Origin of the sequence: Microbacterium halophytorum, assembly GCF_002970975.1 — a bacterium.
Classification (GTDB): Bacteria; Actinomycetota; Actinomycetes; order Actinomycetales; family Microbacteriaceae; genus Microbacterium; species Microbacterium halophytorum.
The window spans coordinates 172,595-230,265 of the sequence record NZ_PNFA01000006.1; the positions used below are offsets into that span (position 1 = coordinate 172,595).

General features: G+C 70.9%; 44 protein-coding genes (2 of these 44 running past the window's edge). 31 read left to right on the forward strand and 13 right to left on the reverse strand.

The genetic code is table 11. From position 1 onward, the window contains the following. The 11 genes from C0010_RS07980 to C0010_RS08030 form a co-directional block, all read left to right on the forward strand. A protein-coding gene (locus C0010_RS07980) for an acetolactate synthase large subunit (protein ID WP_105566531.1) crosses the window boundary here: on the forward strand, window positions 1-1,090 show its 3' portion. 707 nt of this gene lie to the left of the window's left edge; only the last 1,090 of its 1,797 coding nucleotides appear in the window; its start codon lies off the left edge, out of view; the stop codon is at window positions 1,088-1,090. A 1-nt stretch (window position 1,091) separates the two neighbouring features. Next, window positions 1,092-1,604 (forward strand): acetolactate synthase small subunit, encoded by a 513-nt coding sequence (ilvN, locus tag C0010_RS07985; RefSeq protein WP_105566532.1) that lies wholly within the window; start codon window positions 1,092-1,094, stop codon window positions 1,602-1,604. Window positions 1,605-1,687: 83 nt separating this feature from the next. Beyond that, entirely contained in the window at window positions 1,688-2,713 is a 1,026-nt protein-coding gene (gene ilvC, locus C0010_RS07990) for a ketol-acid reductoisomerase (RefSeq protein WP_105566533.1), read from the forward strand. A gap of 351 nt (window positions 2,714-3,064) precedes the next feature. After that, on the forward strand, window positions 3,065-4,969 hold the full coding sequence (locus C0010_RS07995) for a DEAD/DEAH box helicase (protein ID WP_105566534.1): 1,905 nt from the start codon (window positions 3,065-3,067) through the stop codon (window positions 4,967-4,969). 107 nt (window positions 4,970-5,076) lie between these two features. Next, the gene (locus C0010_RS08000; protein WP_105566535.1) at window positions 5,077-5,427 is read left to right on the forward strand and encodes a TraR/DksA family transcriptional regulator; all 351 of its coding nucleotides are present in this window, start codon (window positions 5,077-5,079) and stop codon (window positions 5,425-5,427) included. 272 nt (window positions 5,428-5,699) lie between these two features. Further along, complete coding sequence (locus tag C0010_RS08005; protein WP_158685379.1) at window positions 5,700-7,007, forward strand: MFS transporter; 1,308 nt, start codon at window positions 5,700-5,702, stop codon at window positions 7,005-7,007. Window positions 7,008-7,322: 315 nt separating this feature from the next. After that, entirely contained in the window at window positions 7,323-8,795 is a 1,473-nt protein-coding gene (gene rpsA, locus C0010_RS08010; protein WP_105566537.1) for a 30S ribosomal protein S1, read from the forward strand. A gap of 171 nt (window positions 8,796-8,966) precedes the next feature. After that, entirely contained in the window at window positions 8,967-11,159 is a 2,193-nt protein-coding gene (gene betT, locus C0010_RS08015; RefSeq protein WP_105566538.1) for a choline BCCT transporter BetT, read from the forward strand. Next, window positions 11,156-12,628, forward strand: coding sequence for an aldehyde dehydrogenase family protein (locus C0010_RS08020; protein ID WP_105566539.1), 1,473 nt, complete (start codon window positions 11,156-11,158; stop codon window positions 12,626-12,628). The genes betT and C0010_RS08020 overlap by 4 nt, the downstream gene beginning before the upstream one ends. 32 nt (window positions 12,629-12,660) lie before the next feature. Next, window positions 12,661-14,226: a GMC family oxidoreductase gene (locus C0010_RS08025; RefSeq protein ID WP_105566540.1), complete on the forward strand. Its 1,566-nt coding sequence runs from the start codon at window positions 12,661-12,663 to the stop codon at window positions 14,224-14,226. Window positions 14,227-14,329: 103 nt separating this feature from the next. Then, complete coding sequence (locus C0010_RS08030; RefSeq protein WP_105566541.1) at window positions 14,330-14,695, forward strand: YchJ family protein; 366 nt, start codon at window positions 14,330-14,332, stop codon at window positions 14,693-14,695. Window positions 14,696-14,717: 22 nt separating this feature from the next. Here C0010_RS08030 and C0010_RS08035 read toward each other — a convergent pair whose 3' ends face one another. After that, window positions 14,718-15,185, reverse strand: a complete 468-nt coding sequence (locus C0010_RS08035; protein ID WP_232531824.1) for a low molecular weight protein-tyrosine-phosphatase — start codon at window positions 15,183-15,185, stop codon at window positions 14,718-14,720. A gap of 37 nt (window positions 15,186-15,222) precedes the next feature. On the opposite strand from C0010_RS08035, the gene coaE reads away from it, so the two are divergent. Next, the gene (gene coaE / locus C0010_RS08040; protein WP_105566542.1) at window positions 15,223-15,816 is read left to right on the forward strand and encodes a dephospho-CoA kinase; all 594 of its coding nucleotides are present in this window, start codon (window positions 15,223-15,225) and stop codon (window positions 15,814-15,816) included. A gap of 101 nt (window positions 15,817-15,917) precedes the next feature. On the opposite strand, the gene C0010_RS08045 is transcribed toward coaE, so the two are convergent. After that, the gene (locus tag C0010_RS08045; RefSeq protein WP_105566543.1) at window positions 15,918-18,164 is read right to left on the reverse strand and encodes an FAD/NAD(P)-binding protein; all 2,247 of its coding nucleotides are present in this window, start codon (window positions 18,162-18,164) and stop codon (window positions 15,918-15,920) included. A 158-nt stretch (window positions 18,165-18,322) separates the two neighbouring features. Continuing rightward, a complete protein-coding gene (locus C0010_RS08050) occupies window positions 18,323-19,909 on the reverse strand; it encodes an Ig-like domain-containing protein (protein WP_158685381.1) in 1,587 nt (528 codons plus the stop codon). A gap of 295 nt (window positions 19,910-20,204) precedes the next feature. On the opposite strand from C0010_RS08050, the gene C0010_RS08055 reads away from it, so the two are divergent. Both C0010_RS08055 and uvrB read left to right on the forward strand, forming a co-directional pair. Then, window positions 20,205-22,808, forward strand: coding sequence for a helix-turn-helix transcriptional regulator (locus C0010_RS08055; protein WP_105566545.1), 2,604 nt, complete (start codon window positions 20,205-20,207; stop codon window positions 22,806-22,808). A gap of 85 nt (window positions 22,809-22,893) precedes the next feature. Continuing rightward, window positions 22,894-24,960, forward strand: coding sequence for an excinuclease ABC subunit UvrB (uvrB, locus tag C0010_RS08060; RefSeq protein WP_105566546.1), 2,067 nt, complete (start codon window positions 22,894-22,896; stop codon window positions 24,958-24,960). Between the two features lie 109 nt (window positions 24,961-25,069). Here uvrB and serB read toward each other — a convergent pair whose 3' ends face one another. Further along, window positions 25,070-25,708: a phosphoserine phosphatase SerB gene (serB, locus tag C0010_RS08065; RefSeq protein ID WP_105566626.1), complete on the reverse strand. Its 639-nt coding sequence runs from the start codon at window positions 25,706-25,708 to the stop codon at window positions 25,070-25,072. A 33-nt stretch (window positions 25,709-25,741) separates the two neighbouring features. On the opposite strand from serB, the gene C0010_RS08070 reads away from it, so the two are divergent. Together C0010_RS08070 and C0010_RS08075 are read left to right on the forward strand one after the other, a co-directional pair. Beyond that, a complete protein-coding gene (locus tag C0010_RS08070) occupies window positions 25,742-26,524 on the forward strand; it encodes an ABC transporter ATP-binding protein (protein ID WP_105566547.1) in 783 nt (260 codons plus the stop codon). Between the two features lie 142 nt (window positions 26,525-26,666). Then, window positions 26,667-26,915 carry a type B 50S ribosomal protein L31 gene (locus C0010_RS08075; RefSeq protein WP_105566548.1) on the forward strand — a complete coding sequence of 83 codons (249 nt, stop codon included), beginning with the start codon at window positions 26,667-26,669 and terminating at the stop codon, window positions 26,913-26,915. 68 nt (window positions 26,916-26,983) lie between these two features. Here the strand turns inward: C0010_RS08075 and C0010_RS08080 are convergent, their stop codons facing one another. Further along, a complete protein-coding gene (locus tag C0010_RS08080; RefSeq protein WP_105566549.1) occupies window positions 26,984-27,193 on the reverse strand; it encodes a hypothetical protein in 210 nt (69 codons plus the stop codon). A 9-nt stretch (window positions 27,194-27,202) separates the two neighbouring features. Continuing rightward, the gene (locus C0010_RS08085; protein WP_232531846.1) at window positions 27,203-27,886 is read right to left on the reverse strand and encodes a 3'-5' exonuclease; all 684 of its coding nucleotides are present in this window, start codon (window positions 27,884-27,886) and stop codon (window positions 27,203-27,205) included. Window positions 27,887-28,298: 412 nt separating this feature from the next. On the opposite strand from C0010_RS08085, the gene C0010_RS08090 reads away from it, so the two are divergent. Continuing rightward, on the forward strand, window positions 28,299-29,180 hold the full coding sequence (locus C0010_RS08090; protein ID WP_105566551.1) for an alpha/beta fold hydrolase: 882 nt from the start codon (window positions 28,299-28,301) through the stop codon (window positions 29,178-29,180). Between the two features lie 99 nt (window positions 29,181-29,279). Here the strand turns inward: C0010_RS08090 and C0010_RS08095 are convergent, their stop codons facing one another. From C0010_RS08095 to C0010_RS08105, 3 genes are all read right to left on the reverse strand, one after another. Continuing rightward, window positions 29,280-29,753 (reverse strand): Lrp/AsnC family transcriptional regulator, encoded by a 474-nt coding sequence (locus tag C0010_RS08095; RefSeq protein WP_105566552.1) that lies wholly within the window; start codon window positions 29,751-29,753, stop codon window positions 29,280-29,282. A 160-nt stretch (window positions 29,754-29,913) separates the two neighbouring features. Beyond that, window positions 29,914-30,483 carry a histidine phosphatase family protein gene (locus C0010_RS08100; protein ID WP_105566553.1) on the reverse strand — a complete coding sequence of 190 codons (570 nt, stop codon included), beginning with the start codon at window positions 30,481-30,483 and terminating at the stop codon, window positions 29,914-29,916. Between the two features lie 51 nt (window positions 30,484-30,534). Next, window positions 30,535-31,386 carry a Sir2 family NAD-dependent protein deacetylase gene (locus C0010_RS08105; RefSeq protein ID WP_105566554.1) on the reverse strand — a complete coding sequence of 284 codons (852 nt, stop codon included), beginning with the start codon at window positions 31,384-31,386 and terminating at the stop codon, window positions 30,535-30,537. A gap of 57 nt (window positions 31,387-31,443) precedes the next feature. Here C0010_RS08105 and C0010_RS08110 point away from each other — a divergent pair, with 57 nt between their 5' ends. Then, window positions 31,444-32,277 carry a TrmH family RNA methyltransferase gene (locus C0010_RS08110; RefSeq protein ID WP_105566555.1) on the forward strand — a complete coding sequence of 278 codons (834 nt, stop codon included), beginning with the start codon at window positions 31,444-31,446 and terminating at the stop codon, window positions 32,275-32,277. Window positions 32,278-32,397: 120 nt separating this feature from the next. On the opposite strand, the gene C0010_RS08115 is transcribed toward C0010_RS08110, so the two are convergent. The 3 genes from C0010_RS08115 to C0010_RS08125 form a co-directional block, all read right to left on the reverse strand. After that, window positions 32,398-33,231, reverse strand: coding sequence for an SGNH/GDSL hydrolase family protein (locus tag C0010_RS08115; protein ID WP_105566556.1), 834 nt, complete (start codon window positions 33,229-33,231; stop codon window positions 32,398-32,400). A gap of 126 nt (window positions 33,232-33,357) precedes the next feature. Further along, window positions 33,358-34,401 (reverse strand): App1 family protein, encoded by a 1,044-nt coding sequence (locus C0010_RS08120; RefSeq protein ID WP_105566557.1) that lies wholly within the window; start codon window positions 34,399-34,401, stop codon window positions 33,358-33,360. Beyond that, window positions 34,398-35,144 (reverse strand): DedA family protein, encoded by a 747-nt coding sequence (locus C0010_RS08125; protein WP_105566627.1) that lies wholly within the window; start codon window positions 35,142-35,144, stop codon window positions 34,398-34,400. The genes C0010_RS08120 and C0010_RS08125 overlap by 4 nt, the downstream gene beginning before the upstream one ends. A gap of 208 nt (window positions 35,145-35,352) precedes the next feature. Here C0010_RS08125 and leuS point away from each other — a divergent pair, with 208 nt between their 5' ends. From leuS to C0010_RS08180, 11 genes are all read left to right on the forward strand, one after another. Then, complete coding sequence (gene leuS, locus C0010_RS08130) at window positions 35,353-37,881, forward strand: leucine--tRNA ligase (RefSeq protein WP_232531830.1); 2,529 nt, start codon at window positions 35,353-35,355, stop codon at window positions 37,879-37,881. Window positions 37,882-38,126: 245 nt separating this feature from the next. Beyond that, window positions 38,127-38,852, forward strand: coding sequence for a helix-hairpin-helix domain-containing protein (locus tag C0010_RS08135; protein WP_105566559.1), 726 nt, complete (start codon window positions 38,127-38,129; stop codon window positions 38,850-38,852). Window positions 38,853-38,854: 2 nt separating this feature from the next. Beyond that, window positions 38,855-41,500, forward strand: coding sequence for a ComEC/Rec2 family competence protein (locus C0010_RS08140; RefSeq protein ID WP_158685383.1), 2,646 nt, complete (start codon window positions 38,855-38,857; stop codon window positions 41,498-41,500). A gap of 88 nt (window positions 41,501-41,588) precedes the next feature. Next, window positions 41,589-42,629, forward strand: a complete 1,041-nt coding sequence (holA, locus tag C0010_RS08145; protein WP_105566561.1) for a DNA polymerase III subunit delta — start codon at window positions 41,589-41,591, stop codon at window positions 42,627-42,629. 163 nt (window positions 42,630-42,792) lie between these two features. Next, window positions 42,793-43,815, forward strand: a complete 1,023-nt coding sequence (locus tag C0010_RS08150; protein WP_105566562.1) for a LacI family DNA-binding transcriptional regulator — start codon at window positions 42,793-42,795, stop codon at window positions 43,813-43,815. A 94-nt stretch (window positions 43,816-43,909) separates the two neighbouring features. Continuing rightward, window positions 43,910-45,163 carry a sugar ABC transporter substrate-binding protein gene (locus C0010_RS08155; RefSeq protein WP_105566563.1) on the forward strand — a complete coding sequence of 418 codons (1,254 nt, stop codon included), beginning with the start codon at window positions 43,910-43,912 and terminating at the stop codon, window positions 45,161-45,163. 32 nt (window positions 45,164-45,195) lie between these two features. Continuing rightward, a complete protein-coding gene (locus C0010_RS08160) occupies window positions 45,196-46,146 on the forward strand; it encodes a carbohydrate ABC transporter permease (RefSeq protein WP_105566564.1) in 951 nt (316 codons plus the stop codon). Continuing rightward, complete coding sequence (locus C0010_RS08165; RefSeq protein WP_105566565.1) at window positions 46,143-46,973, forward strand: carbohydrate ABC transporter permease; 831 nt, start codon at window positions 46,143-46,145, stop codon at window positions 46,971-46,973. The genes C0010_RS08160 and C0010_RS08165 overlap by 4 nt, the downstream gene beginning before the upstream one ends. Window positions 46,974-46,996: 23 nt before the next feature. Beyond that, entirely contained in the window at window positions 46,997-48,913 is a 1,917-nt protein-coding gene (locus tag C0010_RS08170; protein WP_105566566.1) for a glycoside hydrolase family 127 protein, read from the forward strand. A 38-nt stretch (window positions 48,914-48,951) separates the two neighbouring features. Beyond that, complete coding sequence (locus C0010_RS08175) at window positions 48,952-51,006, forward strand: glycoside hydrolase family 31 protein (protein WP_232531831.1); 2,055 nt, start codon at window positions 48,952-48,954, stop codon at window positions 51,004-51,006. Between the two features lie 194 nt (window positions 51,007-51,200). Further along, a complete protein-coding gene (locus C0010_RS08180) occupies window positions 51,201-55,085 on the forward strand; it encodes a LamG-like jellyroll fold domain-containing protein (RefSeq protein WP_105566568.1) in 3,885 nt (1,294 codons plus the stop codon). Window positions 55,086-55,223: 138 nt separating this feature from the next. On the opposite strand, the gene rpsT is transcribed toward C0010_RS08180, so the two are convergent. Next, complete coding sequence (gene rpsT / locus C0010_RS08185) at window positions 55,224-55,484, reverse strand: 30S ribosomal protein S20 (protein WP_105566569.1); 261 nt, start codon at window positions 55,482-55,484, stop codon at window positions 55,224-55,226. A gap of 261 nt (window positions 55,485-55,745) precedes the next feature. Between rpsT and lepA the strand changes: the two genes are divergently transcribed. Together lepA and C0010_RS08195 are read left to right on the forward strand one after the other, a co-directional pair. Further along, window positions 55,746-57,593 (forward strand): translation elongation factor 4, encoded by a 1,848-nt coding sequence (lepA, locus tag C0010_RS08190; RefSeq protein WP_105566570.1) that lies wholly within the window; start codon window positions 55,746-55,748, stop codon window positions 57,591-57,593. Between the two features lie 9 nt (window positions 57,594-57,602). Next, window positions 57,603-57,671: the 5' portion of a DUF1990 family protein gene (locus C0010_RS08195; RefSeq protein ID WP_105566571.1), read on the forward strand. The gene runs 576 nt beyond the window's last position; only the first 69 of its 645 coding nucleotides appear in the window; its start codon is at window positions 57,603-57,605; its stop codon lies beyond the right edge, outside the window.

The following is a 57,671-nucleotide window of genomic DNA, read 5'->3' on the forward strand; positions in this document are numbered from 1 at the left end:
GGCGACGGCGGCCGATGAGCTGAAGGTGCTTGCGGAGACGAGCGGCGCGCCCGTCGTGACGACGCTGATGGCGCGGGGCGCCTTCCCCGACTCGCACGACCAACACCTCGGCATGCCGGGCATGCACGGCGCAGTGCCCGCCGTGCTCGCGCTGCAGGAGGCGGACCTGATCGTCGCGCTCGGGGCGCGGTTCGACGACCGCGTCACGGGCAAGGCGAACCTGTTCGCCCCCAACGCGAAGGTCGTGCACGTCGACATCGATCCGGCCGAGATCTCGAAGATCCGCACCGCCGACGTGCCGATCGTCGGCGACCTCAAGGAGGTGCTCGTCGACCTCGACGCCGCGCTGCGCGGCACGGGCAAGCCGAACACCGACGAGTGGTGGGCGTACCTGAACGGCCTGCGTGACCAGTACCCGCTCGGCTACACGCCGACGAGCGACGGCCTGCTCGCCCCGCAGCACGTGATCCAGCGCATCGGCGAGCTGACGGGCCCCGAGGGCGTGTTCGCCGCCGGCGTCGGCCAGCACCAGATGTGGACGGCGCAGTTCATCAAGTACGAGCGCCCGAACTCGTTCCTGAACTCGGGCGGCGCCGGAACGATGGGCTACTCGGTCCCGGCCGCCATGGGCGCCAAGGTCGCGCAGCCCGAGCGCGACGTGTGGGCGATCGACGGCGACGGCTGCTTCCAGATGACGAACCAGGAGCTCGCCACCTGCGCGCTCAACGGCATCCCGATCAAGGTCGCGATCATCAACAACTCGTCGCTCGGGATGGTGCGCCAGTGGCAGACCCTCTTCTACGACGGCCGCTACTCGAACACCGATCTGAACACGGGCCACGACACCGTGCGCATCCCGGACTTCGTGAAGCTGGCCGAGGCGTACGGCTGCCTGGGCATTCGGGTCGAGCGCGAGGATCAGGTCGACGACGCGATCAAGCTCGCGCTCGAGACGAACGACCGCCCCGTCGTGATCGATTTCGTCGTGAGCGCCGACGCGATGGTGTGGCCGATGGTGCCGCAGGGCGTCAGCAACAGCTATGTGCAGTACGCGCGCGACCACGCGCCGGCGTTCAGCGAGGAGGACTGACATGTCGACCCACGTTCTGAGCCTCCTCGTCGAGGACACCCCCGGCCTGCTCACGCGCGTCGCCGGCCTGTTCGCCCGGCGCGGCTTCAACATCAACTCCCTCGCGGTCGGCGTGACCGAGATCCCCGGCCTCAGCCGCATCACGGTCGTGGTCGACGTCGACGAGCTCCCGCTCGAACAGGTCACGAAGCAGCTCAACAAGCTGGTCAACGTGCTCAAGATCGTCGAGCTCGACCCCGACCAGTCGGTGCAGCGCGAGCACATGCTCGTCAAGGTCCGTGCAGACAATTCGTCGCGCTCCAACGTGATCGAGGTCGTCAACCTGTTCCGCGCCCGCATCGTCGACTACGCGCCGGACGCCCTCGTGATCGAGGTCACGGGCGACCAGGGCAAGGTGCAGGCGTTCCTCAAGGCCGTCGAGCCGTTCGGCATCAAGGAGCTCGCCCAGTCCGGCCTGCTCGCCCTCGGCCGCGGCAGCAAGTCGATCACCGAACGCGTGCGCCCGCTCGCCTGAGCGCACACCCTTCCGACCGGGGAGGCGCATCCGGATGCTCCTCCCGCACCACCTCCCGAAACAGATTCAACACAAGGAGAACCATGGCTGAGATCCTGTACGACGCCGACGCCGACCTGTCGATCATCCAGAGCAAGAAGGTCGCGATCGTCGGCTACGGCTCGCAGGGGCACGCCCACGCGCAGAACCTGCGCGACTCGGGCGTCGAGGTCGCCATCGCGCTCAAGGACGGGTCGAAGTCGACCCAGAAGGCCCAGGACGACGGCTTCGAGGTGAAGAGCGTCGCGGATGCCACCGCGTGGGCCGACGTCATCATGATCCTCGCGCCCGACCAGCACCAGCGCTCGATCTACTCCGAGGGCATCGCACCGAACCTGTCTGCCGGAAAGGCCCTCGCGTTCGCGCACGGCTTCAACATCCGCTTCGACCTGATCCAGGCGCCTCAGGACGTCGACGTGATCCTGATCGCCCCGAAGGCCCCCGGTCACACGGTGCGCCGCGAGTTCGTCGCCGGCCGCGGCATCCCGGACATCATCGGCGTGGAGAACGACGCATCCGGTCAGGCCTGGGCGCTCGCCCTGTCATACGCGGCCGCGATCGGCGGCACGCGCGCCGGGGTCATCAAGACGAGCTTCACCGAGGAGACCGAGACCGACCTCTTCGGCGAGCAGGCCGTGCTCTGCGGCGGCACCAGCCACCTCGTGCAGGCGGGCTTCGAGGTGCTCACGGAGGCCGGCTACCAGCCGGAGATCGCCTACTTCGAGGTGCTCCACGAGCTGAAGCTCATCGTCGACCTGATGTGGGAGGGCGGCATCGCCAAGCAGCGCTGGTCGATCTCCGACACGGCCGAGTTCGGCGATTACGTCTCGGGCCCGCGCGTGATCGACGCGAGCGTCAAGGAGCGCATGCAGGGCGTCCTGGCCGACATCCAGTCCGGCGCGTTCGCGAAGCGCTTCATCGACGACCAGGACGCCGGTGCCCCGGAGTTCACGGCGCTGCGCGAGAAGGAGGAGGGCCACCCGATCGAGAAGACGGGCAAGGAGCTCCGCTCGCTGTTCTCCTGGCAGGGCGGCGACGACGACTACGTCGAAGGCAGCGCTGCTCGTTGAGCCGCTGAAGGCGGCTCAACGAGCAGCCGGCAATGATGGCGAGCTCTGCTCGCGGCGGCGCTTCGCGCCGCACCGGAGAGGGAATGAAGCGCTCAAGGCGCGTCATTCCCTCTCCGTCATCTGTGAGGCGTACGTCTGGTGCGGGGCGAGCGCCTTCGGTGCCGCCTGACCGTCCACGGGGAGCTGTGGTGATCGGTCGTCCGGCGCCCGGCGGTTCCGCTCCGGCTATCGCGCTCTGCCGACGGCACTCGCGCCGGATCGCCTCGGCCCGGGCCCGCTCTGTTCGGCCGAAACGCCGGGGATTCCGCCGGAACAGCGATAAATCAGGCGCGGCAGAATAACGTGGGATCCATGGCATCAGCAGAAACGACCGACGCGCCCATCGAGGCCGCGGCCGAGGCGACCCCAGTGTTCTCCGATCTGGGTCTCGGCGATGCCGTGCTCCGCGCGCTGAAGGACGTCGGGTACGAGACCCCGTCGGCCATTCAGGCGCAGACGATCCCGCTCCTCCTCGGCGGCCGCGACGTGCTCGGCGTCGCCCAGACCGGAACGGGCAAGACGGCGGCGTTCGCGCTCCCCGTCCTCGACCAGCTCGACACCCGCGCGAAGGTGCCCCAGGCGCTCGTGCTCGCACCGACGCGCGAGCTCGCACTGCAGGTCTGCGAGGCGTTCGAGAAGTACGCGGCGCGGATGAAGGGCGTGCACGTGCTGCCCGTGTACGGCGGCCAGGGCTATGGTACGCAGCTCTCGGCGCTGCGCCGCGGCGTCAACATCGTCGTCGGCACCCCCGGCCGCATCATGGACCACCTGAACAAGGGCACGCTCGACCTGAGCGACCTCAAGTTCCTCGTGCTCGACGAGGCCGACGAGATGCTCAAGATGGGCTTCGCGGAGGACGTCGAGACGATCCTCGCCGAGACGCCGGCCGAGAAGCAGGTCGCGCTGTTCTCCGCGACGATGCCCGCCCAGATCCGGCGCATCTCGCAGCAGCACCTGAACGACCCGGAAGAGGTCACGGTCAAGGGCAAAACGACGACCTCGGCGAACATCTCGCAGCGCTACCTGATGGTGTCGTACCCGCAGAAGACCGACGCCCTCACGCGCATCCTCGAGACCGAGAACTTCGACGGCATGATCGTGTTCGTGCGCACGAAGAGCGAGACGGAGACGCTCGCCGAGAAGCTCCGCGCGCGCGGGTACACGGCGGCGGCGATCAGCGGCGACATCGCGCAGGCGCAGCGCGAGCGCACCGTCGACCAGCTCAAGTCGGGCAAGCTCGACATCCTCGTGGCCACCGATGTCGCGGCCCGAGGGCTCGACGTCGACCGCATCACGCACGTCGTCAACTACGACATCCCGATCGACACCGAGTCGTACGTGCACCGCATCGGCCGCACGGGCCGCGCCGGCCGCAAGGGCGACGCGATCAGCTTCGTCACGCCGCGCGAGCGCCGGATGGTGTCGTCGATCGAGCGCGCCACCCGCCAGCCGCTGACGGAGATGCAGATCCCGACGGCCGAGGACGTCAACGTCACTCGCCTGAGCCGCTTCGACGACGCCATCACGGCGGCGCTCGAGGACACCGCGCGCCTGGCGGAGTTCCGCGACATCGTGAACCACTACGTCTCGCACCACGACGTCGTCGAGTCGGATGTCGCCGCGGCGCTCGCGATGGTCGGCCAGGGGGACAAGCCCCTCCTGCTGCCGCCCGACCCGCCCAAGCGCGAGCGCAGGCAGCGCGATGACAGGGCGCCCCGCGAGGACCGCGGCCCGCGCGAGGACCGCGGCGGCCGCAGCGACCTCAAGCCGTACCGGATCGACGTCGGCAAGCGCCAGCGGGTCGAGCCGAGGCAGATCGTGGGCGCGCTCGCGAACGAGGGCGGCCTGCGCCGCGACGACTTCGGGCGCATCGACATCCGGCCGGACTTCTCGATCGTGGAGCTCCCCGCCGACCTGCCCGGCGACGTCAGGGACCGCCTGGCCGATACCCGCATCTCCGGCCAGCTGATCAACCTGCAGCCGGACTCGCGCCCGTTCCGGGCGACGGGCGGGCCGCGCCGCGGTGGCTTCCGGGACGACCGCGGCGGGTACCGGGGCAACCGCGACGACCGCGGCGGCCACCGGAACGAGCGCGACGACCGCGGCGGGTACCGCGGCAAGCGCGACGACAGGGGCGGCCACCGGAACGACCGCGATGACCGCGGCGGCTACCGCGGCGGCCGCGACGACCGTCCGCAGCGCAAGCCCCGGCACTGAGCCGCGCCGATCGAACCCCGCACGGCCCCGGCCGGCCCGCCCCGGGGGAACGGGGGCAGGCCGACCGGGGTCCTTGCGTTCGCGCGCAGGCCGACTACGGTTGCGGCATGAACGACAAGACGGCCTCAGAACTGCGCACGCTGCTCCTCGAGCGCCGGGAGGCCGTCCTCGAACGGGAGCGAGCGGGCGACGAGGCGCTCGCGATCGTGGCCGACGCGCGCAGCTTCGCCACGGCCGACGACGAGCACGACCCCGAGGGCGGAACGCTCTCGGAGGAGTGGTCGCGCGTGGCAGGCCTCGGGGCCGAGGCCGAGCGCGAGCTCGACGAGATCGACAGCGCGCTCGCCAAGCTCGACGCGGGGGAGTACGGCACGTGCGAGCAGTGCGGCAAGCGCATCCCGGTCGGCCGGCTCCGGGTCCGGCCGATGGCCGCGCGCTGCGTCGACTGCGCGTCATAGCGCGCCCCGCGCTCGGGCGCCTCGGTTCGTCGCGCCCGCCTGCGCACGGGCAGGGCGCGGTGCGGCGGGCCGAGCCGCCGGACACGCCGACGGCCGCCGACGGTCGGAGACGGCCGGGAACCGGTTGCTCCCGCCGCACGAGCGAGCAATCGCTCCGGCCGGTGCGGCCGGAGCGATTGAATCGTTTTGACGAACGTTCGGGCGGGGCGTAACGTGCCCCGAGGAAAGCGCTTGCTCAGCCAATGGCGGCGTTGAACGAGAAGGAGCCGAAGATGTCTGTCAGTACCGCGCCACCCGTGTCGTCGAAGCGAGGCCAGGGCGGCCGAGCGGCCCTCAGCGGCTGGCTCGGCAGCACCCTCGAGTACTACGACTTCTCGATCTACGCGTCCGCCGCCGCGCTCGTGTTCCCGACGGTGTTCTTCCCGAGCGAGAACGCCGCGGTCGCGATCGTCGCCTCGCTCGCGACGTACGGCGTCGGATACGTCGCACGCCCGCTCGGCGCCTTCGTGCTCGGGCACTTCGGCGACAGGTACGGGCGCAAGAAGCTGCTGGTGTTCGCGATGCTGCTGATGGGCATCTCGACGTTCCTCGTCGGCTGCCTCCCGAGCTACGCGCAGATCGGGCTGATGGCGCCGGTCATGCTCGTGGCGCTCCGCCTCGTGCAGGGATTCGCCGTGTCGGGCGAGCTCGGCGGCGCGACGACCATGATCGCCGAGCATGCGTCGAAGGAGAAGCGCGGCCTGCTGATGAGCTTCGCGCTGCAGGGCACGCAGTTCGGCAGCATCCTGGCGCAGGCGAGCTTCATCCCCCTCTCCCACTTCCTCTCCGAGGAGGACCTGCTGGCGTGGGGCTGGCGCATCCCGTTCTTCCTCAGCGCGGTCGTCGTGATCGTCGCCCTGGTCATCCGGGCCAAGCTCGACGAGACGCCCGTCTTCTCCGACAAGAAGGCGAAGACCGCCAGGATGCCCATCGTCGACCTGTTCCGCACGTCGAGCGGCGCGCTGTTCCGCGCGATCTGCATGGGCATGGCCAACGTCATCGGCACGACCGTCGTCGTGTTCGGCACCACCTACGCGACGCAGGAGGCGTACGGGGTGAACATGGACCCCGACGTGTACCTGTGGATCCCTGTCGTCGCCAACATCGTCGCGATCATCCTGATCCCCGTGTTCGGCATGGCGTCCGACAAGCTGGGCCGCCGGCCGTTCCTCGTGCTCGGGCCGCTGCTCGGCGGGCTCGTCTCCGTGCCCTACCTCTTCGTCGTCGAGGCGCACAACGTGCCGCTCACGTTCCTGCTCGCGATCCTGTCGTTCGGCATCATGTACCAGATGTTCAACGCGACGTACGCGAGCTTCTTCCAGGAGATGTTCCCGACCGAGTCGCGGGTCACGGGCTTCGCCCTCTCCCAGAACGTCGCGCTCTTCATCACGGGCCTGATGCCCTCGCTGTTCGCGATCATCGCCCCGCCGTCGAGCGAGAACGTCCCTCTGATCATCGGCGTGCTGACCTGCGTGCTGTGCGTCATCTCGGCGGCGGCGGCGTTCTTCTCGAAGGAGACGGCGCGCCAGGAGCTCTCCTGACGGCGGAAGCGCACAGGCTCGTCGGGCGGCGCCGGCGGGGCGGTGGCGCCGCCCCGCCGGCGCTCGGCATCCGCCCGGCCGCCGGATCCGGATCTCCGGGCGGGACATGCGGGCACCGGTCGCGACACGCCCGGGGTTCCTGGTATCGTTGGGTGTCGCGTGCGTGCGCGTGTGCTGGCCTGTGCGCCGGAACTGCCGCCCGCGATGCACGAAAAACCAACCATCGCCTCGGTTCGCACAGAACCGGTGCGCCCGAGACGTCGGGGCACCGCGCGCCCGAGGCCCGAGAAACACACCCTTAAGGCAAACCACTACATGACTAACGAAACGACCGCCACGGCCACCAAGCAGGTCGCGATCAACGACATCGGCTCTGCTGAGGACTTCCTGGCCGCGGTCGAGAAGACCCTCAAGTTCTTCAACGACGGCGACATCATCGACGGCACGATCGTCAAGATCGACCGCGACGAGGTCCTCCTCGACGTGGGCTACAAGACCGAGGGCGTCATCCCCTCGCGCGAGCTCTCCATCAAGCACGACGTCGACCCGAACGAGGTCGTCGAGGTCGGCGACAGCGTCGAGGCCCTCGTTCTCCAGAAGGAGGACAAGGAAGGCCGCCTGATCCTGTCGAAGAAGCGCGCGCAGTACGAGCGCGCGTGGGGCGACGTGGAGAAGATCAAGGAGAACGACGGCGTCGTCACCGGCACCGTCATCGAGGTCGTCAAGGGCGGCCTCATCGTCGACATCGGGCTCCGCGGCTTCCTGCCGGCCTCGCTCATCGAGCTGCGTCGCGTCCGCGACCTGACCCCGTACCTGGGTCAGGAGATCGAGGCGAAGATCCTCGAGCTCGACAAGAACCGCAACAACGTCGTGCTGTCGCGCCGCGCCCTCCTCGAGGAGACGCAGTCGGCCACGCGTGCGCAGTTCCTCAACGGCCTGCACAAGGGTCAGGTCCGCAAGGGCACGGTCTCGTCGATCGTCAACTTCGGTGCGTTCGTCGACCTCGGCGGCGTCGACGGTCTCGTCCACGTCTCGGAGCTCAGCTGGAAGCACATCGAGCACGCCAGCGAGGTCGTCGAGGTGGGCCAGGAGGTCACCGTCGAGGTCCTCGACGTCGACCTCGACCGCGAGCGCGTCTCCCTGTCGCTCAAGGCGACGCAGGAGGACCCGTGGCAGGTCTTCGCCCGCACGCACGCCATCGGCCAGATCACGCCGGGCAAGGTCACGAAGCTGGTTCCGTTCGGTGCGTTCGTCCGCGTCGCCGACGGCATCGAGGGCCTCGTGCACATCTCGGAGCTGTCCAACAAGCACGTCGAGCTCGCCGAGCAGGTTGTGTCGGTCGGCGAAGAGGCGTTCGTCCGCGTCATCGACATCGACCTCGACCGTCGCCGCATCTCGCTCTCGCTGAAGCAGGCCAACGACATGGTCGACCCGAACGGCACCGAGTTCGACCCGGCGCTGTACGGCATGGCGACCGAGTACGACGAGAACGGCGAGTACAAGTACCCCGAGGGCTTCGACCCCGAGACGAACCAGTGGCTCGAGGGCCACGACGAGGCTCGTCAGGCATGGGAGAACGACTACGCCGCCGCTCAGGCGCGCTGGGAGCAGCACAAGGCGCTCGTCGCCAAGGCCCTCGAGGCCGAGGCTGCGGCCGGTGACGACTTCGGCGGCCAGCCCGCCGCGGCGTCGTCGAACCCGTCGTTCGCGACGGACGCGTCGGGTGCGGGCACGCTCGCCGATGACGAGGCTCTCGCCGCTCTGCGCGAGAAGCTCGCCGGCGCGTAAGCACCGCCAGCACCGCGATTCGGGTCGGGTCCTTCGGGGCCCGGCCCGTTTCGCGTCTCCGCGGGGTACGGGCGACGCGCGGGGGAACTTCTGGATCTGCTGGGAGCTTGTTACTGTCGTGACGGATTGTCGCGTGTCTGCGTGTTGACAATCCGGAGAGCAGATGACGAAATGACAAGCACTGATACCCGAACCGCACCCGCCGTCCCCGCTTCGCCGAAACCCCGCTGGCCCGTCCTGATCGCCTCGGGCGCCGTGATCCTCGCGATCGCGATCTGGGCCATCGCCGCGCCCGACAACGCCGCCTCCGTCTTCGGGTCTGCGGTGGTCTGGGTCTCCGAGACCTTCGGCTGGTACTTCATCCTGACGGCGGCAATCGTCGTGGTCTTCATCCTCGTGGTGGCGTTCGGCCGCACGGGTTCGACCAAGCTCGGGCCGGACCACGCCAAGCCGCAGTTCAGCCTGTTCACCTGGGCATCGATGCTGTTCGCCGCGGGCATCGGCATCGACCTGATGTTCTTCGCGGTCTCCGAACCGGCGGCCCAGTACGTCCACCCGCCGACCGGCGAGGGCGAGACGATCGCCGCGGCTCGCCAGGCGATCGTCTGGACGTTCTTCCACTACGGGCCCGTCGGCTGGGCGATGTACGCGCTGATGGGCGCCGCTTTCGCCTACTTCGCCTACCGCCGCAACCTGCCCCTGAGCATCCGGTCGCTCCTGACCCCGCTGCTCGGCAAGCGCGCCGACGGGTGGGCCGGGCACTCGGTCGACGTCATCACGGTGCTCGGCACCGTGTTCGGCATCGCCACCTCGCTCGGCATCGGCGTCGTGCAGCTCAGCTACGGCATGAGCGTGATGTTCGGCACCCCGGACGGCGTGGCGATGCAGATCGCGCTGATCGCGCTCTCGGTCGTGATGGCGACGATCTCGACGGTCTCCGGCGTCGAGAAGGGCATCCGGCGTCTCTCGGAGGCCAACGTCGTGCTCGCGATCGTGCTGATCCTGTGGGTGACGGTCACGGGCGAGACGCGGCGCCTGCTCGACGGACTCGTGATGAACGTCGGCGATTTCATCTCGACGTTCCCGAACATCCTGATGACGACCTTCGCCTGGGAGCGCCCCGACGAGTGGATGCAGCTGTGGACGCTGTTCTTCTGGGCCTGGTGGGCGGCGTGGGCGCCGTTCGTCGGGCTGTTCCTCGCGCGGATCTCGCGCGGCCGCACGCTGCGCGAGTTCATCGTCGGTGTCCTCGTCATCCCGTTCGCGTTCATCGCGATCTTCACGTCGATCTTCGGCAACTCGACGCTCGAGATCATCATGGGCGGCAACGCGGGGTTCGCCGATGCCGCCGTGAACGCCCCGGAGCGGGCGTTCTTCGACCTGCTGCAGCAGTACCCGGGCGCCCCCGCGCTCGGCGGCATCGCGCTGCTGACCGGGTTCCTGTTCTACGTGACCTCGGCCGACTCGGGCGCGCTCGTGCTGTCGAGCCTCAGCTCGAAGATCGAGGACACGAAGCAGGACGGCGGCAGGCGCGTCCGGATCTTCTGGTCGGTCGCCACCGGCCTGCTCACGCTCGGCATGCTGCTCGCCGGCGGCGTTCCCGTGCTGCAGCAGGCGGCGGTCGTCATCGGCCTGCCCGTGTCCGTCCTGCTGTACCTCGTGATGATCTCGTTCTACCGCGCCCTGAGATCCGAGGCCAGGCACCGCGACGGCTACCTCTCGACGATGCCGACGCGTTACGGACCCGTCGAGACGAGCTGGCGCCGCCGCCTCAAGCGCTCGACGTCGTTCCCCGACGAGCCGCAGGTGCGCCGCTATCTCGACACGGTCGCGCAGCCGGCGCTGACCGAGGTGGTCGACGAGCTCGCGAAGGCGGGCGTCCGCGTCGAGCTCGAGGTCTGCGAGGTCGAGGGCATGGATCTACACCCGCTGCTCATCACGGCGCACTTCGGCGGCGAGGAGCAGGACTTCAGCTACCAGATCTATCCGGTCGTCCACGACATGCCGACCTTCGCCTACCGGCGGCACGGGGAGGAGGCGGCGTACTACCGCCTCGAGATCTTCACCCACACCGGTTCGCGCGGCTACGACGTGTACGGCTACACGGGCGATCAGCTCATCGCCGATGTGATCGGCCACTACGAGTCGCACCTCGAGTACCTGCGCATCGCCGCAGGCACGTCGGAGGCGACGCTGGCCGAGGCCGACAACGTCGTCATCGACTGGCAGGATGACTTCGAGGAGCCCGCCGCCGTGACGGCCGCCTCGCCCACGGTGGGCACAGGCGAGGGGGCGGGCGGCCCGGATGGTGCCGACGGCGACACAGAAGCAGACGCAACTCCCGCGCGAAAGGACACGCCATGACCGCAACCCTCTTCATCGACGGCGCCTGGGTGGGCGCCGTCGCCGGCGGAACCCGAGAGATCCGCAACCCCGCCGACGGCGAGCTCGTGGCCGTCGTCGACGAGGCCGATGAGCAGGACACGATCGCCGCGATCGCGGCGGCGCGCAGGGCCTTCGACTCGGGCGCCTGGTCGGGCGTTCCCGCGCCCGAGCGCGGTGACTTCCTGCTGCGCGTGGCCGCGGGCCTCCGCGAGCGCAAGGAGGAGTTCGCCCGTGCCGAGTCGCTCGACACCGGCAAGCGCATCGTCGAGTCGCGCATCGACATGGACGACATCGCGGCCTGCTTCGACTACTTCGGCAAGCTGGCGGGTCAGGACGCGGGGCGCATCGTCGACGCCGGCAGCGCCGACGTGTTCAGCCGCATCGAGTACTCGCCCGTCGGGGTCTGCGCGCTCATCACGCCGTGGAACTACCCGCTGCTGCAGGCGGCGTGGAAGATCGCGCCCGCCCTGGCGGCGGGCAACGCGTTCGTGCTGAAACCGGCGGAGCTGACGCCGCACACCGCGATCCTGATGATGCGGCTGCTCGAAGACCTCGGCCTGCCTGCGGGCGTCGCGAACCTCGTCCTCGGCGCCGGAGCAACGGCGGGCGGGCCGCTGTCGACCCATCCGGATGTGGACATGGTCTCGTTCACGGGCGGGCTCGTGACGGGCCGCCTGATCGCGGCGAACGCCGCCGCGACGGTGAAGAAGGTGGCGCTCGAGCTCGGCGGCAAGAACCCGAACGTGGTCTTCGCCGACGCCGACTTCGACGCGGCGGTCGACAACGCCCTGAACGCGGCGTTCGTGCACTCCGGCCAGGTGTGCTCGGCCGGCGCGCGCCTCGTGGTGGAGGAGTCGATCGCCGAGCGCTTCGTCGACGAGCTCGTCCGCCGCGCCGAGGGCATCCGGCTCGGCGGCCCGTTCGACGACGAGGCCGAGTCCGGCCCGCTCATCTCGGCCGCCCACCGCGACAAGGTGCACGCGTACGTGCAGGCGGGCATCGCCGAGGGCGCGCGGGTGCGGTGCGGCGGGGAGTTCGGGTCGGGCGAGCTCGAGAAGGGCTTCTACTACCGGCCGACCGTCATCGACAACGTCAGCCGCGGGATGTCGGTCGTGCGCGACGAGGCCTTCGGCCCGACCGTGACGGTGGAGACCTTCGCGACGGAGGACGAGGCTCTCGAGATCGCCAACGATACGTTCTACGGCCTCGCGGGGGCCGTGTGGACGCAGGACGCGGCGCGCGCGCAGCGCGTGGCTCAGCGGCTCGACCACGGCACGGTGTGGATCAACGATTTCCACCCCTACCTGCCGCAGGCGGAATGGGGCGGCTTCAAGCAGTCGGGCTTCGGGCGCGAGCTCGGCCCGACGGGCCTCGCCGAGTACCAGGAGGCCAAGCACATCTACCAGAACCTCGCGCCGGCCGTTTCCGGTTGGTTCCCCGAGCACTGATTTCCGACATCCGGATCAATTGAGGAGAGATCGTGGACACGACCCACACTTTCGACTACGTGATCGTCGGCGGCGGTTCCGCGGGTGCCGCGGTCGCCGCCCGCCTGAGCGAGGACCCGCAGGTCACGGTCGGCCTGCTCGAGGCCGGCCCGAGCGACACCGACCAGGACGTCGTGCTGCAGCTGAACCGCTGGATGGAGCTGCTCGAGTCGGGCTTCGATTGGGACTACCCGATCGAGGAGCAGGAGAACGGGAACTCGTTCATGCGGCACGCGCGGGCCAAGGTGCTCGGGGGCTGTTCGTCGCACAACTCGTGCATCGCCTTCTGGGCGCCGCGCGAGGACCTCGATGAGTGGGAGCAGCGCTTCGGCGCGACCGGGTGGGGCTCCGAGCACACGTACCCGCTGTACAAGAGGCTCGAGACGAACGACCAGCCGGGCGAGCACCACGGCCACGACGGGCCCGTGCACCTGATGAACGTGCCGCCGAACGACCCGGCCGGCGTCGCGCTGCTGGACGCGGCCGAGCAGGCGGGGATCCCGCGCGTGCAGTTCAACGACGGCACGACCGTCGTCAACGGTGCGAACTTCTTCCAGGTGAACCGCAGGGCGGACGGCACGCGTTCGTCGTCGTCGGTGTCGTATCTGCACCCGATCCTGGGCCGCGAGAACCTCACGATCCTCACGGGGCAGCACGTGAAGGAGATCGAGTTCGACGCGGACAACGCCGCGACGGGCGTGATCAGCATCGACAACGCGTTCGGGCGCCCCTCGCGGATCGGTGCGAACCGCGAGGTCGTCGTCTCGGCAGGCGCCATCAACTCGCCGCAGCTGCTGATGCTCTCGGGCATCGGCCCCGCCGACCACCTGCGCGAGGTGGGCATCGATGTGCGCGTGGACTCGCCGGGCGTCGGCTCGAACCTCGCCGACCATCCCGAGGGCGTGGTGCAGTGGGAGTCGAAGAAGAAGATGGTGCGCGATTCGACCCAGTGGTGGGAGATCGGCATCTTCGCGCCGACGGAGGAGGGCCTGGACCGCCCCGACCTGATGATGCACTACGGCTCGGTGCCGTTCGACATGCACACCTACCGCCAGGGCTACCCGACGGCCGAGGAGATGATCTGCCTCACGCCGAACGTGACGCACGCCCGTTCGCGCGGCACCGTGCGGCTGCGTTCGATCGACTACCGGGACAAGCCGAAGGTCGACCCGCGCTACTTCACGGACCCGGAGGGCCACGACATGCGGGTGATGACGGCCGGCATCCGGAAGGCGCGCGAGATCATGGCGCAGCCCGCCATGGCGGAGTGGGCAGGGCGCGAGCTCGCGCCGGGGCCCGACGCGCAGACCGACGAGGAGCTGGCGGAGTACATCCGGACGACGCACAACACGGTGTACCACCCGGTCGGAACGGTGCGGATGGGCCCGGCGGACGACGCCGGGTCGCCGCTCGACCCGCAGCTGCGCGTGAAGGGTGTGACCCGGCTCCGCGTGGTGGACGCGTCTGCGATGCCGGAGATCGTGACGGTCAACCCGAACATCACGGTGATGATGATGGGCGAGAAGTGCGCCGACCTGATCAGGGCGGAAGGCGCCTGATCGCATGCGACGGAGCGGGCCGGTGCCTTCGGGCGCCGGCCCGCTCCTCCGTTCCCCGCCGCCGCTCGCGTCGCTGGGCGCACGGGCGCGGGATAATGGGGGCATGGTGATGTGTCCGTGCGGGTGGGGCGAGTACGCCTCGTGCTGCGGCCCGCTGCACGAGGGCGAGCGCGCGGCGACGACGCCCGAGGAGCTGATGAGGTCGCGCTACGCGGCGTTCGCCAAGGGCGACGCGTTCTATCTCGCCCGCACGTGGCACCCGCGCACGCGGCCCGACGACGTCTCGGCCGATCCGTCCATCCGGTGGACGGGCCTCGACGTGCTGGCGTCGGCCTCCGACGGCGAGACGGGCACGGTCGACTTCGTCGCCCGCTACGTCGACAGTTCGGGGCCGGGCGAGCTGCGCGAGCACTCGCGCTTCGCGCGCCGCGCTGGTCGCTGGGTGTACGTCGACGGCGACGTCGGCTGAGGCCGGAGCCCGGCGTGGCCCGTCAGGCCCCGGACGCGCGCACGAAGTCGACGACGTGCGGCGCTCCGGCTTCGATCAGGTCGAGCGTCTCCTCGAAGCCGTCGCGGTCGCCGAACCAGGGGTCGCTGACGTCGGCGTCGGTCGCGCCGGGGACGAACTCCATCCAGAGGCGCGTGCGGTCGGGGTCGGCCCCGCGGCGCACGAGCGCGTCGCGGTGCTGGCGCGTCATCGCCAGGATCAGGTCGGCGGCCGCGTCGTCTGTGTCGCCCACCCAGCGGGCGGTGCGCTCGGGAACCGCGTAGCCGCGGGCGTCGAGGGCCGACGCTGCGCGCGGATCGATCGGGTTGCCGAGCTCTTCCGAGCTGATGCCGGAGGAGACGACCTCGGCGTCGACGCCGGCCTCCGCGAGCCTGTCGCGCAGCACGACCTCGGCCATGGGCGACCGGCAGATGTTCCCTGTGCAGACGGCGACGATCGTGGTGATGCTCACCCGACCCACCCTACTGCGAGCGCCCTAGGCTGGGCGCATGCCCCTCATCGCACTCACCGGCGGGATCGCCTCCGGGAAGTCCACGATCGCCCGTCGGCTCGCCTCCCGCGGCGCGGTCGTCGTCGACGCCGACGCGACGGTGCGCGAGCTGCAGGCCCCGGGGGAGCCCGTCACGCTCGCGATCGGTGAGGCGTTCCCCGGCGTCGTCGGCGCGGACGGGGTGCTCAACCGCGCGGCGCTCGGGGGCGTGGTCTTCGGCGACCCGGAGGCGCTCGCCCGCCTGAACGCGATCGTGCATCCTGCCGTGAGGTGGGAGACGCAGCGGCGCTTCGCGGATGCCTTCGCCGCCGACCCCGAGGCCGTGGTGGTCTACGACGTGCCCCTCCTCGCGGAGGCGCGGGGAACGGCGGAGTGGGACCTCGTGGTCGTCGCCGACGCGCCGGCATCGATGCGAATCGGGCGGCTCGTCACCGAACGCGGAATGGCGGAACCGGATGCCAGGGCCCGCGTGGCGAACCAGGTGGGCGACGACGAGCGCCGCGCCCTCGCCGACGTCGTGATCGACACATCCGGAACGCTCGACGAGACGCTCGCGCAGGCCGACGCGCTGTGGGAGCGGCTCTCGCGCTGACCAGCGCCGGGCCCGTGCCCCTGTCGGCGGACGTCGACGAGCGCACAGCAGCGGGAGGCGGACCCAGGGACGCACCCGGCTCTCGCGCGTGCGTCGCCGCGCTATGCCTGAGTGCGCGGGCCTCGCACCGGCACGCCAGCGGCGTGCAGGAGGCTGCGCGCCGTGCGGTCGATCTCGCGCAGCATCGTCGAGTTCGCGCCGGGCATCGGGCTGATGGCGGCGTCGTGCATCGTCTCGTCGAGCGGGAGTCCGGCGATGTGGAGCGTCGCGTCGGGCTCGCCGTGCGTGCCGATCGCGCGGTTCGTCGCCGGGTCGATGTCGATGCCGGCCGTCGGCGCCCAGCCGCCGGCACGACGCCGCACCTCGAACGGGCGCAGGCGACCGGCCGCGCTCAGCGAGCGCACCAGCGGATCGGCGCTGTCACCCGCATCGTGCGCGTGCACGAGCGCGTCGATCAGCACGGGGGCGGCCACGGCCGAGCCGTGCACGCTGGTCTCCGCGCGGAACGCGCCGCCCTCGACCGTCACCCGCGCCGCCGGTCCGATGAAGCGGACGAGGCCGGCGGCGTGCAGCGCGAGCAGCTGCTGGTTGCGGAACCAGGGCGGGCCGGAGCCGGCCTGGCCGCCGATCGACAGCAGGCGCCGGTAGCCGCGGCGGCGCGATTCGAGGTCGAAGCCGCCGAAGGTGCCGACGCGATGCGCGACGCCGCGCGCCGACGAGATCGACCACAGCGCGGCCTTCTCCGCGCTGTCGCGGCCGCGTGCGGATTCCGCGAGGTCGTGCGCCACGAACTCGGCGACCCACGCGTCGTATTCGTCGACGCTCGCGAACCGGATGCCGCGACCGGGGAACATCAGCGCGTCGAGGTCGAGGCGGTCGGCGGGGTCGTCGACCGCCGGTGCGACGGCGGCGGCGAGCGCGGCGGGGAGGTCATCCGGATCGGCCTCGGTCGCGTCGATCGCGGCGAGGGCATCCGCGAGTCGCACGGCGCCGGGGGAGACGCGGTCGAGCGTCTCGTAGTAGTCGCAGAACGCGTCGCGCACGACGAGGGGCCACAGCTCGCGGTCGAAGTCGATGGGGCGGGGGCGCGCGGCCCAGTCGACGCTGCGGGCATAGCGCTGTGGGGCCTTGGGCGGCAGTGAGCCGTACAGCGTCTTGGCGCGATACGGCACACCGCGGTGCGAGCTGACGAATAGTCGAGGCTCGCGGCCGGATGGCTCGTAGCGCAGGCCACCGGCGGCGGAATCGTCGGAGACGAAGCGCCCGCCGCGGTCGACGGTGAGCAGCGCCATGGCGTCGAAGAAGCCCATGCCGAGCCCGCGCACGATCGCGTCGGCGCCATCCGGTACGTTGTCGAGCCGCTGATCGACGGGGCTGCCCTCGCGCACCCACACGAGGCCCGCGGCGCTCGCCTGCTCGGCGAGGTGCCGCTCGGCGTCGGTCTCGGCGCGCTGGAGCCAGCCCGCAGCGACGACCGTCGCGTCGGCGGTGATCGTGACTGCGTCGAGCCGCGCGTCGGAGTGTTGAGCGTCCGTCGCAGCGGCGTGCGGTTCGGTGCGGCCTCCGTCCTCGGACACCTCCGTCGCGCCGAGACCGCGTTCTTCGGCGGCTCCGCCCGGCGCGAGGTGCAGCACGTCGCGGTCGCCGATGTTGGTGATCTCGACGACCCGCCCGATGTGCTCGTGCACGCGGATGCCGCCGGGCACCGCCGCGACGGCGCGCTCCCAGCACCACCGGATGTACTCGCCGTAGAGCGAGCGCGTCGGGTGCGACTCGGGGCGCTGCGTCTCGAGCTCGCTCCGGTAGTCATCGACCAGGCCTTCGCGGACCGCGTGCGTGCGGAAGACGCGCACATGCTCCGCGGGGATGCTCGCGATGCGGGCGCGGAGTTCCGCAGTGAACGCGTGCGACGCGTCCGGATCAGAATCCGCGCGTGCCTCTGCTTGCGGATCATCACTGTTCTGCGGTACGTCGTCCCGGTCGATGAGCACGGAACGGCCTTCGTCATCCGGGTCAGGCCCCGCATCTCTGGGGGCCGCGCCGGGGACGTCCTCCGCGAGGGCGAGCTGGCACCACTCGTACATCGTGGGGCCCTCGTGCACGGGGCCCGCCATCGCCACGGAGTCGTCGGTGAAGAGCGTCACGGCGTGCGCAAGCGTGTTCATGCACAGCTCGCGCGTCTGGTCGGTGCGCCAGATGCGGCCCGCGCCGATCTGCGTGTCGTCGACGATGTGCACATCGATGCCGTCGGGGCCGAGGCGTTCGGCGTTCGCCGCAAGGCGGTCGAGCAGCAGGACGCCGCGGGGGCCGCCGCCGACGATCGCGATGCTGGGGCGGGGCGAGGTCATTCGTCCATTCTCGCGCGCGTCGCCGCGACGGGCCGCCCCGGGCACGCGCAGATGTCGTCGTGTTTCGTCATCCGGTGCCGCGGGCGCCCGGACGGAGGGGACACGAGAGAGGGCGGTGCTCCCCCGGAGCCACCGCCCTCTCTCGGGCGCGAAGCGGGTCAGGCCCGCGTGCGCCGCGCGATCAGGAGGCTTGCGCCGCCCGCGAGCATGAGGCCCGCGGCGCCGATCGCGTACGGCAGGGTCGAGGAACCGCCGGTGACGGCGAGCTCGTCCGTGCCCGTGGAGTCGGTCTCGTCGGTCGCCGTCGTGACCTCCACATCGGTACCGGTGGGCTCTTCAGTCTCTCGGTCAGTGCCCGTGTCGGTACCGGAGTCGTCGGTGATGGTGTCGTCCGTGCCGGTGTCGTCGGTGGACGCGTCGGTACCCGTCTCGTCCGTGCCAGTGCTCGTGTCAGTGTCGTCCGAGTCGGTGCCCGTGGCGTCGGTGGACGTGTCGGTGTCGTCCGAGTCGGTACTGGTGCCATCAGTGGAGGTGTCGGTGCCGGAGTCGTCGGTGGACGTGTCGGTGTCGGTCTCGTCAGTGCCGGTGTCGTCCGTTGAGGTGTCGGTACCGGTGTCGTCGGTGGCCGTGTCGTCGGTGCTCGTGTCGGTGTCCGCCGTCTCATCCGCAGTGACGCTGAAGCTCACCGAGACCCGCTGAGTCTCTGTTCCCTCCGCCGTCTGTGTGATGTCGAGGGCGTATTCGCCGACGGGGAGAGGCTCGTCGAGCGCGAAGGACCACGTGCCGTCCTCCGCCACCGTGGTGGTTCCAGTGATCTGCGTTGAGCCCGTCAGTACGACTCCGACCGTGGCTCCAGGCGTCCCGGTGCCGGTGAGCTCGGTGGGAGCTCCCGACTCGTCGAACTCGGTCCCGTCGACGAACTCCGTGCCTTCGTCGTTGGGGGCGTCGACGATGACCTCACCGTCGTCGCCGTTGCCGAGGAAGTCTCCGACGCAGAAGTGCACTTCCGTGCCGCTGTGGCTGATGCCGGAGGGCACTCCGACCATGATCATGTACTTGCTGTCAGCGAAAGTGATGTCGGAGAGGGCGTACCTCCATGTGCCCCCGGACACGGCGAATTCGTCGTGCAGCATCAGACTGGCTTCTTCATCGCCCTGCCCCTCGTCGACGACCTGAATGACGAGGTTGCCATCGTCACTCGCCTCGGCATACGTGCCGGAGAGTACGGCGGGCACGTCGCCGTTCAGGAAGAACTTGCCTTCCGAGATCTGCTCGATGGTCGGCTTCGGCGCCGCGGCGGGCTCGCCGACGGAGAACGATAGCTTGAGGAGAAGACCGGGGCCGGGCTCGGTTCCCGGAGCCTCGATCCGGAGGAAGTAGTTCTCGTCGGCGAGTGGGACATCCGAGATGTCATAGCTCCACGAGCCCCCTGACACGGAGAAGTCGTCCTCCAGGACCATCCGACCGGTGCTCTCCGATTGGATCTGGATGCGCAGCGTGTCGTCGGACGACGCCTTCTCGTACCAACCCGTGAGGACCTCGGGCACCTCGCCGTTGGCGAAGTGATCGCCTTCGGTGATCTCGTTGACAGTGGTAGGCAGTCCCTGCGACTCGGTGGGACACACGGGCACGGACGCGACAGGGCGATCGGTCTCCGGTGCCGCGGCGGCCGCGGATGACACGAAGAAGCTGCCGAACGCGATCGCGACGGCCGCGCTGAGCGCGAGCGGGCGGGTTTTGGTCACGTTGTTCTCCAGGAGAGTGCGCGGACGATGTCGGTCGAGGACGCCGCGGCGAGGCATTCGATGCACCTCGAAGCTGCACACGGCGGGCGACCGTTCCACGCTAGGAGGTGCGCCACCTGCACCTCGCCAGGGGACTACCTAACTGTGTACCTATTCCTTCTCCGCGCGGCGCGTACTTCGGCGAGCAGCGGCCTCCGTTACGGTGGGAGAGCCGGCACATCGGCCGAGACCGCAGGGCAGATCCGCCTGCGGGGGATGACGAAGAGAGTCGGCCAGGACAAGGGATGGCTAGGTCGTGACGTCGGGACGAGCACAGCGCGAACCGCGCGAGGGCGAGCTCGACAGGGTTGCCCGGTCCGCGCTCGACGCCCGCGCGGGTCAGCGGTCGCAGCTGATCCAGATCGACGGCGGCATCGGCATCGGGAAGAGCATCTTCCTCGGCGACCTGCTCGCTTCCCTGGCGGCGGCGGGGGTCGCCGGCGATCGCCTGCTGCGCGTCACCGCCCGCCATCGGGATGCCCGCGCTCGGTTCGGGGCGCTGAGCGCCCTCCTCGAGACGATCCTTGGAGCCGAGGCGCTCGCCGATCCGGAGCAGGCCGAGGCGCGGGCGGTCGTGGCGCGACTCGCCGAGCACCTGCGCGGCAGCGAGATCGTGCTGGCCGTCGACGACGCCGACCTGCTCGCTCCGGATGAGCTCGACCTGATGAGGCAGCTCGTGCTGCTCCCGTCCGCGCCGCTGGTGACCCTGGTGCTCGCGCACCGAGACGGCGATGCGCTCGGCGAGGTGCTCGGCGCCGTGCGGAGCCGCGGAATGCTGCAGGAGCACGTCGCGCTCGGGCCTCTGAGCGACGCGGCGATCTCGGAGCTCGCGGCGGGGCTCGACGCTCGCCCGCACGATCTGGTCGTGGCGGCGTCATCCGGCAACCCGCTGTTCGCACGCGTGCTGACCGATGCCTTCCGGCGGTACCCGGAGGCTCCGGACGCGGATGAGGCCCTGCGTCGCGCTGCGCAAGGCGGGTCTGGTGTGCTCGCCGCGGTGGTGGCGGACGATCTCCGTGCGCTCGGCGCCGATGCCCGTCACGTACTCGAGGCTCTGGCGGTTGCCGGGCAGCGCGCCGATGCCGTCGAGGGTCTGTCGGGCCTGGGCCCCGAGGCGTTCGCGGCGGGCGTGCGCGAGCTGTGCGCCCGCCGGCTGCTGGCGGGGCCGGGAGCCGCCCCGCTCCATCCGGTGATCCGGTACGCCGTGATCACGAACCTCGACGCTGACATGGGGGCGAGCCTGTACCGCCGGGCGGCGGCGCTCGATGGGCTCCCGCCGCGGGAGCGCGCCGAGCACCTGGCGCTGCTGGCGGATGCCCTGAGCGACGAGGAGACGAACGACCTGGTCCAGATCGGGCGCGCCTTGTGCGAGACGGCGCCCCTCGCCGTCGCGCGATGGATGCGGTCCGTCTCACCCGAGCGCCTCGATGTCGCGTCCCGCACGACCCTCGGGCAGGCGCTGCTGCGCGGCGGTGATGCAGGTGCCGCCGCCGGCGCCCTGCTCGACGCGCTGCCGCCCGGCGCGGAGGGCGGATCCGACGCCCGCGCACCCGGTGCCGATGCCGCGGGGGCCGCGGCGCTGCTCGCGCAGGCCCAGCAATCCGCGGGGCGGCACGACGAAGCGAAGCGCGCCCTGGCCTCGCTCGGGGGCATTCCTCTCGACGCATTCACGCCCGACGTACTGCGCGAGATCGCGGACGCGTCGATGCTCATCGACGGGGCGGCGGACGCGAGGCTCCTCGGCCGCCTGTATGATGCACCCGGCGGCGAGCACCCCCTCGTCTCGCGCACCTACGAGGTGTTCGCTCTGCTGACCGAGGGCGAGACGGCAAAGGCACGGACGATGTTCACCTCGATGCCCGAGCGGTGGCTCATGGTGCCGGATGACGACCTGCCGGGCTGCCTCCTGCCGCTGGTGTTCGCGACATGGATCACCCACGTGCTCGAGCAGTACGACCGCTGCCGCGAGCTCAGCGAGCGCGGCGTCCGAGTCTCGCTCGAGCACGGCAGGGCCGATGTCCGAGCCCTGTTCCATGCCGTGCGCGCCTTCGCGCTGATGCAGCTCGGTCGGCTCACAGAATCCGACGAGGCCGCGGAGCTCGCTGTGCGCGAGGCCGAGCTCCACGGGCCGCAGGGGGCGACGGCGCTGGCGCACTCGGTGCTCGTGGTGTCGGCGCAGGCGCGGGCCGCGGCGAGCCGTGAGAACGACGAACTGAGGCGCCGCTACGAGCGCCTCGTCTCTGCCGAACTGCCGCAGATGGTGTGGTGGCGGCGCGTCGTCCTATCAGCGAGGTCGCGCGTGTCAGCGGGCCTTGGTGTGCCGGAGTCATCACCGGAGCTCATCCGGGAGCCCGTCGACGCCATGTCGGCGGTGCGGTACACGGATACGGCACGCACCGCCGCTCGCGAGGGGAACGTCGAGTTGTCTGTGCGCCTGCTCGACCAGGCCCGCGCCATCGCGGTGGATCAAGGCCTGCGCGGGCAACAGGCCATGGTCGAGGCGCAGACGGCGGAGATGATGCTGCGGTGGGGGAACGTGCTCGAGGCGAAGAACCTCCTGGCCGGGGCGCAACCGGTGTTCGCCGAGCTCGGCATGGCGATGATGCAGGGCCACGCCCAGACGCTCCTCGCGTACGCCGACGAAGCACTCGCCCGCCGCTCGGCGCGCTTCGGCGCGCTCAGCGAGCGCGAGCTGCAGGTGGCCGAGATGGTAGCGGCCGGCATGAAGAACCGCGAGATCTCGGCCCACCTCGTACTGAGCCAGCGCACCGTCGAGAACCATGTCGCGCGGGTACTGCGCAAGCTCGAGGTCGAGAACCGCTTGGAGCTCGCGGCGCTCCTGGGCGACGACGGCCGGTGATATCGCCGCCCGCTCCGGCTGTGCGCCGACCGTGAGCCGTGAGGGCTCCGGCCTCAGTGTCGGTGGTGGGGCATAGCCTGGGTTCATGCAGACGACGCGCAGCGTTCGCCCCTTCGAGGTGATCAGCGAATACCAGCCGAGCGGCGATCAGCCGAAGGCGATCGCCGAGCTGGCGGCCCGCATCAACGCGGGCGAGACCGACGTGGTGCTGCTGGGAGCGACGGGAACCGGCAAGTCCGCCACGACGGCGTGGCTGATCGAGCAGATCCAGCGCCCGACGCTCGTGCTGTCGCACAACAAGACGCTCGCGGCGCAGCTGGCGAACGAGTTCCGCGACCTGATGCCGAACAACGCGGTCGAGTACTTCGTGTCGTACTACGACTACTACCAGCCAGAGGCCTACGTGCCGCAGACCGATACGTTCATCGAGAAGGACAGCTCGATCAACTCGGAGGTCGAGCGCCTGCGGCACTCGACGACCAATGCTCTGCTGAGCCGACGCGACACCGTCGTGGTCTCCACGGTCTCGTGCATCTACGGCCTCGGCTCGCCGGAGGAGTATCTGCGCGCGCTCGTCGCCCTGCAGGTGGGCGAGCGCTACGAGCGCGATGCGATCATCCGGCAGTTCATCGCGATGCAGTACAACCGCAACGACGTCGACTTCTCGCGCGGCAACTTCCGCGTGCGCGGCGACACGATCGAGATCATCCCGGTCTACGAGGAGTTCGCGATCCGCATCGAGATGTTCGGCGACGAGATCGAGGCGCTGTACAAGCTGCACCCGCTCACGGGCGAGGTCATCGAGCAGATGGACGCGGTCGCGATCTTCCCCGCGACGCACTACGCGGCCGGAACCGACACGATCCAGCGCGCCATCAAGACGATCGAGGAGGAACTGCGCGAGCGGCTCGCGGAGCTCAACTCGCAGAACAAGCTGCTCGAGGCGCAGCGGCTGCAGATGCGCACGCAGTTCGACCTCGAGATGCTGCAGCAGATCGGTTTCTGCTCCGGCATCGAGAACTACTCGCGCCACCTCGACGGGCGCGAACCGGGCGAGCCCCCGCACACGCTGCTCGACTTCTTCCCCGACGACTTCGTGCTCGTGATCGACGAGTCGCACGTCACGGTGCCCCAGATCGGTGCGATGTACGAGGGCGACGCATCGCGCAAGCGCACTCTGGTCGAGCACGGGTTCCGCCTGCCGAGCGCGCTCGACAACCGACCCCTGCGGTGGGACGAATTCAAGGAGCGCATCGGCCAGACGGTGTACCTGTCGGCGACGCCCGGCAAGTACGAGATGGGCATCGCCGACGGCGTCGTCGAGCAGATCATCCGCCCGACGGGCCTCGTCGACCCGGAGATCGTCGTCAAGCCCTCGAAGGGGCAGATCGACGACCTGCTCGAGGAGATCCGGGTGCGGGCCGAGCGCGACGAACGCGTGCTCGTCACGACGCTGACGAAGAAGATGGCGGAGGAGCTGACCGACTTCTTCGAGGAGCACGGTGTGCGGGTGCGGTACCTGCACTCCGACGTCGACACGCTCCGCCGCGTGGAGCTGCTCACCGAGCTGCGTCAGGGCGTGTACGACGTGCTCGTCGGCATCAACCTCCTCCGCGAGGGGCTCGACCTGCCCGAGGTGTCGCTCGTGGCGATCCTCGACGCCGACAAGGAGGGCTTCCTGCGCTCCAGCACGTCGCTCATCCAGACGATCGGCCGCGCGGCGCGCAACGTCTCCGGCCAGGTGCACATGTACGCCGACGTCATGACCGACTCGCTGAACATGGCGATCGAGGAGACGAACCGCCGCCGCGAGATCCAGCAGGAGTACAACCGTGAGCACGGCATCGATCCGCAGCCGCTCCGCAAGAAGATCGCCGACATCACCGACTCGCTCGCCCGCGAGGAGGCGGACACGGCCGCGCTGCTGAACAAGCGGGGCGGTGTCAAGGGCAAGGCGCCGACGCCGGCGAAGAAGCACGAGGGGATCGCGGCGGAGGGTGCCGATCAGCTCGAGGAGACGATCGCCGACCTCACCCAGCAGATGCTCTCGGCGGCGGAGGAGCTGAAGTTCGAGCTCGCCGCCCGCCTCCGCGATGAGGTCCAGGACCTCAAGAAGGAGTTGCGCGCCATGGAGAACGCCGGCCACGCCTGAGCCCCGGCGGGCCGCTGGCACGCGAATCGCTGCGTTGGCCTCAGTCGGAGGGCGGAGCCCACCTCCTTCGGCCGCCTGGCGCTTCACGCACCAGCGACCCGCCGGTAGGTCAGGGCAGCAGTGGGATGACCTGCGCGAGGTCGACGTCGCCGATCAAGATCGGCGCCTCCGCGCGCACGCGCGGCTTCGCGTTGAAGGCGAGCCCGAGGCCGGCGGCCGCGATCATCTTCAGGTCGTTGGCGCCGTCGCCGATCGCGAGGGTGCGCTGCATCGGCACGCCGCGCTCGGCCGCCCATGCGGCCAACGACTCGGCCTTCGCTTCGGCATCGACGATCTCGCCGCGCACCTCGCCGGTCAGCATGCCGTCCGCGACCTCGAGGCGGTTCGCGCGCCACACGTCGACGCCGAGCGTCGGCGCGAGCGTGTCGAGGATCTCGTGGAAGCCGCCGGAGACGACCCCGACCTCGCCGCCCCGTTCGTGCACCGCCGCCGTCAGCTCGCGCACGCCCGGCGTCGGTTCGATGCGCTCCAGAACGCGAGCGAAGGCGCTGGTCGGCACGCCCGTCAGGGCCCCGACGCGCGAGCGGAGGCTCGTCGCGAAGTCGGTCTCGCCGCGCATCGCGGCCTCGGTCGCGGCGGCCACTTCGGCACCGCGCCCCGCTTCGTCGGCGATCAGCTCGATCACCTCGTTCCGGATGAGGGTGGAATCGGCATCGAGAACAACCAGGAAGCGCGCAGTCACAGTCAAGAACACTACCGGGCCGGCGATAGGCTTGATCGCATGGCAAGTGTGCTCGAGTTCTCCGATGTCGTCGTCCGTCGCAACGGCCGGAACATCGTCGACAGGCTGAACTGGCAGGTGAACGACGACGAGCGCTGGGTCGTGCTGGGGCCGAACGGTGCGGGAAAGACGACGCTTCTGCAGCTCGCCGACACGTTCATGCACCCGACCTCCGGCGAGGCGTCGGTGCTCGGCGAGACGCTCGGCCAGACCAATGTGTTCGAGCTCCGCCCGCGCATCGGCTTCACGTCCTCGGCGCTCGCGCGCCGCGTGCCCGCCGACGAGACGGTGCTGAACGTCGTGATGACCGCCGCCTACTCCGTCCTCGGCCGCTGGAACGAGGAGTACGAGTCGATGGACGTCGACCGTGCTCGCGAGGTGCTGGGCGACTGGGCCCTCGACCACCTCGCCGACCGCCTGTTCGGCACGCTGAGCGACGGCGAGCGCAAGCGCGTGCTGATCGCGCGTGCGATCATGACGGATCCGGAGCTGCTCCTGCTCGACGAGCCGAGCGCGAGCCTCGACCTCGGCTCGCGCGAGGTGCTGCTCGGGCTGCTGTCGACGTTCGCGAAGTCGCCGCTCACGCCGGCGATGGTGATGGTGACGCACCACGTCGAGGAGATCCCGCCGGGGTTCACCCACGTGCTGCTGCTTCGCGACGGCCAGGCGGTGAAAGCCGGACCGATCCACGACACCCTCACACGCGAGAACCTCACCGAGACGTTCGGCATGCCGATCGCCCTCGCCGAGGCATCCGGCCGCTACGCCGCCCGCGCGTACTGAGCGGCCCGCAGCCGGCACGCTCGCGGCGCGGACGCCGCACGTTCGCAGGAGCCGCTCTGTTAGAATCGTTCCTTGGCGCTCGAGGTGCGCCCGCGGCCCGCACGGGGCGTGCTTCCCTCCTCACACACCACAAGGACTTCACATGAAGAACGACATCCACCCCGAGTACAACAACATCGTGTTCCGCGACCTGGGCTCGGGCGAGACCTTCCTCACCCGCTCGACCGCCAAGAGCGACAAGACCATCGAGCTCGACGGCGTCGAGTACCCGGTGATCGACGTCGAGATCTCGTCGGCATCGCACCCGTTCTACACGGGCAAGCAGCGCATCATGGACTCGGCCGGCCGCGTCGAGAAGTTCAACCAGCGCTTCAAGGGCTTCGGCAAGTAATCCCGCCGAAAACGAGGGGTCCTGCTCCGGCAGGGCCCCTTTTCTCGTCCCCGGACGTCGGCCGGGCGTCAGATCTCGATCCGGACGGAGCCGGACGCGAAGTCGACGACCCCGGGCCCGCCGTCCGGCACGGGTGAGGGCGCGATCGTCAGCTTCTCCGCCTCGCGCGCGGCGCTCGCGTCGTACGCGCTCGGAGACCACACGGCGTCGAACGCGCCGACGGCACCCGACAGCGGGTACTTCTTCGCCAGGCGATCCGCCGGATCCGTGCGCCCCATGCTGCTCCGTCAGCGGATCGGCCAGGTGCCGTCGAGCGATTCGCCGGCCGGCAGCTTCCCGATCCTCACGAAGTACTCGGTGAGGCTGGCAGCCTGCTCGCTCGCCCACGCGACCTGCTGGTCGTGGATTCCTTCGAGCGTGTCGGCGAGCTCGTCCCCGAACCGCTCGGCGATCGCGACCGCCACCCGGCCCGCGGCGATCGCATCGGCCGAGGCTTCGTGCGCGTCGTCGAGCGCGACGCCGTAGTGCGCGGCCACGAGATCGAGCGTGCGCTTGCCCTTGCGGTAGCGATCGAGCGCCTTGTCGATCACGAACGGGTCGACGACCGGCCGCGGGTCGGCGATCGGCTCCGCGCCGTGGCGCACCGCCTCGTGGCGCAGCAGCGACAGGTCGTAGGACGCGTTGTATGCCACGAGGGGAATCCCCTCGGAGAGGAGGCCGCGGAGCGTATCGGAGATCTCGGCGACGACCTCCGCCGCCGGGCGCCCCTCGGAGCGCGCCCTCTCGGTCGTGATGCCGTGCACGGCGGCGGCGCCAGCGGGGATCTCGATGCCGGGGTCGGCGAGCCAGTGGTGCGAGCGCAGCACGGCGCCGCTCGAATCGATCAGGCCGATGAACGCCGTCACGATGCGATCGTCCGCGACGTCCACGCCCGTCGTCTCGAGGTCGAAGACCGCCACCAGGTCGAACAGTCCGGAGGGCGCATCGGGGGTGCCGAGCGCGGGTCCGCGACCGGTCGCTGGTGCGCCCGACGTCGCGCCGCGCGGCGGCGCAGGCTCCTCCCGAGGGCCATCGCCGCTCGGCGACGGCGTCGCGTCGCCGCCGACCGAGCCGGAACCCGTGTCGCCGCCGCCCGCGGAACCGGCGCTCGGCTCGACCGCGGCGGAGGCGTCGCGAGCGATCGCGCCGGGCTCCCCGCCCCGATCTGCGTGCTCGTCGAGCTCGAACAGCGCCACGGGCTCATCGAGATCGAACAGCGGCGGAGGGTCGGGCCAGCGATCGCTCATGCCGCCACACTAATTTCCACGGTGCCCGTTCCGCGACAGCGGGGCGGCGAGCCGCTCGAGCGGGGGCCGCACGCCTCGGACTGCGTAGGATGGCCGAGTGAACGACGCCCCCTATGCCAGCACGCTCGAAGCGGCCGTCTCGGGGGCGCGGCGGCGCCACGTCGACCTCCTCGGCGTGCGCGTCCCGTACTGGGTGTACGGACCGGAGGACGCGGCCGACACGATCGTGGCGTTCCACGGCTTCCGCGGCGATCACCACGGGCTCGAGCCCGTGGCCGCGTTCCTGCCAGGCGTTCGAGTGATCATGCCCGATCTGCCCGGCTTCGGCGAGACGCCCCCGATGCCCGACCGTGCGCACGACCTCGACGCCTACGCCGCATTCGCCGCGGAGTTCGTCCGCGCCGTCGCACCGGGCGCCGTCGTGCTCGGGCATTCGTTCGGCTCGATCGTCGTCTCCGCCGCCATCGCCGCAGGGCTCGATGCACCCCGACTGATCCTGGTGAACCCGATCGGAGCCCCGGCGCTTTCGGGGCCGCGCGGCATTCTCACCCGCCTGGCCGTCTTCTACTACTGGCTCGGTGCGAAGCTGCCTGCCCGCGTCGGCACGTGGCTCCTGCGCAACGGGCTCATCGTGCGCGTCATGAGCCTCGCAATGGTGAAGTCGCGCGACGCCGCGATGCGCCGTTTCGTGCACGACCAGCACGATCGCTACTTCTCGGGCTTCAGCGACCGCGACGTGCTGCGAGAGGCCTTCGTCGCGAGCGTCTCGCACGACGTCGGGGAGTTCGCCCCGGCGATCCGGATGCCCACGCTGCTCGTGGCGGCCGATCGCGACGACATCACCCCGATCGAGGCGGAGCGAGCGCTGCGCGATGCGCTTCCGGCCGCGCGGCTCGTCGAGGTCGCGGGCGTCGGGCACCTGATCCACTACGAGAAGCCCGCCGAAGCCGCCTCGGCCATCCGGAGCTTCCTCGCGTAACCGCGCCGCCGCGCGGAACTGCGGGGATTCAGCAGGATCGAGGAGGAATCGGTCCGATGTCTCCGCGGTGTTGCTGGTTCTCCTCGATATTGCGCGCGATCAGCCGTGGCGGCGGGAGAGCTCGAGGAGCCCGGAGACGCGGTACGGCACCGCTTCGCTCATGACGAGCGACGTCTCGGTGCGCTCGACGCCCTCGATGCCGAGGATGCGGGCGTCGACGTCGAAGAGGTGCCTCGCGTCGCGGCACGCGACGAACGCGACGAGGTCGGTCTGGCCGCTCATGCCGTGCGCCTGCAGAACCTCGGGGATGCGCGCGAGCTCCGACGTGATCTGCGGCAGCCGTGCCTGGCGCACGCCGACCGACACGTACGCCTCGAGCGGGAAGCCCAGCGCCGCCGTCGAGATCGAGCGCTCGAACGAACGGAAGACCCCCGCGCGCTCGAGCCGCGACATGCGCGCCTGCACGGTGTTGCGCGAGAGATGCAGCCGTTCGGCGAGCGACACCACCGTCGTCCGGGGGTCGTCGGCGAGAGCCGCAATCAGTTCGAGGTCGACGTGATCGAGCGATGCCATGCTGAGAACATAACAGCGCGAACGCCCGATCTCCGAGCAGGATGCTCAGTCGTTATGCGAATGAGTGCGCGCACCTGGTCACGGCCCGAGATATGGCACGCAGATTGTCTCCAGTCGCATGCGGATGCCGCGCTCACGGGGTGGTGGGAGCCGCCCGGCGTCACTCGACGGGCGAGAGGTCCTCGGCGAACCGGATGTCCGTGCCGTCGACGTCGAAGATCCAGACGGAGCCGTTCAGCACCCGTGCGCGGCCGGGCCAGGGGAATCCCGTCTCGGGCAGGTCGCGCATGAGGCGGCCGATGACGCCGCCGTGCGTCGCCGCGAGGATGCTCTCGTCGGGGTGGCGCTCCGCGAGCGAGGCGAGCGCGCGGCGCGCCCGCGCGATGACGTGCGCCTCGGGCTCGGCGTTTGGCACGCCGTGCGGGTACAGCAGCGGCAGATCCTCGCCAGGCACCCCCTCCGCGATGCCGTAAGCGCGCTCGACGAGATCCGGCACGTGCTCATCCGGGCCGGAGAGCCCGAGCTGCTCGGCGGCGAGGCGCGCGGTCTCCGATGCGCGCACGAGCGGGCTCGCGACGACCTTCGTGACGCCGCGGCCCCGGAGGCGCCGGCCGGCGTCGCGCGCCTGCTCGCGACCGGTGTCGTTCAACGGGATGTCGGAGGAGCCCTGGATGCGCCCCTGCAGGTTCCAATCGGTCTGGCCGTGCCTCAGCAGCGCAATCGTCGTCACCCCGTCAGCCTAACGGGGCGATTCGGCGCGCCCGCTGGGTGCGGGGGCGGGTCACGCGTCGGCGCCGAACAGGGGCGGCAGCGCCTCGGCGAGGCGGGGGAGCACGTCGCTCGTGCCTGCGTCGAGCTTCACGGTCGCGCGGCGGTCGCCCTTCGTCGCGCCGCGGTTGACGATCACGATCGGCTGGTGCCTCCGCCTGGCGCGCTCGATCATCCGCTGCCCCGAGTTCACGACGAGGGAGGAGCCCGCGACGAGCAGGGCCTCCGCCCCGGCGACGAGCTGCTCGGCGGCGCGGAAGCGCGCAGCGGGGATGAACTCCCCGAAGAACACGACCTCGGGCTTGAGCATGCCGCCGCACACCGTGCAGACGGGAACGACGAAGCCCTCGCTGGTCTCGGGCAGGACGTCGCCGTCGGGGCCGAGCTCGACGTCGTCGGGGTGAGTGATCCACGGGTTCGACGCCTCGATCCGCGCGCCGATGTCGCGGCGGTCGAACACTTGGCCGCACTGCAGGCAGAGCACACGCCGCATCGTGCCGTGCATCTCGATCACCCGCGTGCTGCCGGCGCGCAGGTGCAGGCCGTCCACGTTCTGGGTCATCACTCCGGTGACGACGCCCTCCTGCTCGAGACGGGCGAGGGCGAAGTGTCCGTCGTTCGGCTCGATCGACTGGAACGACCGCCAGCCGAGGTGCGAGCCGATCCAGTAGCGGCGCCTGGCGTCTTCGTCGGCGGCGAACGTCTGCCACGTCATCGGCGTGCGCTTCGGCGCGCCCTCGCCGCGGTAGTCGGGGATGCCGGAGTCGGTCGACACGCCCGCTCCCGTCAGCACGGCGACCCGGCGCCCGGCCAGAGCGTCGATCGCCGCATCGACGAGTTCGTCGGCGGCGGGGTGCGAAGTCACCCCTCGATCCTATTCCCGCTGGGCGGCCTCCCGGCACGGCGCCGTAGGCTCGTCCGGATGAACATTGTGCGCGTCGACGAGAGCAGCGATCTGCTGGCCGACTACCGGAACCTCACCGATGTCGCCCTGCGTCGCCGACTGGAGCCGGAGAACGGCCTGTACATGGCGGAATCGGCGAAGGTGCTCGACAGGGCCCTCGCCGCCGGCCACGCGCCGCGCTCCGTGATGACGGCCGAGCGGTGGCTCGGCGACGTCGAGCGCATCCTCACGGCGCACGCCCGCGATGACGCCCCGGTCTACGTCGTCCCGGATGCCGTGGCCGAGCAGGTCACGGGGTACACGGTGCACCGCGGCATGCTCGCGGCGATGAACCGTCCGGCCGATCGCCCGGTCGCCGAGGTGCTCGAAAGCGCGCGGCTGGTGCTCGTGCTGGAGGACATCGTCGATCACACCAATGTCGGCGCGGCGTTCCGAGCGGCGGCGGGACTGGGGGCGGACGCCGTGCTCGTCGCGCCTCGGTGCGCCGATCCCCTCTACCGCCGCAGTGTGCGGGTGAGCATGGGAACCGTGTTCCAGGTGCCGTGGACGCGCCTGCCCGAGTGGCGCGCGGTGTCGGGGGACGGCGCGGCCGACCTGCTGCATGCGGCCGGTTTCGAGATCGCGGCGCTCGCCCTCGCGGACGGGGCGGTCGGGCTGGACGATTACGCCGATGCGCCGCCCGAGCGCTGCGCCCTCGTGATGGGGTCGGAGGGCGACGGCCTCTCCCGGCGCGCCCTCGAGGCCGCCGACCGCGTCGTGACGATCCCGATGGCGGGCGGCGTCGACTCGCTGAACGTCGCCTCGGCCGCCGCCGTCGCACTGTGGGCGGTCGGTCGCGGTCAGCGCGCCTGACAGACCTCGTCGAGGTCGCGGATTCCGCGCTTTCCGGGCGCCGCAGAGAGCGGAGTCTGACACCGCGACCAATGGGGCGTCGCGGGGGAGGAGACGCGTCGGCGGACCGGGCTCCGACGCCTAGTCCGCGCCGGGCGGGTGGACGGGGGTGGCTTCCGGCCGCTTCGACGTACGGCCGTCGCCCGACGACTGGTGGCGGAGGCGCCGCAGCACCCACGGCACGAAGTGCTCCCGAGCCCAGACGAGGTCGTCCTTACGAGCGGCGCGCCACGTGCGGCCGGCGGGGCCCGCCGGCTCCATCGGCTGCAGGTCGTTGTCGACGTTCAGCGTGCGCAGCACCATACGGGCCACCTCGTGGTGGCCAAGGGGGTTCAGGTGCAGGCGGTCGGACGACCAGAAGCGGGCGTCCTGGATCGTGCGCAGCGCCCACAGGTCGGCGACGATGGCGTCGTGCTCCTCGGCGATGGCCCGCACGTTCTCGTTGTAGACCGCGATCTTGCCCCGCAGGGGCCGGAACACGGGGTTCCAACCGACGTCGAAACCCGTGAAGACCACGAGGGCGGCCCCCGTGCTCGAGAGCTTTCGCACCTGTTCGGCGAAGATGCCCGCGACGGCGTCGGGGTCGGTCCCCGGTCGGATCACGTCGTTGCCTCCCGCGCACAGCGTCACGAGGTCGGGCTTCAGCTCGAGGGCATGGTCGACCTGTTCGTCGGCGATCTGGCGGATGAGCTTTCCGCGCACCGCGAGGTTCGCGTATGCGAAATCCGCGGACTGCGCCCCGAGGACTTCGGCGACGCGATCCGCCCAGCCGCGGTGGTCGGGCTCGGCGCCGGGTCGGGCCGGCAGCGGGTCGCCGATGCCCTCCGTGAAGGAGTCGCCGACGCTCACGAGCCTGTGCCACGGGTGCGGTTCGTCGTTCGGAACGTACGGTGTGCGCTGCCCGGCGTTGGTCATGCAGACCAGATTAGCCCCGCGCGGCAGGAGACCGGAGGGGGGAAGCGCGGCGGCCGGGCCCCGGGCGGCGGTGGTGCCGGGAGCGCCGGCCCCGTTCGGGACGGAGGGGCAGCGGGCGGCGCGCCGCTATTCGGCGGGAGGGAGGATCCCGACCTCTTCGAGGCGCGTCGCGAGCCCCGCGCCGTCGTCTTCCGTGACCCACGGCACGTCGCCGGCGTCGTGGTCGTCGACGACGGTGCGACCGCCTGCGAATACGGCCTCGGTGGTGGTCAGGCGCCGGATCGCCACGCCGGAGACGGCGTCGGGGTGCTCGGTCGTGAACGTCGTGTAGATCTCGTCGTCGTGCTGGCCGTCATCGCCGATCAGCAGCCACCGGATGCTCGGGAACTCCTCGGCCAGGCGGAGCAGGTTGTCGCGCTTGTGCGCCGTTCCGCTGCGGAACCACCGGTCGTGGGTCGGCCCCCAATCGGTGAGGAGCATGGCGCCAGCGGGGATCAGGTGGCGCTCCATGAACCGGGAGAGCATGGGCGTGACGTTCCACGCCCCCGTCGACAGGTAGATGATGGGCGCGCCGGGATGCGAGCGCACCAGGCGCTCGAGCAGGACGGCCATGCCGGGCACGGCCTGGCGCGCGTGCGTGTGGAGCACGAAGGTGTTCCACGCCGCCAGGAACGGGCGGGGCAGCGCCGTGACCATCACGGTGTCGTCGATGTCGCAGACGACGCCGAAACGGACATCCGGATCGACGACGAAGATGCGCGCCTCGACGCTCTCGCCCCCCTCGACAGCGAGCCGGATGGTCTGCCATCCGGGCGTGAGATCGGCGGCGATGCGCTGGTCGATCACGCCGCCGCGGTCGGCCGCGACCTGGTGCTCGGCGTCGCCGACCGTGATCGTCACGGGTGCGTAGCTCACGGGAATGCTGACGAACGAGCGCCAGCCGCGTGCCGTCGGGGCCTCGCCGCGGCGGAGGCGCCGCTTGGTCGTCGGCGGCAGGATCAGAACGCGCCCGAGCACGCGGACCCAGCCGTCGCCGCCGTAGCCGGTGACCGGGACGACCGTCGGCTGCTGACCGCGGCGCCTCGCGCGGTGCTCGCGCCACGCATGCAGGCGTGCCTCCAAGCGCGCGATCAGGTGCGGCCGGTCGGCCTTCGGCTTGTGTCGCGTCACGCTCTGTCCTCGCCCCGCGGCGTCATGCCCGGCCCGGAATCCTCATCACGCGAAACGTACCCGCTTTCGCCCGGCTCCGACACCTCGTCCGGCGTGTGGTCCATGTGGCGGGCCTCCGAGCGGTGCAGCAGCGTCTTGATGCCCCACAGCAGGAGGGCACCGAGGAGCAGGATGCCGACGAAGATGTAGCCGACCCAGTGGGCGCTGCGCCCGAGCTCGTCGGCGAGCTCGCGATACGTGCCGGCCGCGCCGGCGGCGATGCCGATGTACAGCGTCGTCCAGATCACGCAGGCGGGCAGCGTCCACGCGATGAAGCGGCGGTAGCGGTAGCCCGACATCCCCACCGTGAGCGGCACGAGCGAGTGCATGACGGGAAGGAAGCGCGACAGGAAGATGGCGAGCCCGCCGCGCCGCTCGAGGTAGCGCTCGGCGCGCCGCCAGTTCTTCTCGCCGATCCAGCGGCCCATCCGCGAACCGCGCAGGTGGGGGCCCGCCCAGCGGCCGATCGCGAAGCCGAGCGATTCGCCGGCGAGCGCGCCGGCGACGACGAAGGCGCCGAGGACGATGCCGCCAGTCCAGCTCGTCACGCCGGTGGCGCTGACGAGCACGATGGTGTCGCCGGGGACGATGAGCCCGATCAGGACGCTCGTCTCGAGCGCGATCGCGATCGTCGTGATGAGCACGCGCAGCCACGGCTCGACCCCGGCGACCGCGTCGAGGATCACGTCGAGCGCGTTGTTCAGCCAGCTCACCTCTTCAGCCTACGCGGCGGCAACGACGTCGCCGCGCCCCGGTGTGCGCACCCGCCGGGTGCCCGCCGCCACCGCCGCCCGTCCGGAATCGGCCCCTGACGAGGGGCTGGAGTAACCTGGGGTGTCCGTGGCGCGCGCCGAACACCGCGCGTGAGAGAACCATCCGTCGATTGGCTGAACCGTAGTGTCGCACGAGCCCGTGAACGAGCATGACAAGTCCCCGCACGCCATCGAGGCGAAGTGGCAGGCGTACTGGGCGGAGAACGGCACGTTCCTCGCCGGGGAGGAGGGCGACGACCGCCCCCGCAAGTACGTGCTCGCGATGTTCCCGTACCCCTCGGGCGACTTGCACATGGGGCACGCGGAGAACTACCTCTACAGCGACATCGTGGCCCGCTTCTGGCGGCACCGCGGCTACAACGTGCTGCACCCGATCGGCTGGGACTCATTCGGCCTGCCCGCCGAGAACGCCGCCATCAAGCGCGGTGCGGACCCGCGGGAGTGGACGTACGAGAACATCGAGCAGCAGGTCGCGAGCCTGCGCGCCTACGGCGTCTCGTTCGACTGGTCGCGGCGCCTGCACACGTCCGACCCCGACTACTACCAGTGGAACCAGTGGCTGTTCCAGCAGATGTACGAGCGCGGCCTCGCGTACCGCAAGGACGGCGTCGTCAACTGGGACCCGGTCGACCAGACCGTGCTGGCCAACGAGCAAGTGCTCCCGGACGGCACGAGTGAGCGCTCCGGCGCAGTGGTCGTCAAGAAGAAGCTGACGCAGTGGTACTTCAAGATCACCGACTACGCCGACCGGCTGCTGGATGATCTGAACCAGCTCGAGGGCGCGTGGCCTTCGAAGGTGCTGCAGATGCAGCGCAACTGGATCGGCCGCTCGATCGGCGCCGACATCGACTTCGAGATCGAGGGCCGCGACGAGAAGGTCTCGGTGTTCTCGACGCGCCCCGACACGCTGTTCGGTGCGACGTTCATGGTGGTCGCGCCCGACTCCGACCTGGCGGCCGAGCTGGTCGCGTCGGCATCGCCCGAAGCGCGGGCGGCGTTCCAGGAGTACCTGGCCAAGACGCAGAAGCAGAGCGAGATCGAGCGCCAGGCGACGGATCGCGAGAAGACGGGCGTCTTCCTCGAGCGCTACGCCGTCAACCCCGTCAACGGCGAGCGCCTGCCGATCTGGGCGGCCGACTACGTGTTGGCCGACTACGGCCACGGCGCGGTCATGGCCGTCCCGGCGCACGACCAGCGCGACCTCGACTTCGCGCTGAAGTTCGACCTGCCCGTGCGCGTCGTCGTCGATACCCTCGCGCCCGTGACGGGCGCCATCCAGGTCGTCGACGCCGACGCCGACCTCGACGCCGAGTCGATCGATCCCGTCAAGACGGGCGAGGCGCTCGCGGGCGAGGGCCGGATGATCAACTCGGGCCCGCTGGACGGCATGTCCAAGCGCAACGCGATCGCGCACGTCACCCAGCTGCTCGAGTCGAAGGGCGCCGGTCGCGCCGCGAAGCAGTACCGCCTGCGCGACTGGCTGATCTCGCGCCAGCGCTTCTGGGGCACTCCGATCCCGATGGTGCACACGGAGGACGAGCGCATCGAGCCGGTCCCCGCCGACCAGCTCCCGGTGACGCTGCCCGAGGCGCGCGGCATCGACCTGAAGCCGAAGGGATCCTCACCGCTGGGGGCCGCGACCGGATGGGTGTCCACGACCGACCCCGTCACGGGCGAGCCCGCGCTGCGCGACCCCGACACGATGGACACGTTCGTCGACAGCTCCTGGTACTACATGCGCTTCCTGTCGCCGGGGAACGCGGATGCCCCGTTCCGGCCCGAGGACGCGGCGCGCTGGGCACCCGTCGACACGTACATCGGCGGTGTCGAGCACGCGATCCTGCACCTGCTCTACGCGCGCTTCATCACCAAGGTCCTGCACGACATGGGCATGGTCGACTTCAGCGAGCCGTTCTCGAGCCTGATCAACCAGGGCATGGTCATCCTGAACGGCGCCAAGATGTCGAAGTCGAAGGGCAACCTCGTGCTGTTCAGCGAGGAGCTCGAGGCGCACGGCGCCGATGCGCTGCGCGTGGCGCTCGCGTTCGCGGGACCCGTCGCCGACGACAAGGACTGGAAGGACGTCTCGGCGACCGGCGCGCAGAAGTTCCTCGCGCGATCGCTGCGCCTCGCGCAGGAAGTGTCGAGCGAGCCCGGCGTCGATTTCTCGGGCGGCGACGTCGCCCTGCGTCGGGTCACGCACCGTGTGCTCGACGAGGTCGCATCGCTCGTCGAGCAGACCAAGTACAACGTCGTCGTGGCGCGCCTGATGGACCTCGTCAACGTCGCCCGCAAGACGGTCGACACCGGTGCGGGCGCCGCAGACCCGGCGGTGCGGGAGGCGGTCGAGACCGTCGCGATGGTGCTCGACCTGTTCGCGCCCCACACGGCGGAGGAGATGTGGGAACAGCTCGGCCACGCCGGAACGGTGTCGCAAGAGCTGTGGCGCAGGGCCGACCCGAACCTGCTGGTCGAGGACCAGGTCACGGTCGTCGTGCAGATCGACGGCAAGGTGCGCGCCAAGCTCGAGGTGCCCGCGAGCATCTCGGCGGAGGACCTCGAGCAGCTCGCCCGCGATGACGAGCGCGTGAAGCGCTCGCTCGGCGACAAGGAGATCGCGAAGGCGTTCGTGCGCCTGCCGAAGATCGTGAGCTTCGCGACGAAGTAGGGGGGGCGACCCGACGAGCGGCACCCCGCGGCATCCCGCCGCGGGGTGCCGCTCGTCGTCGCGCCGGCGCGGCCCGACGGGTGGGCACGGATCTCGGCGGCGTGTCGGGGCCATTGCGGTCGGCGCGGGAACACGGGCTGTACGACGGCCCCGCTCCTCGCTCACACGGCGGACCGTGCGGCGCGTCGCCGATCCGCGCTGTGGAGAGCGCTGGATGGCGCGGCTCGCGTTCGTAGCGTTGCGGCATGGACCCCGCCGACGCCGTTCGCCCCGCCCGAGGGGCCGGGCTCGGCCTGGGGGCGGCGATCGCGGTCGTGCTGGCGGTCGCCGCCGTCGTGATCGCGATCGCGGTGTGGCGCGGAGCGACGGCGCCCGTCGAGATCGTTCCGGATGCCCCGTCGCCGGCGGGCGCAGCGGCGACGGACGCGGGCGTCGGGGGAGGCCCTGGTGGAGCGGGCGCGGGCACGGACGGGGCCGTCGACGAGACCGCCCGGGGGGAGGGCACGCCTGCGGGCGGCGCAGGGGCGCAGCTGTTCGTGCACGTCTTCGGGGCCGTGGAGGAACCGGGGCTCTACGCCCTCCCCGCCGGCGCCCGCGTGGTCGATGCCGTCTCGGCCGCCGGCGGCGTCACGGACGAGGCCGCGCCGGAGGGCGTCAACCTGGCGCGCGGTCTGTCCGACGGTGAGCAGGTCGGCGTGCCGACCGTCGCGCAGCTCGAGGCGGGCGAGGCGGCGGCGCCGGTGCTGGGCGCTGCCGACGGGCCTACGCCCGAGGCGGCGCGACCGGTGGATCTGAACACGGCCGATCAGGCCGAGCTCGAGACGCTGCCCGGCATCGGCCCCGCGCTGGCGCAGCGCGTCATCGCGTGGAGGGAGGAGAACGGCGGCTTCGCGAGCGTCGACGACCTCCTGGCCGTCAGCGGCATCGGCGAGAAGGTGCTGGCGGGGCTGCAGGACCGGGTCACGGTGTGAGCGTGCGGCCGAGCGGAGGCGCGGGGCGGCGGGCCCGCCGAGTCGGCGCCCTCGTCGATGCGGCCGGTCGGGCGAGGAGGGTTCTCGGCATCGTCGGGCGTGAGCTCGGCGGCGGCCGCCGGGGGAGCGCACCGCGCGACTTCCGGCTGGTCCCCGTCGCGATCGCGGCCTGGTCGGCGGCCGCGGTCGCCGTGGCCGCCCCGCGGGCGGCCTGGCCCGTGGCGGCCGCGTGTGCTGCGGCGGGTGCGGTTCTGATCGCGCTGTCGGCCCTCGACCGGCGCCGCGAGGGCGCGCGGATGCGGTCGCCGCGGCGCGACGCGCCCCGCGGCGGGGAGCGGGCGGACCTGCCGCGGAACGGTCCGCGGGGGCGCGCCGATCCGTCGCGGCCGCTGCTCGCCGGAATGCGTCGGCGCGCGCGGAAGTGGCGCCCGCTCCTCGCCGTCGCCGCGATCGCCGCCGCGGGCGCCGCCTGCGTCGCGGGGCTCGCGTCGCCGGCCCGCGCCGCCGTCGCCGATGCCGCGGACGCCGGGCGCGTGGAGGTGCTCGGAACCGTGACGACGAAGGTCGAACTGCGAGGCGACCGCGTCGTGTTCACGCTGCGTTCCGAACTGGTCGACGAGGCGGGTGGCCGTGCGCTGCGAGCCGCCGTCCCCGTGCGCGTGAGCGCGCCAGCGGGCGCGGTGGAGGCGGGGCTGGACCTCGGCGGACGGGTGCGGGCCGCCGGCGGGGCGCGCATCGCCGAGGCGGGGCGGGGCGAGGCCATCGTCGTATACGCGACCGACGTGACGGTCGAACGCGCGCCGCCGCACGTGCTCGGCCTCGCCTCCCGCATGCGCGACGCGTTCGCCGAGCGCGCCGCCGGCCTCCCCGGCCGTGGCGGCGAGCTGCTGCCGGGCCTCTCCGTCGGCGACACCCGCCTCGTCTCCGTCGAGCTCGATGAACAGATGAAGGCGTCGTCGCTCAGCCACCTCACGGCCGTCAGCGGGGCGAACTGCGCTCTCGTCGTCGGCCTCGCATTCGGGGCGTGCGCCGTGCTGGGCCTGCGCCGCGGCATCCGCATCGCCGTGTCGCTCACGGCGCTGGCGGCCTTCGTCGTGCTCGTCACGCCCGAGGCGAGCGTCGTGCGCGCGGCGACGATGGCGGCGATCGCGATGCTCGCGCTGCTCCTCGGCCGTGCGGGCGCCGGGGTCGCGATGCTCTCGCTCGCCGTCGCGGGCATCGTGATCGCCGACCCCTGGCTCGCGCTGAACTTCGGCTTCCTGCTCTCGGTCGCCGCGACGGGGGCGCTGCTGCTGCTCGCGGGCCCGCTCGCGCGCGGTCTCGAGCGCCGGATGCCGTACCCGCTCGCGCTCGCGCTGGCGGTGCCGCTCGCGGCGCAGCTGGCCTGCGGCCCGATCATCGTGCTGTTCGCGCCGCAGGTGCCGTTGTACGGCGTGCCGGCGAACATGCTGGCGGCCCTCGCGGCGCCGATCGCGACGGTCGCGGGCCTGGCCGCGTGCCTCCTCGCCGCAGTGCCGGGCCTCGGGGCGGTCGTCGCCTGGGTCGGGTGGGTGCCGTCGGCCTGGATCGCCGAGACGGCGCACCTGGCGGCCTCGCTGCCGCGGGCGGGCCTCGCCTGGTGGGAGGGGGCCGCTGGTTTCACGGCGCTCGCGGTGATCGGAGCCTGCATCGCCGTGCTCGTCATCGTGCCGCCCGCCCGGGGCGCGGCGGCACCGGAGGCCCGCTCCGGTGGGAAGGGGCGGACCGATCGCCACGGCGGCGTCAGGTCAGGGCCATCCGGCGCGCCGGACGGCCCTGACCTCCGCGCCGGGGCGCTCGTGCGGCGCACGGCCGGCGCCGTGCTCGCGATCGCCGCCGGGCTCGGAGCGGGGCTGTCGCTTGCGGGCGGCGCCGTCGTCGGCCCGCTGACGGCGCCCCGCGGCTGGGCCGTCGCGGCCTGCGACGTCGGCCAGGGCGACGCCGTGCTCGTTCGGTCGGCCGGTGAGGTGATGCTCGTCGACACCGGCCCCGAACCGGAGCCGCTTGCGGCGTGCCTCTCCCGCCTGGGCATCCGCCGCATCGACGTCCTCGTGCTGACGCATTTCGACGCCGACCACACGGGCGGCGCCGCGGCGATCGCCGGCCGCGTCGCGCACGTGATCCACGGGCCGGAGGACGACCGCGCGGAGGCGGTGCTGCGCGCGCTCGGCGACCCGCCGCGGACCGAGGTCGTCGCGGGCATGACGGGCGTGCTCGGCGGAGCGGATTGGTCCGTCCTCTGGCCGTCGGCCGGTGCAGCGTTCCCCGCGGGAAACGATTCGAGCGTCGTGATCGACATCGCGGGCGGGGGAGTGCCGCGCACCCTGCTGCTCGGAGATACGTCCGAGCAGTCGCAGGAGGCGATGCTGCGGCGGGTGCACCTCGCGGCGCCGTACGGCATCGTCAAGGTCGCCCACCACGGCAGCGCCGATCAGCTGGCGCGCCTCTACGTCGAAGCAGCCCCGGCCGTGGCCCTCGTGACCGTCGGAGACAACGACTACGGTCACCCGCGCGCGGAGACGCTCGCGCTGCTGCGGCGGGCGGGCGCGGCCATCGCGCGGACCGACGCCTCGGGTCTCGTGCTCGTCTCCGCTGAGGAAGGCGGCCTCGCACTCTGGCGGGAGCGATAGCTCCCGCCGGGCCGAGCGCGGCGGGACGGGGCGCGCGGTCGGGGGCAGCGGCGCGGCGCGTGTCTCCGGCCGCCGGTAGGCTGGGCGCATGGCTGCTGCGACCGCTCGTTCCGGGGGAAAGAAGGCGGCGGCGAAGATCCCGCAGCTCTCGTGGCGGGCACCGGAGCCCGCCCCGATCATGCTCGTCAGCGGGCCCGAGGAGGTCTGCGCCGAGCGCGCGATGGCGGGCGTGCGCGACTACCTCAAGGCGGAGGACCCGACGCTCGAGGTCACCGACATCAGGGCCGACGACTACACGTCGGGCACACTGCTCGGGGTCACCTCGCCCTCGCTGTTCGGCGAACCGCGGCTCGTCCGCGTGGAGGGCGTCGAGAAGTGCTCCGACGCGTTCCTGTCGGAGGCCCTCGCCTACATCGAGGCACCGCAGGAGGGCGCAACGCTCGTGCTGCGCCACACGGGTGCGACGGTGCGGGGCAAGAAGCTCCTCGACGCCATCCGGTCGGGAACGGGCGGTGGTGCGGAGGTGCCGTGCCCGGCGATCAAGCGCGACTCCGATCGGTACGACTTCGCGGCGGGGGAGTTCAAGGCGGCCGGTCGCAGGGTCGCACCCAAGGCACTGCAGGCGCTCACGAGCGCGTTCTCCGACGACCTGACCGAGCTCGCGTCGGCGTGCCAGCAGCTCATCGCCGACGTCGACGGCGACATCACGGCCGAGATCGTCGCGCGCTACTACGGCGGCCGCGTTGAGACGAACGCCTTCGTCGTCGCCGACACGGCCATCGCCGGCCAGTACGGCGACGCGCTCATCGCGCTCCGCCATGCCCTCGACTCGGGCGCCGACCCCGTGCCGCTCGTGGCCGCCTTCGCCATGAAGATCCGCACGATGGCGCGCGTCGCCGGGCAGCGCGGCTCGTCGCGCGACATCGCGATGCGCGTGGGGATGAAGGACTGGCAGGTCGACCGGGCCAAGCGGGACCTGCAGTCGGGGTGGAGCCCGCGCTCGCTCGGCGCGGCGATCCAGGCGATCGCCCGCGCCGACGCCGAGGTGAAGGGCGCTTCGCGCGACCCGGTCTTCGCGCTCGAGCGCATGGTCACGGTCGTCGCGACCCGACGCCCCTTCGGCGCCTGAGCCCAGGCAGCCCTCGGGGCGTGCATCCGCGGAGCCCTGGCGCGGCCCGCGAGGCGACGCCATTCTCCCGGCGCGGAAGGGGTTGTGCCCCGTCGGCGGGTGCAGTACTGTCGAACCGGTTCACAATCGAACCGGTTCGCATCGCGGCGAAGAAGGAGACACGGTGGTCACGATCGGAGACGTCGCCCGCACCGCGGGCGTGTCGCGCAGCACGGCGTCGTACGCGCTGTCGGGAAAGCGCGCGATCTCCGAGGACGTGCGCCGCCGGGTCGAGGACGCCGTGCGCGAGCTCGGCTACTCGCCGAACGCCGGGGCGAGGGCGCTGGCCACGTCGCGCACGCGCACGATCGGGCTCCTCGCCCAGTTCTATGAAGACGAGTTCGCCCCGGCCATGCTCCAGTACATCCTGGGTGTGTCCGACACGGCTCGCGAACTGGGCTACGACATCCTGCTCGTCACCGAATCCGACGGGCGCAGCGCGCTGCGGCGCATCACGTCGACCCGCATGGTCGACGGCCTCGTGCTGCTGAACGTCGCCGAGAACGACGAGCGCCTCGCGGTGCTGCGCGCGGCCGCCCAGCCGGGCGCTCTCGTCGGCCGACCCGCCGATTGCTCGGGCGTCGACGTCTTCGACCTGGACTTCGAGGAGGCCGGCCGCCTCATGGTCGACCATCTGCACGAGCTGGGCCACCGCGAGCTGCTCCTGGTGTCGCAGCCGGAGCACGTCGTCGAGCGCGGCGGCGCCTACGTCTGGCGCCTGCAGAACGCGGCCATCGAACGGGCCCGCATGCGTGGGATCCGGTTGCACCCGACCTTCGTCCCGGCCCACCAGCCAGAGGTCGGGCGCGCGCTGGCCGAACTGCTCGACGCGCACCCGAGCGCAACTGGCCTGCTTGTGAACAACGAGGCGGCCGCCGCCGCGCTTCCCACCGTGCTGCACGAGCGCGATCTGTCTGCGCCGACGAATCTGTCGGTCGTCGGGCGGTACTCCGACGAGTTCGCCCGCACATTCTCGCTGCCCTATTCGTCCATCGAGAGCGCGCCGGACCGGCTGGGGAGCATGGCCGTGCGCGCCCTGGTGCGTCGGATCGAAGGGCAGCCGGGCCACGACGAACCCCACGTCGTGCGATACCTCTCGCCCGAGCTCGTCGACCGGGGCAGCACGGCCTCCCCGCGGCACAGCTGACCCCTTTCCCGCACCGAACCTGCAGTACTCGCACCCGCATCACTTTCATCGAACCGGTTCGACAGGATCCGGATCCTGTTCAAGGAGGAACACCATGAATCGCACCCGCACAGTGCTCGCGACCGGAGCGGCTCTCGTCGCCGTCGGCGCCCTCGCCGCCTGCTCGTCCGGCGGTGGCGGCGCCGCCGACGGCGGCGACGCGGCATCCGGCACCTACACCTGGTGGGATCCGTACCCCCAGCACGACGGCTCGTCCGACTGGGAGAAGCGCGCCCAGCAGTGCGGCGAGGACGCCGGTGTGGAGATCGAGCGCACGGCCTACGACACCACGGCCCTGACGAACCAGGCGCTGCTCGCCGCACAGGAGGGCACGTCGCCCGACATCATCCTGCTCGACAACCCCGCCGTGTCGACGCTCGCCGAGACCGGCATCCTGACCACGACGGAAGAGCTCGGCCTCGACACCTCGGCGATCGACGAGAACCTGCTCGACGCCGGCGTGATCGACGGCAACGCCTACGGGGTGCCGATCGGCGCCAACACGCTCTCCCTCTACTACAACGCCGACATCCTCTCCGCGGCGGGGGTCGACCCCGCGTCGATCACCGACTGGGAGTCGCTCACGGCTGCGCTCAAGAAGGTCGATGATGCGGGCAGCCGCGGCATCACGTTCGCCGGCATCGGCACCGAGGAGGGCAGCTTCCAGTTCCTGCCGTGGTTCTGGGGCTCCGGCGCAGACCTGAGCCAGCTCGACTCGCCCGAGGCCGTGTCGGCGCTCGAGCTGTGGAAGACCTGGCTCGACGAGGGCTACGCACCCAACTCGGTCATCAACAACTCGCAGAACACGGTGTGGGAGGAGTTCCTCACGGGGGAGTTCGCCTTCGCCGAGAACGGCACGTGGCAGTTCAACAGCGCCGCGGAGGCCGACTTCGAGACGGGAATCGTGCAGCTTCCCGCGAAGGACGGCGGCGTCGCGCAGGCGCCGGCGGGCGGCGAGTTCATCGTCGCGCCCGTGCAGGCGGACGAAGCGCGCTACGACGTCACCCGACAGATCGTCGAGTGCATGACGACCCCCGAGGGCTTCGTCGAGACGGCGAACACCTTCGCGTACTACATCCCGCCGACGGCAGAGGGCCAGGAGCAGCTGCTGACCGAGAACCCGGATCTGGAGCCCTGGGTGACCGCTGTGCAGAGCGCCAAGGGTCGCACGAGCGACGGCCTCGGCACCGACTACCCGCTGATCTCCGAGCAGCTGTGGACGGCAGTGCAGAGCGCGCTGTCGGGCGCCGAGAGCCCGGAAGAGGCGCTCAAGGCCGCGCAGGCGGCCGCAGAAGACGCCACCAGCTGACGCGCACCGCGCGCACGAGAGGGAACCGAGCTATGAGCACCACCACGACGATCATCGGGGTGCGGGACGGAAAGGGCGGTCGGCACCTGCGTCGGCGGCTCGACGCGAGCCAATGGGCCGCCGTCGGGTTCGCCGCGCCGCTGCTGGTGTACCTGATCGTCTTCTACGCATACCCGCTGTGGCGGAACATCGACCTGTCGATCCACGACTACACGATCCAGGCGTTCGTGCAGGGCGGCGCCGAGTTCGTGGGCTTCGCGAACTACGCGGAGATCTTCGGCTCGGAGATGTTCCCGACGGCGTTCGCGAACACCCTGCTGTTCACGATCGGGTCGATCATCCCGCAGTTCGCGATCGGCCTGGCGCTGGCGGTGTTCTTCAAGTCGCACTTCCGGCTCTCGAACGTGCTGCGCGCGCTGTTCCTCGTGCCGTGGCTGCTGCCGCTGATCGTGTCGGCATCCACCTGGGCGTGGATGCTGAACAGCGACAACGGCATCGTGAACTCGCTGATCGTCGCCTTCGGCGGCGACCCGGTCAACTGGCTCACGTCTCCCGAGACGGCGCTGCTGTCGGTGACGATCGCGAACGTCTGGCTGGGCATCCCGTTCAACCTCGTCATCCTGCATTCCGGGCTCCAGAACATCCCGGATGAGATGTACGAGGCCGCATCGCTCGACGGCGCGGGGCCGTGGCGGCAGTTCTGGAGCATCACGTTCCCGCTGCTGCGCCCCGTGTCCGCGATCACACTGCTGCTCGGGCTGATCTACACGCTCAAGGTCGTCGACGTGATCTGGGTGATGACGGCCGGCGGCCCTGCCGGCGCATCCACGACGCTGGCGATCTGGGCGTATCAGGAGGCGTTCGGCACCGGCATCCCCGACTTCTCGCCGGCCGCCGCGATCGGCAACCTGCTGATCCTCATCGCCCTGGTGTTCGGGTTCCTGCACCTCAGGCTCCAGCGCCGACAGGAGGCATCGTCATGACCGGTTCGACCGCGCTCCGCCGCACCTGGTGGAAGACGGCGCTCGGCCTCGCGTTCACAGGGCTGATGCTCTTCCCGGTGTACTGGATGGTCAACGTCTCCTTCACCCGAACGGGTGACCTGCGCAGCAACCCGCCGCACTGGTTCCCCTGGGATCCCACGGTCGAGGGCTATCAGGCAGTCTTCCAGCAGCAGCTCCCCGCCTTGGCGACGAGCCTCCTGGTCGGTCTCGGCTGCGTCGTGCTGACCGTCGTGATCGCCGCCCCGGCCGGCTACGCTCTCGCGCTGCTGAACCTGCGCGGGGGGAGGAGCCTGAACTTCCTGCTCCTCGTCGCCCAGATGATCCCCGCCGTCGTGATGGCGATGGGTTTCTACGCCGTCTACAACAGCCTCGGGCTGCTGAACACGATCCCCGGATTGATCATCGCCGACTCGACGATCGCCGTTCCCTTCGGCGTGCTGCTGTTCACGGCCTTCATGAGCGGCATCCCGCGCGAGCTGCTGCAGGCGGCCAAGGTCGACGGTGCGGGCGCCTGGCGCACGTTCATCTCGATCGTCCTGCCGGTCAGCCGCAACTCGGCGCTGACGGTGTCGCTCTTCGCGTTCCTGTGGGCGTGGTCCGACTTCATCTTCGCCTCGACGCTGAACCGCAACGGCGATCTCATCCCGATCACGCTCGGCATCTACAACTACATCGGCAACAACACGACCCAGTGGAACGCGATCATGGCGACCGCTGTCGTGGCATCCGTTCCCGCCGCCGTGCTGCTCGTCATCGCCCAGCGCTACGTCGCCGCCGGCGTTACTGCGGGCGCGGTGAAGGACTGAGGGGAACCGCTGTGACGACTCGTATGACACGGGCGACCGCCCGCCCCGTCGACCCGACGGGAGCACGCCGCGGCCTCGGGCTCGGCGAGCTGCGCCTGGGCGACGGCTTCTGGGGCAGCAGGCAGCGCACCAACGCCACCGCCACGCTGCGCCACTGCTACGACTGGATGGAGCGCCTCGGCTGGCTCGCGAACTTCGACGCTGTCGCGTCCGGGCGCACGGGTGCGGACCGCCCCGGCTGGCAGTTCTCCGATTCGGAGGTCTACAAGCTCCTCGAGGCCGCGGCCTGGCACCTGGGCGGCACGCCGGATCCGGATGCCGAGGAGCTGTTCTCCGCGCTCGTCGACCGGATCGCGGCCGCGCAGGACGACGATGGGTACCTGAACACCTGCTTCGGCCACGGGAGCCAGCCCGAGCGCTACTCCGACCTGTCCATGGGGCACGAGCTGTACTGCACGGGCCACCTGCTGCAGGCGGCCGTCGCGCGGTTGCGCACGCGGGGCGACGACCGCCTGGTCCAGATCGCTCGACGCGCCGCCGATCACGTCTGCCGCGAGTTCGGGCCGGACGGGCGCGACGGCATCTGCGGGCACCCGGAGATCGAGGTGGCCCTCGCGGAGTTCGGCAGGGCGACGGGTGAGCCCGCCTACATCGAACAGGCGCGCCTGTTCATCGAGCGGCGCGGCCGCGGCACGCTGGCACCCGTCGCACTGCTCGGGCCCGACTACTTCCAGGACGACACGCCTGTGCGCGAGGCCGCCGTCTGGCGGGGTCACGCGGTGCGCGCGCTCTACCTCGCCGCCGGTGCGCTCGACGTTGCCGTCGAGGTCGGCGACGAGGGACTGCGGGATGCCGTCGAGCGGCAGTGGACGCGTTCGGTCGAACGCCGCACCTACCTCACGGGCGGGATGGGCTCGCGCCACCAGGACGAGGGCTTCGGCGACGACTGGGAGCTGCCGCAGGATCGCGCCTACTGCGAGACCTGTGCGGGCATCGCCTCGATCATGGTGTCGTGGCGCCTGCTGCTGGCGACGGGGGAGGTGCGGTACGCCGACCTGATCGAGCGCACGATGTACAACGTCGTCGCGACGAGCCCCAGCGCCGACGGGCGGGCCTTCTTCTACGCCAACCCCCTGCACCAGCGAACGGCCGGCGCCGATGTGCGCCCCGACGCGGTGAATCCGCGGGCCGAGGGCGGCGTGCGGGCACCCTGGTTCGACGTGTCGTGCTGCCCGACGAACGTGGCGCGCACGCTCGCCTCCTGGCAGACGTACGCGGCCTTCGTCGATGCGTCCGGTGATACCGAGGCCCTCGTGGTGGCGCAGTACGCGGCGGGCGGAATCGACGTCGCGCTCGCCGCGGGCTCCCTGCGCTGCGATGTCTCCACGGCCTACCCGGATGACGGCAGCGTCCGGATCACGGTGAACGAGGCGCCCGACGCGCCCGTCACGCTGCGCCTGCGCGTCCCGCACTGGGCGCACGGTGCGGAGCTGACGGCGCCGGGCGGGCGCGCGCGCATCGTCGAGCCCGGATGGGCGGAGGTGACTGCCGCGTTCGCACCCGGTGACGTGATCGCACTGTCGCTTCCGACGGCACCGCGCCTGACCTGGCCCGACGATCGTGTCGACGCTGCGCGCGGCACCGTCGCCGTCGAGCGCGGGCCGCTCGTGCTCTGCGCCGAGTCGACCGACCTGCCCGCCGGCGCGGGCATCGGAGACATCGCGCTCCTGCCCGGTGCCGTGCCTCGCGCCGACCGTGACGGAGCGGTCGTGAGCGCCGTGCTGCGGCGCCCGCTCCCGCCCCGGGAGGGGGGTCCGCCGTTCGGGCCGGAAGAGCCGGTGCGCGCCGATCGCGATCCCGTCGACCTGCGGCTCGTTCCGTATCACCGCTGGGCCGAGCGCGGACCAGCCACGATGCGCGTGTTCCTGCCCCTCGGCTGACGGCGCCGATGACTCACCCTGAACTGAAGGAGACAGCTGTGACCGAGGTTTCACTCATCGAGGTCGACGGGCAGCGCCTGATCTGGCGCGGCGGCGGCGAGACGCTCGTCGTCGAACCGTGGGGGCGCGACAGCGTGCGCGTGCGCGCCGCGCTGATGCGTGAGATCGACGATGACGACTGGGCGCTGCTGCCGCCGACCGCCGGAGCGCATGCCGCGGTGGAGGCGGAGCTGACCGACGCGGGCGCTGTGCTCCGAAACGGTGAGATCGTGGTCGAGCTGACGACGTCGGCGTGGTTCCAGGAGATCGTCGGGCACGACGTCACGGCGTGCGAGCTGACCTTCCGCAACGCGCAGGGCCGCGTGCTGTTCCGGGAACTGCGCAGGGGCGGCTCGCTCAACCTGCGCGCGAGGAACCTGCGCCCGAGACAGGGCGACGACGGCATCGTGCTCACGGCGGCCTTCGAGGCCGACGCCGACGAACATCTCGTCGGCATGGGGCAGTACCAGCAGGCCGTTCTCGACCTGAAGGGCTCCACGCTCGAGCTCGCTCATCGCAACTCGCAGGCGAGCGTGCCGTTCGTCGTCTCGAGCGCCGGGTACGGCTTCCTCTGGCACAACCCCGCCATCGGCCGAGCCACGTTCGCCCGGAACCGTACGGAGTGGCATGCCGAGTCGACGACGCAGCTCGACTACTGGGTCACGGCGGGCCCGACGCCCGCGCGTATCGCCTCGGCATACGCCGACGCGACGGGGCACGCCCCGATGATGCCGGAGCGGGGCCTCGGGCTCTGGCAGAGCAAGCTGCGCTACGCCGACCAGGAGGAGCTGCTCACCGCGGCCAGCGGCCACCGCGAGCGAGGGCTGCCGCTCGAGGTGATCGTGGCCGACTTCTTCCACTGGCCGAAGATGGGCGACTTCCGCTTCGAGGACGAGTTCTGGCCCGATCCGGATGCGATGGTCGCCGAACTGCGGGCGATGGGCGCCGAGCTGATGGTGTCGGTCTGGCCGCAGGTGTCGCTGGCGTCGGAGAACTTCGCGCACCTGCGCGCCAACAACCTGCTGGTGCGCTCGGACCGCGGAGTCGACGTGCAGATGTCGTTCGAGGGCCCCAGCGTGTTCCTCGACGTGACGAACCCGGCGGCGCGGGAGTGGCTGTGGCAGACGTGCAGGCGCAACTACGGCGCCCACGGCGTGCGCACGTTCTGGCTCGACGAGGCCGAACCGGAGTTCGGCGTGTACGACTACGACGCGTACCGCACCCACCTCGGCCCGTACCAGCGGGTCGGCAACATCTACCCCCAGGCGTTCGCCAGGGCGTTCTACGAGGGACAGGCCGCCGACGGCGAGACCGAGATCGTCAACCTCGTGCGCTGCGCGTGGGCGGGCAGCCAGCGCTTCGGCGCGCTGGCCTGGTCGGGCGACGTCTCGTCGACGTGGGAGGACCTGCGGCGCCAGATCACGGCGGGCATCCACATGGGCGCGGCGGGCATCCCGTGGTTCACGACCGACATCGGAGGGTTCCACAACGGCCGGGTCGACGACCCGGCGTTCCACGAGCTCCTCGTGCGCTGGTTCCAGCTCGGCGTCTTCAGCCCCGTGCTGCGCATGCACGGCGACCGGCTGCCGTACCGCGACGTCGCGGCGGCCGACGGTTCGCGTCGGCTGCGCTCGGGCGGGCCGAACGAGCTGTGGAGCTTCGGCGATGAGGTCTACGAGATCCTCGCCCGCTGCACCCGCCTGCGTGAGGGCCTGCGCGACTACGTGCGCGACGCGATGCGCGACGCGCACGAGAACGGTCAGCCCGTGATGCGCGGGCTGTTCCACGAGTTCCCGGATGACCCCCGCGCGTGGCAGATCGAGGACCAGTTCCTGCTGGGCGCCGACCTGCTCGTCGCTCCGGTCGTCGAACCCGGTGCGCGGGAGCGCGATGTGCACCTGCCCGCCGGCGCACGCTGGACCGACGCGGCCACGAGGGAGGAGCACCCGGGCGGCCAGTCGGTGCGCGTCAGCGCCCCTCTCGATGTCATCCCCGTGTTCCTCCGCGACGGCGCGCGGCCGGAACTGATCGGGGCGACGGCGACGGGCGCATAGACCCGGGCCGTGCGACCCCGTGCGGCCCCGAAGAGAACCGGTTCGGCGAGAGGAGGAAGCCGCACGCACCCGGCGCGCCCGTGCTCGGCACAGCGCGCCGAACAGGAACGGCCACGGGATGCGGCCGCGGAAGAACGGCATCCGAGCCTCGCGTGCCAGGCGCCGCGGGGAACTCCACCCAAGGAAGGCACTCAATGACGAGCAATTCACCCTCGCGGCGCGCGGCGCGCAGAACGGCGTTCGCCGTTCCGCTCGCGGTCGCCCTCGCGGCATCCGGGGCGGTGGCGCTGCCGGCGGCAGCGACCGACGAGCCGACGCCGCGGTTGCACTACACGATGGACGACGCGACGGGCGGCACGGTCGCCGACGCATCGGGCAACGGCCTGGACGGCACCGTCACGGGTGCCGCGGAGGTCGTCGCGACGGAGGCCGGCGGCTACGCGCTCGACCTGACCGGCGGCGCCGACGGCGGCTACGTCACCGTTCCGCGCGCCGCGCTGGAAGGCGCGACGGACCTCACGGTCTCGGCGCGCGTGCGCTGGGACGGCGGCGGTGCGTGGCAGCGCATCTTCGACCTCGGCAGCGACACCAGCCGGTACCTGTTCGCCACGCCGTCGAACGGCGATGGCGACCTGCGCACGGCACTGACGGCATCCGGAGACACGGGCGAGGCCACGGCCACCGGCTACGGTGCGCTGCGCACGGGGGAATGGGCGACGGTGACGACGACCCTCGACGCCGAGGCGGGCACGGTGACGACGTACCTCGACGGCGTCGCGGTGCAATCGGCGTCGACGGGCGCGACGGCGGCCGACCTGCTGACGGAGGACGCGGAGTCCGCCGGCTTCATCGGCAGATCGTTCTACCCCGACCCGCTGCTCGACGGCGCGGTCGACGACTTCCGCATCTACGATGTGGCGATGAGCGCTGACCAGGTGGCGGGACTCGTGGGCGCGACTCCCGCGTTCGAGGCGCTCGCGAGCGATTCTTTCGACGTCAGGACGGTCGTCGCCGCCGCCCCGGAGCTGCCCGCCGCCGTGCGCGCGTCGTTCACCGACGGCTACGACCGCGATGTGCCGGCCGTGTGGGACGCCGTCGACCCGGCCCAGTATGCGGAATCCGGCACCTTCACCGTCGCCGGCGAGGCGGCGGGCACACCCGTCACGGCGAACGTGACGGTGCACCGAGGTGGACTCCAGGTCGACCTCGGCAGTGACACGGGCGCGTTCCACGGTGGCGCATCCGGCACGCTCTACGGCGTGTACGGCGACGGCCTGCCGAGCGACAACCTGCTCGAGGGCATGGGCGTGCGCACCGTGTCGACGAAGGCGCAGGACGGCCCTCAGCACCCTGGTGCTGACGCACTCGAGGTCGTGCGGCCGCTCGCCGACGCCACCGATGGCGACGTGTACATCTACATGACCGATGTGCACCGCGGCTTCCCGTACCAGTGGGAGGGCTCTACACCGGAGGAGAAGCTCTCGACCTACCTCGGCAAGATCGGCGAGCAGGTCGACCAGGTGCTCGAACTGCCGGAGGAGTACCGCGACAACATCGTCTTCGTGCCGTTCAACGAGCCGGAGGGCAACATGTTCGGCACCGGTGAGTGGAGCTACGACGGCACCAGCTGGCTCGACGACCCCACCGGCTACTTCGCCGCATGGGACGCCGCCTTCGGCGTCATCCGAGAGAAGATGCCGGATGCCCGCATCGCCGGGCCGAACACGAGCGTGCTGTTCGACCAGATCAAGGGCTACCTGGCGCACGTCGTCGAGGCCGGCACGGTTCCGGATGTGATGACCTGGCACGAACTGTCGCATCCGGAGCAGATCCGCACCTCGGTCGATCGCTACCGCCAGTGGGAGGCAGCGGCCTTCGCCGGCACCGAGCACGAGGGCAGCCAGCTGCCCATCAACATCAACGAGTACGCGTTCAACTACCACACCTCGGTGCCCGGCCAGATGATCCAGTGGATCTCGGCGGTCGAGGAGAAGAAGGTCGACGCCGATATCGCGTACTGGAACATCGACGGCAACCTCTCCGATTCCGCGGTGCAGTCCAACCGCGGCAACGGCCAGTGGTGGCTCTACAACGCCTACGCGCAGATGACGGGGCACACCGTCGAGGTCGCGCCGCCGTTCCCCGGTGAGAACTACACCCTGCAGGGTGTGGCGACGCTCGACGAGGAGCGCGCGATCTCGCGGACGATCGTCGGCGGTGCCGATGGCGCCGCGCCGATCGAGCTGCAGAACGTGCCGACCGACGTGTTCGGCGACGAGGTGCGCGTCACGGTGCGCGAGATCCCCTGGACGGGCCAGCTCGGCGACTCGGCGCAGCCGCGGCTGCTGAGCGAGACGGCAGCGGCGGTGAAGGGCGGCACCGTGGAAGTCGATTTCGACGGCGAGGCGCTGCCGCTGCTGACGGAGTCCTCGGCGTACGAGATCATCGTCACGCCGGTGGGAACCGGTGAGACGACGGCGCAGCCGCCGACGGTCTGGAACGCGTCGTACGAGGCGGAGGACGCGGCGTACAGCGGTTCTGGTTACTCGAAGAACGGCCCGGAGGGATCACCCGCCGACGTCGGCAAGTTCTACACCTCGGGCGGATACAACGTGGGCGGCCTGCGGACCGGATCGGACGGCGTGCTCGAGTTCGAGGTGACGGTTCCCGAAGACGGCACCTACGACCTCTCGGTGTTCGCCAGCTCGCTCAACACCTTCGACGCCGTGGCCGATCAGGGGCCGACCAACGTCTTCCTGCGGGTCGACGGCGCCGCCGAGCGGGAGCTGTTCCTGCCGCTGGCATACAAGTGGGTCGTGTGGGATCACGCCGACACGACGGTCGAGCTCACGGCGGGCACGCACACGATCTCGCTCGCGGCGCAGAGCCTCGACGGCAGTGCGGCCACGATCGGCGATGCCATCATCGACCGCGTGACGCTGTCGCTTCCGAACCCGGATGCGGCGGTGGCGGTGTACGAGGCGGAGCACGCGAGCCTCGACGGCGGGCGGGCGGTCTACGCGCCCGATGGCGTCGAAGCGGCCTCCGTCTCGGGCGCCGGCGGGGTCGCGCTGAATGCGGGCGAGAGCGCCGCGTTCTGGGTCTACGGCGCACGCGATGCCGAGGCCGAGCTCGGGCTCGACCTGATCGGCGAGGGTGATGCGAGGCTGTCCGTCAACGGGCACGAGGTGCTCACGGGCGCCGGGAGCGTCGCGGCGCACCTGGAGGGCGGCGTGAACAAGGTCGTCGTGACGGCGGGTGAGGCCGGTGCGACGGTCGACCGGATCACGGTCGCCGCCGGAACGGGCCAGCTGGCGACGACGGTCCTGCAGGCCGAGGACGCCGAGCTCGCCGGCGGTGCATCGACGACCGAGCTGTCGCTCGCCTCGGGCGGCGTCGCCGTCGACGGCATCGGCGGGGAGCCGGGCAACGATGCGGCGCTGACGTTCCGCGTCGACGCGGCGCAGGCCGGGCCGCACGCCGTCGTGGTGCGGTACGCGAACCCGGAGCAGTCGCCGGCGTCGCATTACAACCCCGACCCGATCGCGCGCCGCGCCGACGTGTCGGTCAACGGCGGCGACGCACAGCCGTTCCTGTTCCCGCACACGTTCCACGCGAACAGCTTCTGGGAGAAGACGATCGTGCTCGACCTCGCCGAGGGGGAGAACACCATCGCCCTGACGAGCGAGGAGGCGACGAACTTCGACGGCGAGACGTACGCATCGGACGACTGGCCCGACTTCCCGCTGCGCTCGAAGTGGGCGCCGATCGTCGACCGCATCGCGGTGTCGCCGCTCAGCGCCTCCGCCGAGGCCTCGCCCGTGTCGGTCGACGTGGCGGATCGCTGCACGGCCGGGACGCTGCAGCTGACGGTGCGTGCGACGAACACGTCCGACGAACCCGTGGCCGTCGACATCGCGACGGCGTACGGCGACCGCGCGATCGGCGGCCTCGATGCCGGCCGCTCGGCGACGCGGACGTTCGCGGTGCGCGCCGAGAGCGCTGACGCGGGGGAGGTGGCGGTCACCGCTGGCGGCGTGGAATCGGTCCACCCGTACGACGCGATCAGCTGCGACTGAGTGCGACGAGGAACGGTCCGTCTCCTCGGAGGCGGGCCCGTTCCTCGCACGGTGCGGATCGGCGAGCGGCGATCGCACAGACGAGAACGGGCCCGCCTCCCCGAAGGGAGGCGGGCCCGTTCCGGCGCGCGGATCGGCTCAGAGAGCGGCGATCTGCTTCGCGAGCTTCGACTTGCGGTTCGCGGCCTGGTTCAGGTGGATGACACCCTTGCTGACGGCCTTGTCGAGCTTCTTCGAAGCCTTGTCGAAGGCGGCCGAAGCGGCGGCCTTGTCGCCCGAGGCGATGGCCTCACGGGTCTTGCGGACCAGCGACTTCAGCTCGCTCTTCACGATGCGGTTGCGCTCGCGGGCCTTCTCGTTGGTCTTGATGCGCTTGATCTGCGACTTGATGTTTGCCACGTTGTCGAAAGACTTTCGTTCGGAGTGAATCGGATGTCGCCGCGCAGCGAGAGAGGGGTGCCGTGCGGCAGGTGTGGGATAGCCCACACGCAAGCCAAGGACCAATGCTATCACGCACACCGGTCCCGGACATGCGCGGCCGCATGAGGCACGTGTCGGCTCCGCCCCGCGCGGAATCGTCGTGCGAACTCGCCTCGCCCCGGGGCGGTCCCGCTTGCGCCGGATGGGCAGCGTGGGGGCGGCCGGTAGGATGGTCGGAACATGTCTCCTCGCGCCAACACGCCTCTCGAGCCCTCGTCGACGCCGCCATCGCAGATCCGCAACTTCTGCATCATTGCGCACATCGACCACGGCAAGTCGACCCTCGCCGACCGCATGCTGCAGCTGACGGGTGTCGTCGCCGACCGCGACATGCGCGCGCAGTACCTCGACCGGATGGACATCGAGCGCGAGCGGGGCATCACTGTCAAGAGCCAGGCCGTCCGTGTGCCGTGGCAGCTCGACGGTGAGACGTTCGCGCTGAACATGATCGACACGCCGGGCCACGTCGACTTCAGCTACGAGGTCTCGCGTTCGCTCGCCGCGTGCGAGGGGGCCGTGCTCCTCGTCGACGCCGCGCAGGGCATCGAGGCACAGACGCTCGCCAACCTCTACCTGGCGCTCGAGAACGACCTCACGATCATCCCCGTCCTCAACAAGATCGACCTCCCCGCCGCCGACCCGGAGCGCTTCGCGAAGGAGCTCGCCGACCTCATCGGCGGCGACCCCGCCGACGTGCTCAGGGTGTCGGGCAAGACGGGCCAGGGCGTCGACGAGCTGCTCGACCGCATCGTCCGCGACATCCCCGCGCCGACGGGCGTCGCCGATGCGCCGGCGCGCGCCATGATCTTCGACTCGGTGTACGACGCCTACCGCGGTGTCGTCACGTACATCCGGATGGTCGACGGCTGCCTCACGCCCCGCGAGCGCATCCAGATGATGTCGACGGGAGCGCAGCACGAGCTGCTCGAGATCGGCGTGTCGAGCCCCGAGCCCAAGGCGGCGAAGGGCCTCGGCGTCGGCGAGGTCGGCTACCTGATCACGGGCGTGAAGGACGTGCGGCAGTCGAAGGTCGGCGACACCGTCACGAACCATCGCAAGCCGGCGCAGGAGGCGCTCGACGGCTACGTCGAGCCGAAGCCGATGGTCTACTCGGGCCTGTACCCGATCGACGCCAGCGACTACCCGGAGCTGCGCGACGCGCTCGACAAGCTCAAGCTCTCGGATGCGGCGCTCGTCTACGAACCCGAGACGTCCGTGGCGCTCGGCTTCGGCTTCCGCTGCGGATTCCTCGGCCTGCTGCACCTCGAGATCGTCACCGAGAGGCTGTCCCGCGAGTTCGGCCTCGACCTCATCACGACGGCGCCGAGCGTGATCTACGAGGTGCGGGCCGAGAACGGCGATGTCATCACGGTGACGAACCCGAGCGAATACCCCGAGGGCAAGATCGAGGCCGTCACGGAGCCCGTCGTGCGCGCGTCCGTGCTGACGCCGAAGGACTACGTCGGCGCCGTCATGGAGCTCTGCCAGACGCGCCGAGGCAACCTGCAGGGAATGGACTACCTCTCGGAGCAGCGCGTCGAGCTGAAGTACACGATCCCGCTCGGCGAGATCGTGTTCGACTTCTTCGACCAGTTGAAGAGCCGCACGCAGGGCTACGCGAGTTTCGACTACGAGCCGGAGGGCCGACAGGAGGCCGACCTCGTGAAGGTCGACATCCTCCTGCAGGGCGAGCGCGTCGACGCGTTCAGCGCCATCGTGCACCGCGACAAGGCCTACTCGTACGGCACGACGATGGCCGAGCGCCTCCGCAAGCTGATCCCGCGCCAGCAGTTCGAGGTGCCGATCCAGGCGGCGATCGGCGCCAGGATCATCGCCCGCGAGAACATCAGGGCGATCCGCAAGGACGTCCTCGCGAAGTGCTACGGCGGCGACATCTCGCGCAAGCGCAAGCTGCTCGAGAAGCAGAAGGAGGGCAAGAAGCGGATGAAGATGGTCGGCCGCGTCGAGGTGCCCCAGGAAGCGTTCATCGCCGCCCTCTCGGGAGACGTGGAGACCAAGGGAAAGTAGGCTGTCGTGATGCGCCGCGGGAACTTCCAGGACGACACCGTCGACTACGCAGCCGTCGGGGGGACGCAGGCAGACGAT

What these genes read in the sequence shown, in the direction of transcription:
- ilvN (WP_105566532.1), top strand. Translation starts at nt 1,092, where the DNA reads ATGTCGACCCACGTTCTGAGCCTCCTCGTCGAGGACACCCCCGGCCTG.
- ilvC (WP_105566533.1), top strand. Translation starts at nt 1,688, where the DNA reads ATGGCTGAGATCCTGTACGACGCCGACGCCGACCTGTCGATCATCCAG.
- C0010_RS07995 (WP_105566534.1), top strand. Translation starts at nt 3,065, where the DNA reads ATGGCATCAGCAGAAACGACCGACGCGCCCATCGAGGCCGCGGCCGAG.
- C0010_RS08000 (WP_105566535.1), top strand. Translation starts at nt 5,077, where the DNA reads ATGAACGACAAGACGGCCTCAGAACTGCGCACGCTGCTCCTCGAGCGC.
- C0010_RS08005 (WP_158685379.1), top strand. Translation starts at nt 5,700, where the DNA reads ATGTCTGTCAGTACCGCGCCACCCGTGTCGTCGAAGCGAGGCCAGGGC.
- rpsA (WP_105566537.1), top strand. Translation starts at nt 7,323, where the DNA reads ATGACTAACGAAACGACCGCCACGGCCACCAAGCAGGTCGCGATCAAC.
- betT (WP_105566538.1), top strand. Translation starts at nt 8,967, where the DNA reads ATGACAAGCACTGATACCCGAACCGCACCCGCCGTCCCCGCTTCGCCG.
- C0010_RS08020 (WP_105566539.1), top strand. Translation starts at nt 11,156, where the DNA reads ATGACCGCAACCCTCTTCATCGACGGCGCCTGGGTGGGCGCCGTCGCC.
- C0010_RS08030 (WP_105566541.1), top strand. Translation starts at nt 14,330, where the DNA reads ATGGTGATGTGTCCGTGCGGGTGGGGCGAGTACGCCTCGTGCTGCGGC.
- coaE (WP_105566542.1), top strand. Translation starts at nt 15,223, where the DNA reads ATGCCCCTCATCGCACTCACCGGCGGGATCGCCTCCGGGAAGTCCACG.
- C0010_RS08045 (WP_105566543.1), bottom strand. Translation starts at nt 18,164, where the DNA reads ATGACCTCGCCCCGCCCCAGCATCGCGATCGTCGGCGGCGGCCCCCGC.
- uvrB (WP_105566546.1), top strand. Translation starts at nt 22,894, where the DNA reads ATGCAGACGACGCGCAGCGTTCGCCCCTTCGAGGTGATCAGCGAATAC.
- C0010_RS08070 (WP_105566547.1), top strand. Translation starts at nt 25,742, where the DNA reads ATGGCAAGTGTGCTCGAGTTCTCCGATGTCGTCGTCCGTCGCAACGGC.
- C0010_RS08075 (WP_105566548.1), top strand. Translation starts at nt 26,667, where the DNA reads ATGAAGAACGACATCCACCCCGAGTACAACAACATCGTGTTCCGCGAC.
- C0010_RS08080 (WP_105566549.1), bottom strand. Translation starts at nt 27,193, where the DNA reads ATGGGGCGCACGGATCCGGCGGATCGCCTGGCGAAGAAGTACCCGCTG.
- C0010_RS08095 (WP_105566552.1), bottom strand. Translation starts at nt 29,753, where the DNA reads ATGGCATCGCTCGATCACGTCGACCTCGAACTGATTGCGGCTCTCGCC.
- C0010_RS08110 (WP_105566555.1), top strand. Translation starts at nt 31,444, where the DNA reads ATGAACATTGTGCGCGTCGACGAGAGCAGCGATCTGCTGGCCGACTAC.
- C0010_RS08115 (WP_105566556.1), bottom strand. Translation starts at nt 33,231, where the DNA reads ATGACCAACGCCGGGCAGCGCACACCGTACGTTCCGAACGACGAACCG.
- C0010_RS08135 (WP_105566559.1), top strand. Translation starts at nt 38,127, where the DNA reads ATGGACCCCGCCGACGCCGTTCGCCCCGCCCGAGGGGCCGGGCTCGGC.
- holA (WP_105566561.1), top strand. Translation starts at nt 41,589, where the DNA reads ATGGCTGCTGCGACCGCTCGTTCCGGGGGAAAGAAGGCGGCGGCGAAG.
- C0010_RS08155 (WP_105566563.1), top strand. Translation starts at nt 43,910, where the DNA reads ATGAATCGCACCCGCACAGTGCTCGCGACCGGAGCGGCTCTCGTCGCC.
- C0010_RS08160 (WP_105566564.1), top strand. Translation starts at nt 45,196, where the DNA reads ATGAGCACCACCACGACGATCATCGGGGTGCGGGACGGAAAGGGCGGT.
- C0010_RS08165 (WP_105566565.1), top strand. Translation starts at nt 46,143, where the DNA reads ATGACCGGTTCGACCGCGCTCCGCCGCACCTGGTGGAAGACGGCGCTC.
- C0010_RS08170 (WP_105566566.1), top strand. Translation starts at nt 46,997, where the DNA reads ATGACACGGGCGACCGCCCGCCCCGTCGACCCGACGGGAGCACGCCGC.
- C0010_RS08180 (WP_105566568.1), top strand. Translation starts at nt 51,201, where the DNA reads ATGACGAGCAATTCACCCTCGCGGCGCGCGGCGCGCAGAACGGCGTTC.
- lepA (WP_105566570.1), top strand. Translation starts at nt 55,746, where the DNA reads ATGTCTCCTCGCGCCAACACGCCTCTCGAGCCCTCGTCGACGCCGCCA.